The organism is Prevotella sp. S7-1-8 (assembly GCF_000758925.1).
GTDB lineage: Bacteria > Bacteroidota > Bacteroidia > Bacteroidales > Bacteroidaceae > Prevotella.
In genome coordinates this window covers 1-57,671 of sequence record NZ_JRNC01000038.1, presented here as the reverse complement: position 1 = coordinate 57,671, position 57,671 = coordinate 1, and the positions used below count along the sequence as shown (strand labels likewise).

The window sequence follows — 57,671 nt, the reverse complement described above, 5'->3', positions numbered from 1 at the left end:
CTATCACGACTTCTCGCTTCTCATCCTCTTTAAACTCCTTGATGATATCCACGGAGAACGCGTTGGTCGGGAACTCGTTGGCGGGGTAGGGCGTTATGCCCATATTGATTAGTTCTTGCAAGCTTTGGCGACGGCCTATCTCCTGCTCGCTCAATTCCAAAATGTTCATATTTATACTATTCCAATATATTCTTTCTAACGTGCAAAGTTAATAAAAAGTATTTAGAAAGAGGATGGTTTAATTAAATAATAATGCTCCCGGCACGCAATGCGCGTGCCGCTTTTTGCGTAATGTTGGTTTGCGCCAATGGCGAGGGTGGCGTTGGGCGTGCCACGCTATGAGATGACGGCCCCTAAAAACGGTCGCGACCATACGTGGCGTGTTTGCGTCGCGACATTTGTTGCGTACGCCGCTCCGTTCGCCACTTGTTTGCGTCGTGAGCTTGCTGTCGTGCGCGCGGCATATCGTCGTAGTGAGGAAAATATGTTGAAAAATTCTGACAAAAGCCTCTCTGTGCTTTGCGTATTTGCGAATGGCGGACGCCTTGGGCGCAAATTCGTCAAAAATGGAGTGGTTTTGTAACTGTCTAAAAATTAGACTGTTGTTATCTTTTGGTCGAAAAGTTGGTGGATTTGCCCTTTAGCCAGCTTGCGTTTCGGTTCTAATAGTGTCGTGATTAGGCTTTGATGGTCTTGCGTTTCATGCTCGAACGGCTTGCGTTTCGGTCTTAAACGCAATGCCTTTGAGCACTAAACGCTCAATGCCGTGGCCATGTTTTGAGCCGGAGGCGTTAGAAATGGTGTCAAATTCGGTTTTCGCTTGGCTAAAAGAGGTTGTTTATAGACGCTCGTTTTAGTGATAAAATATTTACGTCAGATACGTCTTCCGTGTATGGGCGAACGTCACAACTTGATGTATAGGTGTTGTCTTCACAGTGTGTTGCCCATCGGCGCGCGCGTCGACACGAACAGGGCGGCGTAGGCCACGCTGCCCCAATAGCTATCGGTGATCATGGCGTGGATAAGGTCGTAAAATGGTGTTTGTGATGCCCAAAACCGATGAGAAAGAGCAATAGCGTATGTTTTTGCCGTTTTGTACACTATTTAGGCCACCATTTGAAGACATTTTTTCATAGGCCAAGGCAGGTGGGCGCGCCCATGATGAGCAAGAAAGACGGGAACATGGGGTCGCGTTGACTCATCCTGTTCCACTCGGCGTGTCATGGTATGGAGAATGTTTGGTCGCCAGTATTGTTATTGACCAATATCATGAGCATGACGGTGAATGAGCGAAGCGTATCGATGCCAACGTGGCATCGTGGTTGCGTGGTTACGAAAGGATGGAGTTTTAGCGGATAGATTTTGGTGGGAAAAAAGAGCGTGACCGCCCAATCGGACAGCCACGCACATGCCATGTTATGGAAATTTTGGGTATTTGTCGAAGTCTGGCTTTCGTTTTTCGAGAAACGCTTGGCCGCCCTCGTGGGCCTCGTCGAGCGTGTAGTAGAGCATGGTGGCGTCTCCTGCCAGTTCTTGTATGCCCGCTTGGCCGTCAAGTTCGGCGTTGAAGCCAGCTTTCATCATGCGCAAAGCCAATGGCGAACGCTCCATCATGATCTCCGCCCACTCCACGCAGGTGTCTTCAAGCTGGTCTATTGGAACCACCTTGTTGACCAGTCCCATGCGCTCCGCCTCCGTGGCCGAATATTGTTGGCAGAGAAACCATATTTCTCGCGCCTTCTTTTGGCCGACGATGCGGGCCAGGTAGCTGGCGCCAAAACCAGCGTCGAAGCTGCCCACTTTGGGGCCCGTCTGTCCGAATATGGCATTGTCGGACGCCACGGTGAGGTCGCACATCACGTGCAGCACGTGTCCGCCACCGATGGCGTAGCCGTTCACCATGGCTATGACGGGTTTGGGCAACCGCCTGATTTGCATCTGCACGTCCAATACGTTGAGCCTCGGCACGCCGTCTTGTCCCACGTATCCGCCCTTGCCCTTGACGTGCATGTCGCCCCCCGAGCAAAAGGCTTTGTCGCCGGCGCCGGTCAAAAGCACCACGCGTATGTCCAAACATTCGCGGCAATAGTTCAGCGCGCGCCCCATCTCCATGACCGTAAGCGGCGTAAAAGCGTTGCGATAGCGTGGCCTGTTGATAGTGATTTTGGCAATTTGATGAAACTCTTCAAAGAGGATTTCTTGAAAATCGAACCCCTCTATTTTCTTCCATTCACGATGATTCATAAGCGTTTGTGATATTTAAATGTCATTACGGGCGCGCGTCGGTGAGGCGCGCCCATTGTTAGTTGGCTTGTTTTTTCTCGGCATAGAGATAGTCGTACAGCACTTTTGCGTCAGTCTCGGCGTCGGTGAAGACTTCGAGCAACACGGGTAAGGGGCAGTCTTCGTCGATGAGCTCTTCCAACCCGTCTCGAAGTTCTCGTGTGTTGCGAGCGGAAAAATATCGCACGTTGTTCTGCTCGCAAATGCCCTCAGCTGACGTGACGTGCGCGCCGCAAATCTCTTGCTCGCTCGCCGGACTGTCCGCCAGGCCTGGCAGCCCTCGAAAGATGGCACCCTCGCCATTGTTGAGCAGCAGTATGCGCAGGTTGCTGGTGAGGTTGTTGTTCCACAATGCGTTTTGATCGTAGAAGAAACTAAGGTCTCCGATGACGCAAAACACCAAGCAGTCTATGCCGCGCGCATAGCCTACGGCGGTGGATAATGAGCCCTCTATGCCGTTCATGCCACGGTTCACGAACATGTATCTGAACAAGTAGGCCATACCCAAGCGTACCGATGTGCTGTTGGCAAAATGACATTCACATTCCAACGAGTTGGTGATGGCACAAAAATCGCGCACCGCGCTCATCTGCGAGAAACATGGGTCAAAGCTGTCCAAACGGTCACAACATCTTTGCATATACGTCATCCATAGATTGTTATACGGTGTTGTCGAGGCGCCCTTGATGGTCGTGGCCAAGGCCTCCAACATGTCTGCGACAGAGGCTTGGACAATGTCGGTGGCGTGCATGAATATGTCTCGCGCCGCGCCGTCTTTGTTGACGATGAACGTCCGCGCGTCTTTGGCTTTTCTCAAAAACAGTCTTAGCCGTTTGCTCACGATGTTCCCGCCCATGAACACGATGACGTCGGGCAGGAATTTCTCTTCGTCACACTCTGCCTTGATGAGTGTCTCGTCAATGAAACAAGGCTCCGGATCGATGGCGTTGCCCAGTTGTTCCACGATCAGCGCGCAGTAATCGCCGAGTGTGCGGAACGAGTCGTCGGCACCAATAAAATCCTCGTATTTGCTTTGTCCTATGACTATCATGGGCCGCTTGGCTTTCGCGAAGCAGCTGACAACATCCGCCAGCGCTCCAATGTCGCATTGTGGCTCGCGCAAATGCATGACCCGCTCGGTGGGAAGCTGTCTCGCGGAGAAATCGAACAAGGGCTCGGAGATGGGCACGTTGATGTGCACCGGGCCGCCATCGCCCCGTTCAAGCTCGATGAGCGCCTCGTTGACAAGACGGTTGCAGTACCAACGCTCGGTGTCGTCGTGTGGCTCGGGCAGGTTGACGGCCTTGCGCACAAAGTGGGTCAAGGCCGTGGGCTGGTGCATGGTTTGGCCTTGTAGCTGCTCTATCATCGACGCGGGACGGTCGGCCGAGACGATGATGAGCTTGCGACGCTGGTACAAGGCTTCGGCCGCCGCGGGAGCTACATTGAGCAGCGCCGATCCAGAGGTGACGCAAACCACTACCGGCTCATCAGCCACTTGACTCAAGCCCAAGGCGAAGAACCCCGCGGAACGCTCGTCGGTGACGGGATAACATGTGATGGAGCCGCATGCCTTGAGGTTGTGAACGATAGGGGCGTTTCTGCTTCCGGGGCATACCACGGCGTGGACGACACCCCATTGTTGCAACAGCGCCGTGAGAATGTTAACGTTTTCTTTGCTTGAATACATCATGACATGGTTTAGCAGATAAGCAAACGTCGCATGGTTTGCAGTTTGAACAGTGTCTCGTCCCACTCGGCCTCTACCTCGCTGTCTGGCAAAATGCCACCTCCGGCATATAGGTCAAGGTGGTCGTGACATATCTCCATGCACCTTAATGAAACCAAGAGATGGGTATAATCTTTCAAAAATAGCGGACCGCAAAATCCGCTGTAATATTTTCGTTCTATATGTTCGTTGTCAAGTATGAATGCCTTGGCGTCTTCTTTGGGCATGCCACACACGGCGGGCGTGGGATGGAGGGCTTGCAACAAGTGGCCTATGTGTTCTGGCTGGCGCGGCGAAAAGGTGAAATCTGTGCGTAAATGCAACAGCTGCGCTGCCACGGTGGTATAAGGCCCGTGATGTGAAACGTTGTCGGCGAATCGCTCAAGAATGTCTTTTATGTAAGAGGCTACATACCGTTGCTCTTGCAAATTCTTCTCTGACCAAACCACGTTGGGCTGTGACGGTCGTCGTCGTTGCGCCCTCATGGTTCCGGCCAAGGCCATGGTATGCCATTGGTTGGCTTGGCCATGTAGCAGCAATTCGGGTGTGGCCATCAGCCAAGTGCCGGCTTGGCGCATGGACACAAGCGCGATGTTTTGGTGTGGATACATGGCGCAGGCACGATGGAACAACATTTCCGGAGTCATCGTGGAGACGCGCTCCGCCCGGGCTTTGCGCGACAAAACCAGCTTGCTGAAGCGTCCTTGGGCCACCGCGGCGTGAAAAACGGCAAAGTCGCGCGCGTAATTGGCTTTGCCTGCGTCTTGTTGGCATGTTTCGTCCGGACGCTCTTGTACAAACGGTGACAATACGTTTTCGCGCTGTTCGACGATGTCTGGCCTCATCAACAAGATGGGGTGGCGTTGTGAAATGGCAAATGGGGCCATGACAAAGCCATTCTTTCCATCCAATTGTGACATCGATTGAAGTGGCGAAGGCTCGCCCTTGGTCTGCGCGATAAATGTGAAATGGTTTTGCTCGGGCAATCGAAAATATGCGTAATTGTACAGTTTTTTGTCCACGAGTAAAGATTTCTTTTAATCCTTTGAGGCGCTCTCAGGCTTGTCTTTTTTAAAAGGAGCCATCACGTAATTGGTGACATGCACGGTTGAGACAAGATTGCCAAGGGTGTCTTTCACGTCGATTTGCCATTCGTGCAACGTGCCGCCTTGATGTTGCAGCTTGCCATAGGCCGTGACAGTGTCGCCTTCCATGACAGCCCTGACGTGCGATCCGCTGATGTTAATGCCCACGCAAATTTTGTCCGGGCATAGCGACATGGAACCCACTCCGGCCAAGTTTTCGGCCAAGGCCAATGTCGCGCCACCAGAAAGAAAACCGAATGGCTGGCGGTTCAGTTTGTCAACTTTCATTCGCGCCATGCAAGTGTCGGGCTCGGGCGTGGATATAAACTCGATGGCAAGGGTGTTGGAGAGTCCGTCCTGGCTTGCGATGACTTCCTTTTGATGTTCTATATTCATGGATGTTCGTGTTTAGAGGTTGTTATTGCAAAGTTAATAAAAAGATTGGACGGAAGTTTATCCGCGTGCGTTTTTTTTGCTATCTTTGTGCGAAACTATTTGATTGCCCATTCTTTCAATATACAGTTAATTTGTTCGCAAGTTGAAAATATCATATATAGACAGGCTATTGCGTTTCAAACAACCCGCCGGGACGAGTCGGGGCGTGTACACAACACATCGTTCTTACTATGTGCGCATTGAGCGAGACGGTGTTGTCGGCATAGGCGAATGTTCGGTGTTGCCAGACCTTAGTTGTGACGCCATGCCCCAGGACCGTTACGAGCGGACGCTCGATAGGGTGTGCGCGTTTGTCGAGCGGACGGGTGGCATACCTTATGAGATGCTTCGTGGTTATCCATCCATCCTTTTCGGACTTGAGACAGCCTTTGCCCAGATTGACGCAAAAGGCTCACTCGCTTTTTTCGACACGCCTTTCGCGCGAGGTGAGGAAGGTATTGTTATCAACGGATTGGTATGGATGGGCACGTTTGATGAGATGTTCGCGCGCCTTGAGGAGAAGTTGGAGGCGGGCTTTCGTTGTGTCAAACTCAAAATAGGCGCCATCGATTGGGAGCGAGAAATAGCTTTAATTCGTCATATTCGTGCGCGCTATGACAGTGGGACGATAGAGCTTAGGGTGGATGCCAACGGTGGGTTCACGCCAGAAAACGCGCTTGGTCGATTGGAGGAGTTGGCCCAATATGACATCCATTCCATAGAGCAGCCCATCCGTCAGCGCCAGTGGCGCGAGATGGCTTGGCTGTGCGGCAAGTCGCCCGTGCCCATAGCCTTGGACGAAGAGCTCATCGGTGTGAACCAACTGAACATGAAATCCAACTTGCTTGACACGATTAACCCTGATTACATCGTGCTTAAACCAAGTTTGCATGGGGGCATGTCGGGTTGTCGCGAATGGATAAAGATGGCCAAGGAACGTAACATTGGCTCGTGGATAACATCTGCGTTAGAGAGCAACGTGGGGCTCAACGCCGTGGCCCAGTTCTGCGCGGAGGTGTACGGTTCGGAGCCCTTGTTGCCCCAAGGGTTGGGCACGGGCACGCTCTATGCCAATAATACCAAGACGCCATTGCGGATTAAGGGAGACAAACTATGGTTCTTGAGGAATTCTTAACCGCGTGGAATGATGGCGGAGATACCGTGATGGTCCAGACCAGCGGCTCCACCGGCGTGCCCAAGGCCATGCGCGTGGAAAAGCGACGCATGCTCAACTCGGCTCGAATCACATGCGACTTTTTGGGCTTAACGTCCGCGGATACAGCCCTGCTCTGCATGAACCTTAAATATATAGGCGCCAAGATGATGGTGGTGAGGAGCTTGGAGCGTGGCATGCGATTGGTGACGGTCAGGCCATCCGGGCATCCTTACGCTGAGTTGCCAACCGATTTTCGCGGTCAGGGACGCGTCACTTTCGCGGCGATGGTGCCACTTCAGGTTTACAACACGTTGCAAGTGCCCGAGGAAAACCGATGGTTGCGTGGCGTTAACCATCTCATTATTGGTGGCGGCGCTATCGATGCCCACCTCGAAGAGCGGCTCAAGACTTTTCCTCACCATGTTTGGAGCACCTATGGCATGACCGAAACACTTTCGCATATCGCCTTGCGCAGGCTTAATGGCAAGGCCGCAAGCGAGTGGTATAAACCTTTCCGCACGGTTCAAGTTAGTCAAAACGCTGATGGGTGCCTTGTCATCGACGCTCCGCTGGTGCACGATGGGCCTCTCGTGACCAATGACAGGGTGGAGATAAAGCAGGGCAAAGGTTTCAGGATTTTGGGACGGAGGGACAATGTCATAGTCTCGGGCGGCGTGAAAATCCAGATAGAGGAGGTGGAGAAAAAACTCCAAGGCGTACTCGCCGCCCCTTTTCTCGTTACAAAATCGCGATCTGAAAAATATGGCGAGCAAGTGGCGTTGCTCACCGAGGACACCGATATTGACAAGGTTATGGGCGCCTGCATGGCCACTTTGCCCAAATATTGGGTACCCCACAAATATGTCCATGTGGACCGAATACCGCTTACGGATAACGGCAAGCCTGCCCGAAAGATCGCTGAGCGGATGTCCTTGTGAGGGCAAGCGCGAATCATTGTTTGCCCCTTTTTGTTTTTACGCCTTGTCATATATCCGTTTGATGGCGTAGCCTCGCGCCTGCCACGCCGATGTTGTGTGTAAGATGATGGCGCCCACCCGTTTTTTTTATTCTTTGAAAGATGATGTGATTTTTTTTCATCCATCGCGAAAGATGCGCCGTACGCCATTTTTTTTGTCTTTAAATATCAAATCGTGGCAAATAAACTTGGCAGTATCTCTTTTTTTGTTGTATCTTTGTCGCATACTTTTATTCGTTAGAAGATTTGCGTTATGACTTTTACAAGCGCGTGCATAAAAAATCTACCGATTAAAAACAACAAACGACTTCTTGAATGATGTATTGATTACCAGAACAGCTACAGATGCGATTTAGACTACTTTTATTGATTATTCTTTTTTGCGGCCAGTCTCTTTTTGCTATCCAATTCAAGCGTTTAGACAGCAAGGACGGCCTGTCTCAGCTATCTGTACTGTCTATTTACCAAGACAAATTGGGCCGAATGTGGTTTGGCACAGAGGAGGGAGTCAATATTTTTGATGGCTATAGCGTCATTCCCTATAAGACATTCATTAGCGATGACGATCGCGACGAGCGGCGCGAAACGAACATTGTCACCGATGTGAACGCTATTGTCGGCGACACGGCCGGCAACGTTTATTTCATTTCCGACCATTCTGTGGTGCGCTATGACTTGGCCTTGCAGAAATTTCGCTTTGTCGTCCGGGGCGGCGTTTACAGCCTTTACAGCGTCGACAACATGTTGTATGTGGGGCGGCACAACACTTTGCTTTGCTTGAGCGCCGCCGGAGGCTCTCCCAAAACCATTTGCAAGGTGCCGGCCGGCTGTCATGTCACCTATATATATAGGGACGGTCGCAAGCGTTTGTGGATAGGAACCTCCAATGGGCTCTATCGAAAGGATGGCGGAAGAACGCTCCGCGAGGTCATCCCCCAATGCGAAATCTATGAGATTTTCGAGGATTCGCGTCACAATGTGTGGGTGTCCACGCGCGACAACGGTTGCTTCCTTTTGAGGGAGGCGGGTGGAATGGTCAACTTCTTGGCGCGTGACAAAGACGCTTGGCAGTCTTATTACAACTTCTCGCAGTCCGAAACGTTTTCCAGCGGGCGCATAGCCGGTAACATGGTGCGTGGCATCAATGAAGATTCGGATGGCAATATCTGGATAGGCACGTTCGTTGGACTTAACAAATACGACTACCATACAGGCCTGTTCACGGTTTACGCCCACACCAACAATCCATACAGCTTGAGCCACTCATCGGTCTTCCCGGTGTACAAGGATAGGGACGGCACCATATGGGTAGGCACTTATTTTGGTGGCGTGAACTATTTCAACCCGCGCACGGACATGTTCACGTTCTACTCGGCGGACGTCAATCGCGCCGATTGCCTTAGCTATCCGTTTGTTGGGCACATGGTCGAGGATAAAAACGGGTACCTGTGGATTTGCACCGAAGGTGGCGGCCTGAACAGGCTGGACCGAAAAACCGGCAAGATAACCCATTACATGAAGGGGCGGAATGGTAACGACATTGTGCATAACAACCTTAAAAACATAGTCTACGACGCCAAAAGGAACAAGCTCTATATAGGAACGCATACCGGCGGATTGACATATTATGACATCGCCGCCAATCGTTTCCATAACATTTGGAACATACATCCCGACTATCGGGCGCGTTTTGGCGACCAAATTTTTGGCATGTGCCTCATCGGTGACATGTTGGTCTTCACCACTCCGCAGGGCATTTGGAAAGCCAACGTAGTGACAGACCGCATAGAACCGCTCTTCCCCTCGGGAAAAAAATATGGCAACTCTTCCTTCCATATTGACCACAAAGGGTATATATGGATTGCCGCCGACGCTGGACTGTACAGGATAAAACTCAACAACGAGCGCGACCGGCGTTTTTACAAGGCTGGAACCAAGGGGTTAAGCCCCTATTATGTCACGGACATCAACGAGGATAGCCGGCGACGCGTCTACGTGGTGACGCGTGGAGGAGGCATGGCGCAATATGATTCAAAGGCCGATTCGTTCATTGTCATGAACGTGCAAAATTGCGGAATCGTTAGTGATTTCTGCTATGAGGTAGTGCCTTCCGGCAAGTACTTGCTCATCAACTCTGACCGAGGCATCAGCATTTTTGACCCCTCGACACGTTTGGCGCGCAACATCGAGTTCTCGCCAGACTTCCCGCTCACGGGCATGCACCGTGGTTGTGGCATGGTGACTTGTCGCGACGGCAGCGTGTTCGTGGGTGGAACCAATGGGCTCGTGTCGTTCAGGACCGAGAAAATCAGGGATGCCCGTAATGGTTGCAAGCTGTATGTGTCGCGTCTTTTTGTCAAGAACAAGGAGGTCTTGCCTGGCGATGACACCGGCGTGCTCAGCGTCGCGGCCTATCGCACGAGACGCGTCGATCTCAAGTATAGCCAGAACGACTTGTCCGTAGTGTTCGCCAAAACCGACTATGTGGGCACATACCATAACACGGTGTACGAATATATGATGGAGGGCTACGAGGACCGATGGGTGCAGACCACTTCGCACCGTATCACTTATACGCAGATAGTGCCGGGGTCGTACACCCTCGTCATCAGGGAGAAGCCGCGTGTGGGGCAGGGAGAAACGCCCGAGTTGAGGTTGAGGGTGGTGGTGCATCCGCCCTTGTACAAGACATGGTGGGCTTACCTCGTCTACATGGCGCTCTTCCTTGGAGGCGTTTACTATGTGTACCGTTTCAAAAGGGCGGAACTTTTGCTTCGCACCTCTTTGGAAATGGAGAAAAAAGAAAAAAAGAACATAAAGGAACTGAACAAGGCCAAGCTGCGTTTCTTTACCAGTATATCCCATGAGTTCCGGACGCCGCTCACGCTACTCATCGCCAAACTCGACGCCATCATCGCCGAGACCACGCCCGGAACGACGCTGCACAAGAGGGTCACGGCCCTGAGCCAGCACGCCAACCAGCTGATGGAGCTGATCAATGAGCTGTTAGACTTTCGTAAGATGGAGCAGGGCTTCACCCGTTTGGAGGTGGCCGAGACCGACATGGTGGCCTTCGCGCGAAATGTATACCAGGGTTTCGTGGCGTATGCCCAGGCCAACGACGTGACCTACCGTTTCTCGTCGACGGAACCTTCCATCCTATGCTGGTTTGACGCCAAGCAGATGGAGAAGGTGCTTTACAACCTGTTGTCCAACGCTTTTAAGTATGTGAGCAAACGGCAAGGCGTGGTGGAGGTGCAGGTCTCGGCCGAGCAAGACAGCGTGATCCTAAAAGTCATGGACAATGGCGTGGGCATTCAGCGCAAGGATATGAACAAAATCTTTGACCGCTTCTACCAGATTGGCGAGGGGCCGGATGGCGTTGGCCATGTCATGGGCACGGGCATAGGCTTGGCGCTGGTAAAGGAGATCGTGGATTTGCACCATGGGCTGGTGCACGTGGAGAGCTCGCCCGGCTATGGCTCCATCTTCATCGTCACGCTGCGCAAGGGTAGGGAAATGTTTTCTGATGACGAGATAGTGGAGGCCAATCGCGAGACGGTTTCTCTCAAACCATACAATGAAAAAGTTTTGGCAGAGCAAGACGAGACTGTTGACGAGCTTATTCCGCTGCCTCCGTCCGGGGATGGAAGGTCGTACACCGTGCTTTTGGTGGAAGACAACGAGGATTTGCTCATAACCCTACGCGAGCTATTCGGAAAGACTTATCGTGTGTTGACAGCCCGTGATGGGGTGGAGGGCCTGGAAATGACGCGGAAAGAAATGCCCGACTTGGTGGTTAGCGACGTGATGATGCCTCGCATGAGTGGCACGGATATGTGCAGACGCATCAAGGATGATATTACGGTGTGCCATATACCTGTGGTGCTGCTCACGGCCATGGGTTCCACGGAGAGCACCATTGAGGGCTTCAGGTGCAATGCCGACGAGTATGTGGCCAAGCCATTTGACGCGCGGTTGCTTATCGTGCGGTGCAACAACCTCGTAAGATCCCGCATATTGCTGCGCAAAAAAATTATGGAGGAAGACAGGGGGGAAGCTGAATTGTTGGCCACCACCCCGTTGGACCGCGAGTTTCTCAAACGATGTGACAGCTACATAGAGGCCAACATGGCTAACTCTGACTTCTCCGTGGACATGATGGCCAAGGCTATGGTGATGGGCAGGAGCAGTTTTTTCAACAAGTTCAAGGAGCTTACGGGCATGACGCCAAACGATTATATGCAGAACTGTCGGTTGCGTGCCTCCGCCATTTGGCTGAACGACAAGCCTGATTTGCAAATATCTGACATAGCCTATCGGTTAGGGTTCAGTTCGCCACGTTATTTTTCCCATTGCTTCAAGGCCAAATATGGCATGACCCCCAAGGAGTTCAGGAGCAAGGGCGCGTGACAACGCTTGGATGGATTGATGGCTTGAAAATATAAGACAAAAGGACTTTTGTTTTTCGCTTGTTTCCAGACGATGGCGCGCTCGCTCGCAAATACGCGAAAAATGGGCGTGTCTCGTATTTCGCTGTGGTATGGCAAGTTATGCTTTTTGTTGGGTGTTCCTTTCAAAAATTCATGTCTTTTGTGTCGCGATTGGATATTCATGGCGGCCCGATTGCGCCTTGATCGTATTGCGTGCGAGGCCTAAACGCGTCGCGATTGGGTGCGAAAGGCGTCGCCAATGGGTAGCGACGGGCTTGAGCCTATGGGAGAGAGCCGGTGGCGAAGCTGTTTTCACGTGTAAAATTTATATTTTTTTATGTGGAACGGATGGTATCCGGAACGCTTTTTTTGTGATTTAAAATTGACAAAAAGCATTTGCCTTGGCGCGCTTCCAACTATGCTGTCGCGCGCGTTTGGCTGTTGGCCGGTTGGACGCCTCCTGCGAATTGCGTAAAATGTTTATACGTCATCGCCTGTGCCGTATCAGGCTAACGCCGTGTGAGACAGGATGGATGGAAAGCCCGAAGGCTTGTTAAAAAGCGAGATTAGATTATTTTGTACATACTTTGTACAATGGTGGCACCTGCCCATGGGTGGCGTTTCGTAACTTTGCGACGGAACAATCAGAGAACTTTAAACAATCTATAATTAAGTATGAAAATAATGACTAACAAAGGTGTTGAACTGAAAAAGACGTTCGGCATATTGGCAGGAAGCATGGCTATGGTGCCACAGATGGGCCTGGCTCAATCTGTTGCCTCCCAAAACCAGAGGCTGCCAAATGTGGTTTACGTTTTTCCTGATCAGTTTCGCAACTTTGCCATGGGATTCTGGGGCCGGCCAGAATATATGAACAAACTACGTACAGTGGGCGATCCGGTCCATACGCCCAATATAGATAGGTTCGCAGGCGAATCAGTGGTGCTAAGCTCAGCCATGAGCAACTGCCCACTGAGTAGCCCGCACCGTGGCTCCTTGATGACGGGTATGTACCCCAACAAGAGTGGAGTGCCGCTGAACTGTAATTCGAGCAGGCCGTTCAGCAGTCTGCGCGATGACGCCAAGTGCTTGAGTGACGTGCTGAGCGAGGCTGGCTACGACTGCGCGTATATCGGCAAGCTGCACGCCCAGACCCCGCTTCGCAACGACCCCGACCGCCCTGGACAATACGTGGAAGACCGCGTGCCGGCATGGGACGCCTATACACCGGCAAGCCAACGCCACGGCTTCAACTACTGGTATTCTTACGGAACCTTTGACGTGCACAAGAACCCACACTATTGGGACACCGACGGTAAGAAGCACGAGCCTAAAGAGTGGTCGCCCATACATGAGGCAAAAAAAGCGGCGTCTTATATCAAGAACGAGGGCAACGTGCGCGATTCGAGCAAGCCTTTCTTTATAATGGTGGGCATGAATCCGCCACACAGTCCCTACAGGTCTCTGGACGACTGCATGCCAGAAGACTATGCGCTCTATAAAGACAAGCCCATAGACCAATTGTTGGTGCGTCCCAATGCCAACGCCAAAATGGAAAAAGCAGGGAGCGTACGTTATTATTTCGCTTCGGTCACGGGCGTGGACCGTGCGTTCGGCATGATTTTGCAAGCCATCAAGGACGCCGGCTTGGAGCGAAACACTATCGTGGTGTTCTCGTCCGACCATGGAGAGACCATGTGTAGCCAGAACACTGACGACCCGAAAAACTCGCCTTACGCCGAGGCGATGAACGTGCCGTTTATCGTGCGTTATCCCGGAAAGTTGACCCCTCGCGTGGACAACTTGTTATTGTCGTCGCCAGATATCATGCCTACGCTGCTTGGTATGGCCGGACTGAAAGGCAACATACCTGCCGAGGTGCAAGGAACCGACTATTCGCGGCTGTTTTTTGACAAGAATGCCAAGATAAAAAGACCGGAGGGCGCGCTATACATACAAAACGTGGATGGTGACAAAAACGCCGAGGGCAAGGTGATTAACTATTTCGCCAAGGCCCGTGGCATCAAGACTGCCGACTATACGCTGGCTTTTTATGTAAACAGGAAAAACCAGTTGCAAGAGGTAAGATTTTTTGACGACAAGAACGATCCATACCAAATGCACAACCTCGCCATGGAGAAACACCCCAAAACAGTCAAAAAACTATGCGCGCAATTGGGAAAGCTGCTGAGAAAAATAGACGACCCTTGGTATCAAAGACGTGTCTTGCCCCAATTGATAAAATATTGACGCGCGCGAGAGACGTTAACGATGTAATCATTAATCTATAACAAACCTAAAAATTAACAGCATGGAAACTTCTAAAAGTAATGTGCATTTGAGGAGGGTGTTCCTGTGTACGGCAATGTCTCTGACATTTTTAGCGCCCGTGGCGGGTGTTTGTGCCAGTAACATTAACGCTCTCGTCCCTGCCGGGAAAGTGGCTCAAGACGCGATAACCGTGAGCGGGACCGTCTCTGACGCCTTGGAACCCATGATTGGCGCGACCGTCATGGAGAAAGGCACTACGAATGGAACGGTGACAGATATTGATGGGCATTTCACCATCAAGGTATCTTCACCAAACGCCAAGTTGGTCATTTCGAGTGTGGGATATGTGACGCAGGAGATCAAGGTAGGCTCGCGACGCAACATCAGGGTGACCCTGAAAGAGGATGACAAATCGCTCAACGAGGTTGTCGTGGTGGGTTACGGTACCCAGAAAAAAGTAAACATGACAGGCTCGGTATCGGCTGTAAACGTGGCCGAATTGGCCGAAAGCCGTCCCATCACCAATGTATCGCAAGCCTTGGCGGGCATGGCGGCCGGTGTGTCCGTACGCTCAAACAACAACCAGCCTGGCAACGACAACGCGTCCATCTTGGTTCGCGGCCAGGGCACGTTGAACTCTTCAGCCCCATTGGTGATTATTGATGGCGCCGAGGCTGGTATCAACACGGTGAACCCACAGGACATCGAGTCGGTGTCTATATTGAAAGATGCCGCCTCGGCCGCAATCTATGGTTCGCGCGCCGCTAACGGCGTTATCCTTATCACCACCAAGAAGGGCAAGGCCGGCAAGGTGAAAGTGGATTACAACGGCTATGTGTCGTTTGAGTCCATTCGCAAGACTTTGACGCCGGTGTCTGATTATGCCACTTACATGGAATTGATTAACGAGGGCTACGTTAACAGCAAGAAGGCGGCCCCTTTTACCGAGGACGTAATCAAGGAGTGGAGAGACGATGGAGGCAAGAACCCACTGAAATATCCCAACACCAACTGGATAGACGAGACATTCAAGCCAGCCGTGGCAACAAACCATGTGGTTTCGGTGTCGGGCGGTTCGGACAAGGTCCGGTTCTATGGCTCGTTCGGCTACCTGAACAATCCCGGCGTGATGGCCAACGCTGGTTTCAGCAAGTGCAACGGACGGCTCAGCGTGGACGCGGACGTGACGAAATGGCTGAGCGTGGGCATGCAAATCAGCGGGTATGTGTCTGACATGCAACCGGGCGTGAACGAGATTGGCAACGTGTTTACCTATACCGCGGCCACCACGCCGGGTATGGTTTTCAAGGCCCCTGACGGTCGGTTTGGCGCCGTGAACAACACGCAGGACGCCTCTCAATCGTCTAATAACAATCCGTTGATTCGAGCTTACTCATGGAAAGGGGACAATCGCAAGAATAATTTTCACCCCCGTTTCACGGCTACCATCAAGCCAGCGCGAGGGCTTTCCTTGGCATTGAGCTACTCGTATGAGTTCCTCGATCACTTTACTTCTCGCAAGCCAGTGTTCCTCGAGGGATGGAACTTCTTGACGGAGATGCCTACTTTTACTAACAAGAGACGAACTACTTATCAAAATTACAATGGCAAGACGGAGCGTTATTTCAATGACGCGGTGCTGCGTTACGACAACAAGTTCTTCAAGAAGAGCCTCGCGATGAACTTTATGGTGGGCGCGAGTCAGGAGCTTTACCGTTTTAAGAGTTTCAGCGCGAGCAAGCAGGACATGATAGACCTTAGCATGGACGCCTTGGATGGTACCACGGGACAGGCTAACGCTGGTGGCTCGAGAACAGAATGGGCTATGCGTTCTTTCTTCACCCGTTTGAATTTAAACTGGCAAGAGAAGTATCTTTTTGAGTTTAACCTGCGCGCCGATGGCTCGTCAAGGTTCCAATCAAACAAGCGTTGGGGATATTTCCCATCAGCTTCTGCCGCATGGCGCATTGACCAAGAGAGGTTCATGGAAGGAGCTTTCAATAATCAATTGAGCAATTTGAAAGTGAGAGTGTCTTATGGCGCGCTGGGTAACAACGCTGTCGGAAACTATGATTCTCAATCGCTGTACACCACCAACAAGAACGAGTACAATTACGTTTTGGGCAATAGCATGGTGACAGGTTTGGCAAAAGCAGCTTTGGCTAATCCGCTTTTGACATGGGAGAGTACCAATGTGTTTGACGCTGGTTTAGACTTTGGATTTTTTAATAACCGCTTGACAGGCACGATCGACTACTTTAACAAGCGTACTACCGACATATTGATTAACCTTCCGGCGCCCGGCGTGCATGGAACTACATCGTTGCCTAAATCCAACAGCGCCATCGTGACCAACAATGGTTTTGAGTTTACGTTGGGATGGCAAGACAAAACGCAAGATTTCACTTATGGGGCGACGGCCAATTTGACCTATGTCACTAACAAGGTGAATAAGTTCAAGGGTACTGACAAAGGTGGCATGGCCATCAGTGGCGCCAACCTGATATGGGAAGGACACAGTATCAACTCACAATATTTGCTGCGAGTGGACAGAATTTTGCAAACCGATGAGGACATGAAGCTTGTTCAGCGGATGATTGACAATGCGCCGATTGGCTCTGACGGAAAGAAAGTAAATCCTTTTGCCGCTTTCGGCAAGCCAGAAAAGGGTGACCTGTTCTATAAGGATGTGAACAATGATGGTATCATTGACAACACGGACAAGGAGATAGTGAGCGACGGTCCCAACCATAAGGTGATGCTTGGGCTTAATCTTAACGCTGGATGGAGGGGCTTCGACTTGGCCGTGTTGACGCAGGGAGCTTTTGGAGGAAAAATGTTCTGGAGAACTGACGCGTACAACACCCCATCCGTTCGACGCGGATACCAACTCAACAAGGAAGTTGTGGAGGGCCGTTGGTATGAAGGCCGCACAGATGCCACATATCCGCGCCTGCTCGAGTATGGAGACAGGAGAAACCTTGGCTTTAGTGATTTCTTTTTGCAAGACTTGAGTTTCGTCAAGATTCGTAACATTCAATTGGGCTATTCGTTGCCCAAAGCTCTTGTCGGCAAATTGGGATTGGGACGTGTCCGCGTATATGGCAGCTTGGAAAACTTCTTTACCTTCACCAAGTATAAAGGCTTCGACCCGGAGGTTAGTGGTATGGCTTACCCATCGATGAAGCAAGCTGTATTTGGTCTTAACGTATCATTCTAATAAAACGCAATCACAATGAAAAAGAAATATATAACAATAGCGTTGGCTGCCATGACATTGTCGCTTTCAGGTTGCTATGACCTTGATCGCGTTCCGGCAGACCAACTCAGTTCCGGCAAGTTCTACAAGAACGAGGATCACGCCAAAGCCGCGATGATGGCCGTGTACAGCAAGATGAAACACGAAGATGTTTTTGGCCTGCAATTCGCGATGGACGCTCTGGGAGGCATTGCCATGGGTTATGACAATGCGTCTTATCAAGTGTTCCAGCGTGGCAGGTACGATGTCAAAGCGGGTAAGGTCTTGGCAAAATGGCAGCATCTTTATGAGGGTATAGCGCGCGCCAACGACGTGCTCCAGAATGTGGACAAGTGTGAGATGACCGACGATTTGAAGGCCCAATACAAGGGCGAGGCCAAGTTTATGCGCGCCTTGTACTATTTTACGTTGATGGATTTCTTCGGCGGCGTGCCAATCTACGACGAGTCTGTCGTCGTGGCCGATAGCTATGCGGATATGAAAGAGCCTCGCAGCTCGGCTGAGAAGGTGAGAGAATTTGTGCTTAAAGATCTCGCCGAGGCGGAGCGCGTGCTTCCCGAGGCGTGGGGGAAAGCGGACGAAGGTCGCGCCACCAAATATGCGGCCATCGCCCTCATGGGCAAGGTTTATCTCTACAACAAGCAGTATAAAGAGGCGGCCGACTGTTTCAAGACTGTGGTAAACAGCGGTAAATTCGCGCTTTACGATAATTACGCGGAGCTTTTTAAACCCGGAGGCGACGAGAGCTCGGAGATGATTTTCGCCATCCAGAACATGGGAGGCGTGGGCACCGACAAGGGTATGCCCATGTGCTTCTATATGGGATCTCGAGCGACGTTTGGCAGTTGCTGGAACAATGTGATGGTGGCCACTACCTTTGTGGACCAATATGAGTGCAAGGATGGAAAACCTTTCAATTGGAACGATTGGTTCCCCGGCATCTCCAAGGACAAGAAAGTGAAAGAGAACACGTTCCGCGCAAAATTGGATAAGAAAACGGGCAAGGTGGTCAAGTATCCTGACGGAAAGAAAAAATTGCTCCAAATGTACGATCAGCGCGACCCGCGCATGGCCGCGAGCGTCATCCTGCCATATTCGAATTATATGGGATGGTTTAAAAACCAACTCGCCCCTTGTGAGTATGTGATAGCTGGGGGAATTAACGATGGCAAGGGTTACATCCGTGTAAATGGTGGCTACGAGACCTACCTGTGGCGCAAATTCGTGCCGGAGGGCAACATGGATGGGGCTCTCAACAACCGCGCGCACACGCCAATCAACTTTCCGCTGATACGTTATGCTGATGTGTTGTTGATGTTGGCCGAGTGTGAAAATGAGCTTGGAAACCAAGCCGAGGCGGTCAAACTGATTAACCAAGTGCGTGCCCGCAAGTCGGTTAACATGCCTGGTATCAACAGTGGCCCCGCTTGGTTGAAGGCCAATACCAAAGAGGAGGTATTCGCTCGCATACGCCATGAGCGCGCCGTTGAGTTGGCTGGAGAGGGACTCAGCTTTAGTGACATGAAACGCTGGCATCTGCTTGAGACTCTCAATGGAAAGAAAGAGAATGACATTACAGGTAAGTTCCGCTACGAGCGCGTAGTGACTTCGCGCGATTATCTTTGGCCTATACCGGCCGACGAGATCGAGAAGAATGACAAATTGGAGCAAAATCCAGGTTGGTCATAACCTTCAATCAGTGTATTCAATATAAATAATGATCACGCTCCCTGTATGGGTGTGAACCTGTACAGGGAGCTTTTTTGAAAAATCAATCGCATTATGAAGAAATCTCTTGCCTTCATAGTTTTGCTCTTCTTTGTGCTTACACGTTTGCAAGCATATGAAACGTGCGATCTTTTGCAACATTCCGCAACAGAAAGCCAAGTGCGCCAATCCTTGGTAATGGATAGAAAATGGGTGCCTTATCCAGCTTATTCTGACAGAGAGGGATGGGATAAGTTTTTGGGAAATTACAAATCCGCGATCATCAAGAACGGCGAAAGGTACCTGGATTACCATTGGCGGGTGGTTCGCGCCTCTGAATATTTGGAGTACGAGAAATCGGGAAGCCGCAAGATTATGGAAAATCCCAATAACGGTAACGCCACAGCTTTCAGCGCAATGTTGATGGCAGAGCTTGCCGAGGGAAAGGGACGATTTATCAATGACTTGATGAACGGTGTGTTTTATTTTTCTGAAATGACTTCGTGGGCGGAGTCCGCGCACCTTATGGCTTACCAAAAAACCAAGCGGTCTTTGCCCGACCATCGTGAGCAGATATTGGAACTGCATCAAGGCGGGATGGCGCAGATGCTTTCTTGGACCTACTATTTCCTTAAACCACGGTTTGACGCCATTGACCCTGTCATAGCCATACGCTTGCGAGACGAACTTCAAAAGCGTGAGCTTGACCCTTATTTGCGGCGTGATGACTTCTGGTGGATGGCCACAAACTGTAAGCCGGGCAGGATGGTTAACAATTGGAATCCATGGTGTAACTCCAACGCGCTGTTCTGTTTTATGCTTTTGGAAGATGATCCCGATGTGCTGACAAAGGCTATATGTAAATCAATGAGGTCTGTAGACCAATATCTTAACTATGTAAAAAGTGATGGGGCCTGTGAGGAAGGACCTTCTTACTGGGGGCACGCGGCGGGCAAACTCTATGATTATCTGTCCGCCCTTCGCATGATTACGGGCGGCAAGGTCAATCTATTTACAAACCAACTGGTCAAGGCTATGGGCGAATACATTGTCCGCTCGTACATTGGCGATGAGTGGGTGGTCAATTTTGCCGACGCCGCCGCCCGCGCGGTGGAGGTCAACACGCCCCTAATTTATCGTTATGGCATGGCTGTCAACAGTACGCCCATGAAGGCTATGGCAGCCATGCGAGAAAGAATGCATCCCACAAAACTGCCTTCCAAGTGGATGGATTTGTACATCGGGCTCGAGACATTGCGTTTCTTGCCTCTGTTGCAGGCGGAGACCGCCGTTTACAAACCTGCCGACTTTACATGGTATCCACAAACCGAGTTTTGCTATATGCGTAGCGGCAAGGCTTTCCTCGCGGCCAAAGGTGGTTTTAATGATGAGAGTCACAACCACAATGACGTGGGTACTTTCATCTTCGCTTATAACAATACGCCCCTTCTCGTCGATGCTGGCGTGGGCACTTACACCCGTAAAACCTTTAGTAGTGAGCGCTATTCTATTTGGACAATGCAGAGCAACTACCACAATTTGCCATTGATTAACGGCGTGGCGCAGCCTCATGGGGCTGGCTACAAGGCTTCTGGCGTGAAGGTGGACCGGCGCAAGCAAACCTTTGCGGCCAATATCGCGACAGCCTATCCGGTTGAGGCCCAAGTGGCCAAGTGGGTTCGCGGCTACAAGCTAAAAAAGAACGGCCTGATCGTAACCGACGATTTTGTGTTGAATAAAGCCAAAGCTCCCAATCAAATAAACTTTTTGACGTGGGGCGATGTAGATATTACGACCAATGGCGTTGTCAAGATTGTCGCCAGAGGAGTGGGCGCTCGTCTCAAATATGATGACGCGACGTTCAGACCTTCGATAGAAAAGATAGAACTGTCAGACCCTCGTCTTTCCAACGTTTGGGGCAGGTCGCTCTACCGTGTCACCCTAACGGCCAAAAAAATGCCCAGCGCGGGCAACTATAAATACGAAATACAGGTCGTGAAATAGACTTTGGTCCATGAGATGTTGTCACGCCTTACGCTATGCCGGGAGACACGATTCGTCTAAAAAATAAACCATATAATATAGCAAATCACATGAGAAAAACTATCCTGACTTTAGCTTTCTTGTCAAGTATGACAATGATTTCGGCTAAGTCCAATTGTGGCCCGAATATTTTGGAGACCAAAAAGGCCATCGAAAATGCCAGCGCGCAGCTCAAGAATGAGTTGGACGTGATAGCGCGTAGTGGCAAACTGCTAAACCCTGTGACTCTCACCAAGGACAACAAGGTTTTCTATTGCGACTACGAGGATTGGCGCAGCGGTTTCTTTCCCGGCAGCCTATGGTATATGTATGAACTCACCGGGGACGAATATTGGGCTGACAAGGCCGCTACGTTCACCAAGTCTATCGAGCAGGCCAAGACCTTGACATGGCACCATGACATTGGTTTCATCGTCAATTGCAGCTTTGGCAACCAGATGAGACTGTCTCCCAAAGGCTACGAAGAGAGCAAGGAGGCCATGATAGAGGCCGCCAAGTCGCTCATCACTCGTTTCCGTCCATCGGCCGGCATAATCCAGTCGTGGAACGTTGACCGTGGTTGGCAATCCAAGCGAGGCTGGCAATGTCCCGTCATCATTGACAACATGATGAATCTCGAATTGCTTTTCAAAGCTACGCAGCTCACCCACGACTCTGTATATTATAAGGTGGCCGTGAGCCATGCCAACCGAACCATGCAAGAACAGTTTCGGCCTGACGGCAGCTGTTACCACGTTGTGGACTATGATTTGAGCGACGGGCACGTGCGTCACCGCCATACCGCTCAGGGCTATTCGCACGAATCTATCTGGAGTAGGGGCCAAGCATGGGCCATTTATGGCTATACCATGTGCTATCGCTATACCAGCGATCCTCGCTATCTCAACCAAGCCATCAAGACTTACAAGATGATGAGAAACCATCCGGCCATGCCTGCCGACGGCGTCCCTTATTGGGACATGAGCACTCCTAATATTCCCAATGAGTATCGCGACGTCTCTTCGGCCGCGTGCATAGCCTCCGCGCTCTATGAGATGAGTGCCTACGATTTGCAGAACGCCAACGAATACAGGGCCTACGCGGACAAGATTATGACGAGTCTCGCCTCTTCGGCCTATACTGCCAAACTTGGCCAGAATGGCAATTTCATCTTGATGCACTCCGTGGGCAGCATTCCGCATAACAATGAGATAGACAAACCACTCAACTACGCAGACTATTACTATCTCGAGGCATTGGTGCGAAAGGCCCGTTTGGATCTTTATTTCCAAAAGGTTATCGCGCGGGAAAAGAAAAAGTGAGTTGAGAAGATAGGACGCTTGCCAAATAGCCCTTATACGCCGCCAAGCGTATAAGGGCTATTTGGTAGTGTGAAAGACGGCAAGGATTGTATGCTTGCTTTTCACTTCCAATTGTATGCTTGCCAATATAATTGCCAAGTGGGACGGGCGCGCGCTTGTCGTCCATCCCACTAACAAGTACATACTTGAGGCTAAGCCTTGCGATGTTCCCATGACGTGTCGCGTGGCGGAATGCTATGCAATGCTCCGCCACGGCCCCATGGGTCAAGGCTTGGCCTTGCTTACCTTGGTGAACAACACGCGCAAGGGGCATGACAACATGACGGGCTCACCCTCCACGGCAGAGTATTCCATCATCTCGTAGGTTTCTTTCCATGTAGATCCCCAATCCATCTTGATGGTGTTTTCCACTGGCTTGTAGTCGTAGATGGTCATCTCAAGCATCTCCTCGCCAGTGTCCTTGCTCTTCACCAATCTGAATCCTACACGAGCCTGCTTTATGTTTTGGTCTTTCTCGTCCATGGACAGGTTCACGTTGTCTATCCTCAAGACGCTAAGTTGCGCTTTGGGCATTGGCCATCCGCCATACTCTTGCATCATTTCAACGCGCGTGCCCATATAGGTGGCTTTGCCCGGGGCTGTGAAATAGTTTTTCAACTTGCCTTTCAGTTGAGGCGTGAAAATGTAAGCGTCGTTGTCTCCCTTGAACGTTATGAGGTCGTTTTCGGGCGTTCCGTCTACCAACACTTCCGCGTTGGCTCCCATGTTATCCTTTAGCCACTTGGCGTTGGACACGGTCTTGAAGGCCCACGTGCCGTTGAAGTTGGCCGGCCCTACTATTTGTATGGTCATCATGGAGTTTTTTCCTACTGACAGGTTGTCGGTGGCGGGCAGCCTGAACACTATCTTGTCCTTGCCTTTTTCAAGTTTCAGGAAATCGAGGGCGATAGTGCCGGTGTTGTCCCCAGGCTTGAAGACTATCTTCTTCTCGTCGTTCGCAAATTTGAAGTGTGTGCCCTCGATGGCCGTGGAGAGCTCTTTGTCTAACTCGACATCTAATTTTGTCTCGGTGTTGAAGCTGAAACGGTCACCCTTGTCGGTCCTGATGGACACGGCGAAAGCGTTGGACAGCGCCAATTGCGCCTTGGTGTCGTCGAACGAGTAGATGTTGGCTCCCACGAAATACACCTCGGAATACTTGAGCATGCCCACTTTCACGCCGTTTGTAGGTTGCAGCGTTGCCATGAGTGTCTTGCTGGCGGACACTTTTTTTCGGGTCAATGTGATAAAGGCTTGGCTGTCGCCTTTTTTTACATGAAAGGCGTTTGCCGATGCCGTGAAGTCCACGCCCTCTTCGGCTCCGGTGAATTTCACGGGTATCTCAAGGTCGGTCTCGGCTGGCTTGATGGTTTTCATGCCAAGTCTTACCGTGGCCCCCACCTCGTTTTGGAGGGTGTAGTAGGCTTTCTCCGTGCCTACGGGCATGCCTGTCTGTGTGCTCTCGTCTTCTTTGCAAGATGCGAAAACAAGGCAGAGCAGCGTCATTAGAAATATGGTTTTCTTCATGATTGAAAGTCTATATGTCAATAATGTTATGCCTATTTTACGGCGTTCTCGTACTCATTTTTCACGCTGTCCGCCATGTCGCGTTCCTCATTGGTTAGCGAGGTGGGGTCGGGCAGCTTGTAAACACGGTTTGCCGTGGCGTTTTTGTCAACGCGCGGCGGCATCTCATCTGTTTTTTCGCATGCGCAAAAAGTTGCCATGCCGATACACATCGTGGCTGTGAGCGTTAATTTGAATATATTGTTTTTCATCGTTCGTTCTTCTATTTTGAATGTTATATGGCATCTTTGTAGCCTTCGTTTTGCGCGATGCCGGGATTAATGCGCAGCTCAGACTCTGGGATGGGCATGGTGTACATGTATCTCTCCGTGTTGTAGCGCAATCCGTCGTAGGCGGTCCAAAACTCGGGCGCGCCGTTTCGTTTCAGCTCAAACATGCGGTCGCCCTCCATGAACATCTCTTTGCGGCGCTCATTCAGAATCACGGCCATGAGTTTGGACAGTGGTTTGCCCTCGGCGTCCACCACGATGCGTTCTTGGCTGTTCCTCTCGGGCAACTTGTCGAGGCTCAGTGGCTGGGCGTCTTTAATGCGCAGGCTACGCAGCAGGTTGATGGCGGCCAAGGCTTCGGCATCTTTGCCCATGTGGGCGTAGCTTTCTGCCAGCATGAGTTGCAGTTCGGCGGAGCGCATTCCGCAGAAAATGGGCTTTGTAGCCTTGCGCTTTTTGTTTACAAATAGGCTTGCTCGCACATCGTTTGCAATCTCGTCTTTCGCGAAACACTGCATGTAACGCTTGCTTACAGGCCGATAGGCTATGGAAGCGGCTTTGCTTTCGTACTCCTGCACGGTGGTGGTCGTCGTCGAGCGATATGCGGTCATGATATGGTTGCCCTCTTTTGGAGAGCCGGGGTTGATGACCATCATCTTGTATGCCTCGCCTCCCACAAGTGGGTATAACTTGATTAGCTCGTTTGCCAAAGGCACCACCTTGTCCCATTGTTCTGTCCAGAAATACAGCTGGGCTAAATATCCTTTGGTGACAGGCTCCGTGAAACGATACAAATCGTTAGTGCAATGATAGTTGATAGAGGCTTTCAGGTCACGCTCTATTTGGTCAATGGTTTGCTGCAAGGTGCTACGGACAGGCCGAGCTTCCATGTCAAAGCTAACCACCAATGGCAATCCTAATTGCTTGTCGAACTGTCCCTTGATGGGCGAGGGGCAAAACATGCGCATAAGCTGGTAGTAAGCCACGCCGCGCAGGGCATAGGCGGCGGCCAAGACATTGTTGGCCTCTTGGCTGTCTCGTTCTTTCATGTTGGCGATTACGATGTTGCAGTCTCGAATCAGGGCATAGTTTCGCCAATATGCCGATTGCGAATAGCTGTTGACGATGTTTCCGATATAGAATGGCATGGCTCTTCCCGATTGCTCGGTGAGGCTGGCTTCGAAGTCGTCGCCTCCCGCAAGGTCAAAGTCAAGGCAAGCGGAGGCGTTAAATACAACATAGTTTTCGCTGCCCTCATCAATGGCATTGAGATATGGGTGGATGAGCGCGGCAAACTCTTCTGCCGTCTTGGGGATGGTGCGTCCATACGGTTTGATGTCAAGGTATTTATCGCACGAAGTCAACAGCAGTATTGTCGATATGATAATGAATATTTTCTTCATGTTTTGTTGTGTTATGATTTAGAAACCTACTGATAGTCCGAATGTGAATGTTCGTGCCATGGGGTAAACCGCTCCGGGAATTTCCGGGTCTATTCCCGAGTAGTTTGTCAGCGTGAGCAGGTTGTTCATGGTGAACGATACAGACATTGAGCTGAGGCGCAATGGGCGAATAACCGATTCCTCAAACGAGTAGTTCAGGTAGAGAGAGCCTATTTTGAAATAGGATACGTCTTCCAATGTGGATGCCTTCGTAATCGTGCTCGCCGTTGTCATGTAGTTCTTCAGACCTAAAAACTCGCCGTATGCGTCGATGATTCGTGGGTATGCGTCGGTGCGTGGGTTGTCTGGAGTCCAGCGGTTTACCACGTCACGCCGCACGTTGAGATGGTTGACGTACAAGTCGTTGATTTGCGCGGGGATGCGCTCAATGGTCTTACCCTCGAGAGAACTGTAGTCCACGGGGCAAGTTACGTCGTTCACGATTTTGCCACCAATAGAGAAAGAGCCTCCCACGCCAATGGAGAACCGCTTGTAAGATAGACTGATGCTGTAACCGCCATTGGTGGGTGCGTTGCCCGTGCCAAGGTAGAACAGGTAGTTCTCATAGTTGTAGTAGTCGGCCGCGCTGTTGAACACCGCGTCGGGGCGAGGCTCGTAAGCGTAAATACCGGTCATTTCGTCTACGCCGATAAGTTTTCCGCTGAAGATACTTCCCAATGGATAGCCCTCGTATCTCCCGGAGCTGAGGCCAGAAGTGGGTGGCGTGTATTTCACCAACTTGTTGTAGTTGTATGCCATGTTGGCCGTCAACGAGCCGCTCCAATCTTTTGTTTTCAGGAATTGGGCATACAATGTAAGTTCCAATCCATTGTTTTCAAGGGTTGAAGTGTTAAATTTTTGTGTGCTAAAGCCTGTTGTGTAAGGCACTCTTATTTCTGACACGGCATCTTCCGTGCGCCTTTTGTAGGCCTCGGCGCTTAGTCGTAGTCGCTCGTTGAAGAAGCCCGCGTCTAATGATAGTTTCATGTCGCGTGTCTTTTCCCAGCGCAGTTTGTCGTTGGGGGCGTTCTTCAAGAAGCCCATGCGATAGTAGTCGTTGTCGGTTCGCCTGAACACATTGACATAGTCCATTACTAATTGGGGATAGACAGATTTGTTAATGTTGCCCGTATAGCCGAAAGCTGTTCTTACCGACAGGCTGCTCACGATGGGTTTTAAAGGTTTCATGAAGTTTTCTTGGTCCACGTTCCATGACAGGCCGAGTGACCCCGTGGGGTTGAATTGTTCGTTGCTGCCAAAGTTGTTGGACCCATCCGTGCGCGCCGTCAGGCTTGCTACGTATCGATTGCGGTACGAATAGTCCATCGACATGTAGAAAGACGCGAATCGATCTTCCACGATGCTCTGTCCGCTCAGGCCGTTCACGATGCTCGCGTAGCGCAGCAAGGTTCCGGTGTCAATCTTCGTGCCCTCGGGGAATGTTGGTATGGAGGCGTTTCCCGACACAGGGTCGTAGCCGTAACGCTTGGTGAAAATGCTTTTGGCGTATTGCCCGCGAATCTCCGCCCCCAACAGCGCGCTCACGTAATGGTTATCCTTGAATGTGTTGAAGAAGTGGAATTGGCCGCGCAAGTTGTAGTTTTTGTTGTAAGCGGAAGATTGCGATATGGAGCTGTACACTCTTTTCGAGGTTTGGCGATTGGGCTCGAATGGCCTGTCCATCCAAGCCGCGTAGGTGTCCTTGCCGTTATAGTTGTCAGAGTTGTTGTTGTTGTATCCATATGAGGCCAAGCCCTCGAAGTTCAGGCAATCGAGTATCTTCACCGATAGATTGGCTATGGTCGTGACGTTGAAGTTCTTGGATTCAGAGTTTGTGTTGTTCAGCTCGCGCAGCACGTTGAAGCCGTTGGGCGGCATGGGAAAATCCATGTTGCCATTGGCCAATCGCAAATAGTGGTATGTTTGGTCACCGGCGTAGCTGCCGTCATCGTTGTATGGCCGTTCGTAAGGGTTGGCGAAGTAGGCGTAATTGAACATGTCCACCCCGGCGGATGAGCCGTGAGACCCTTGCCAAGACAGGTCTATGGACAGCCCTAACTTGACCCTGCTGTTGGCTTGCATGTCTAATTTTGACGAAATGTTATAGCGGTCATAGCTGCTTCGTTTAACCAAGCCGTTGTTGTTGCCATATCCCAATGAGATGTAATAATTGCTTTTCTCGCCACCTCCAGACATGGATAGGTAGTGGCTTTGCGACACGGAGTTGCGAAACAGCTCTTTGAACCAGTCGGTGGAGTGGCCTCGCAGTTTTTCTATCTCGGCGTCTTGCTGTTGCTTCGACAGCCCCGCGTATTTGCCATATCCTGACCTTATCATGCCCACCGCGCCTATCACGGGGTATGTTTGCTTGTTGTTGAAACGGCTGGCGGAGAACTGATCCCAAAGTTTTTGCTCCCAGTCGAGTTTCTCGCTTGCGTTCATCAGGTTGGCGTCTCTTGGCGGTGTCGTGGTCAATGACACGTTGGTGGAGTAGCTCATGTGCATTTTTCCTTTTTGCCCGCGCTTGGTTGTCACCACGATTACGCCGCCAGCGGCACGCGAGCCATAGATGGCGGCTGCCGAGGCGTCTTTCAATACCGTCACGGACTCTATGTCATTGGGGTTGATGCCGGATATGCCATTGGTGAATATCTCGCTAAAATCGCCAGCCCTGATTTGGCTGTTCGTGGCTATGGTGGGCACGTTCTGTTGCAATGGCACGCCGTCTACCACCCAAAGAGGGTCCGCGTTGCCGGTGATGGTGTTGGTTCCCCTGATTCTCACCTTGGCCGTTTCGCCGGGTCTACCTGACAACGCTTTCACGTCCAAGCCCGCGACCTTGCCTTGAAGCAACAGGTCGAGGTTGTTCAAAGGTCTGTCTTTCAGTTCCTTGGCATCTATCGTGGCCACCGAGCCTGTGATACGGCGCTTCGTGGTGCGCTGATAGCCGGTGACAACAACTTGATCGAGTGTCTTCTCGTCATTGCTTAGCGTGATGGTGCCGGATATAGGCTTGTTCACAACGAGCGTGCGAGGCTGCATGCCCAAATACGAGACAGTGATTTTTTCACCTTTCCTAACCCAAAGTTTGACCTTGCCATCCATGTCGGTCAACACGGGGATGGGCTTGCCCGACACTTTTACGGTAGCTCCGGGCAGACCTTCTCCTGTCGCGTCCACAACGACAATGTCGACAAGGATGTCGGAGTCGCCGTGCGTATTTTGTGCATAGGTAGCTTGCAGAACGCATGCACAAAACAACATCAATAATAAAACTTTTAATTTTGTCATACTGTCCGTCATTTTGTTATTTATGGTTGATAATGTCAATGTCTCTCTCCGAGGGGGTGATGAGGTTCTCCTTGAAGTAATATCTTATCAGGTTTTGATAGTAATTGTCCCACACTCCATGGTCTTTCCCGGGCAGGATTATCATGTCAAACCTCTTGTTCTTGTCTATGAGAGCCTTGGCCAAGCGCAGCGTCGAGGCGTAGGGCACGTTGTCGTCCACGTCGCCCGATATGAGCAGGAGCTTGCCTTTGAGGTTCGCGGCCAATTCCATGTTGGTTGGAATCTTCTTTAATCCGTGGAAAGTCTCTCCCCACCACTGTATGTAAATGTTGTTGTCATGGTTGCCGGAGGCCGCCACCCCCACCTTGTAGAAGTCTGGATAGGTCATCATGGCGGTCGCGGCCATGGCTCCACCGCCGGAATGCCCGTATATACCCACCCTTGTTGTATCTATAAACGCGTATTGCCGGGCGAGCGTCTCAATGGCGTGCTTGTCGTCCGCAATGGCGTAATCGCGCAAATTGCCGTATCCATAGCAGTAAAAATCGCGTCCTCGCAGGGGCGAGCTGCCTCTTGGCGCCACTGTCACCACCACGAAGCCCATCTCCGCCAAACTCTGGTTTCCGTTGTCGTCAATGGCAAACGAGCGTGGCAATTGGTCGTCTTGCGGTCCTGGATAGACGTTGGAGATGATGGGATATTTCTTGGCCGGGTCCATGTTTGTGGGTGTGTACATCAGTCCGTAAAGATCCGTCTTGTTGTCGGCGGCCTTCAGTTTGACGCGCTTGGGTGGCATCCAGCCGGCTTTTCTCAATTTGTTGTCATCGCGTTGGGCAAACTCAAAATACCGCTCGCCGTTTTTCATGGACACAATGTTGTACACTGTCGGCAAATCCATGCGCGAGTAACTATCTATGGCATACATGCCGTCATCGCAGAATTGCAATTCGTGCGTGCCGTCTCCGTGGCTCAGGCACTGTTGCCCCTTGCCATCAAGCGAGGCCCTGTATTGAAATTTGTAATAAGGGTCAACGCCCTTTTCATTTCCGTACCCGGTGAAATACACTTGTCGTCTGAGCGTGTCGATACGGATTATGTTGCCCGCCACAAGATTGTCACCTTTTGTCACTCGACGTATCAACTTGCCGTTCCTGTCGTAAAGGTAGTAATTCCCTTTGCCTGTTCTCTCCGACCACCACAAAATTTCCTTGCCTTTATTCAGCAGTCGGTAATCGAAAAGGTTCACGTTGACATGTGGACGGCAAACCTCGCTTATCACGGTCTCCACCTTTCCGGTGGGAATGTAGACCCGACAAAGTTCCAATGTGTCCACTCCTCGGTTCCTGCGTATGAAATATAGGTCATCGCCCGCGTCGCCAAAGTTCATTGACACAAACTGGTCTTTAAATTTATAGATGGGCAACAAGCGGCCTTCCCGCTTGTCCGCGTCATACCAAAACAGCTTGAACTGCCTCACATGCTTCTCGTTGGGCAGTGGCATTTTTTTTGTTATGAGCTTGGGGCGTCTCTTGGCCAAGGCGTTGATGATATAAAGGTCGCCCACCTTGCTGTCATCATTGACAAAGTTCAGGTATATGTGCCCTTTCCATTTGCCGCTCTGGTTGCTTTCCAAGAGCGTGTCTTTGGCCGATTTGTAGCAGTATGAGCCGTTCTCCACGCCGTCTGTGGTGAGCTGTGTCGTTTTGCCGGTGCGATTGTCCCGTACGTACAGGTTGTATTTGTCGCCAAGCATTGTAAACGTGGAGTCGGCCGTTGATGAGCCGGCATGGTAAGATGGCACGCGCGAACGGTTGCTCCGCGACGTTGTTTCGCGATTGTCCATGGTCATTTCTCCGCTTTTCCTATGGTACACCAAGCGTTTGCCTTTGCGTGTCCAGTAGAACTTGGACGTGTCGTCCGCGCTCATCTCGATAGAGTACAGCGTAAAGTTAGCGGTGGTCATCGTGGTGTCGCCGGTGAGTTCGCGATATTGTCTCACGAAGTTGTCGACGTTTTCGACCAGTCGTTCAGGCTTCCTGTTTTTCAGGCTTACTATATAATATACGTTCTGCCCATTCTCCATTTTGTTGTATTTCACGAAGTGAGAGCCTTTCACCCAATCGGGCAAGACGGCATTTTCGTAATACAATTTAGAGAGGTTGGCCTCTGACATCCGCTCCACGCGTTTCCAGTCTACGTTTTGGCTTTTGGCCGTGCACGCGCACAAGCATGCCGCGCCAAGTATGGTTATTTTAAGAAATCTCATATATCCTATTTGTATTTTCGTGCCATTTTCACTGCCGCCAACGCGTCCACGATGCCGTTGCACACCGACAGCCCTTGCTCGTCCATGCGCGAGGCGCTCTCCATGAGAATGTGTTTCACCTCCGTGGCGGTGAGTCTTGGAAAATAAGAGCGTATCATCGCCGCTACGCCGGCTACCACCGGCGCGGCCAAACTGGTGCCCTGCGAGAGGTCTTTCTTGTTGCCTGGAAATACAGACGCTATGTACTCGCCCGGTGCGAAAATATCAACGTTTCGCGCTCCATAGTTTGATATTTTCGAGGCGTGCCCATGCATGTCCGTCGCTCCCACGCGTATGTAGTTGTCAAAGCGCCGTCCCTGTTTGTCCACCGCTGTCGGAAAGTAGTTCGCGCGGTCTATGTCCTTGTGGTCGTTGCCTGCCGCTTGCACGATTAGCGCGTCGTGTCGCGCCGCGTAGGCGATGGCATCGTTCACCATGTCAGCCTGTGGCGAGGTGTATTTTCCAAAGCTCATGTTGATGACCTTGGCGCCATTGTCAACGGCGTAGCGTATGGCCGTGGACACGTCCTTGTCATACTCATCGCCGTCGGGACAAATTCTGATCGTCATAATCTTGGCCTCGGGACAGATGCCCTCATATCGTTTGTCGTCCGGCGTTTGTCCGGCGATGATGCCAGCCACGAACGTGCCGTGCTCGCATCCATCCACCGTGAGCGTGTTGTTGCCATAGTGGATGTCGCTTGCGTCGTTCATGTTGTCGCCCATCAGGGTGCGCTTGTCAATGTCGCGCTCTATGCTGGCAATTCGATTTTGCATGAGTTGCAGTGCCGCTTGCTGCCTCTGCTTGAATTTTGCCCAACTCATGCTTCCTCCGGAGCGCACGATGTCCGCTATCTGCGCGCTCACCCAACTCTCCCATCGAGGCTCGTTCACATCAAGTCGCATCACGTTTGTCACGCTCATGGTATCGGCGTCGATGCCCGGCATGGCTTGTACGATCGAGTCTATGGCGTGGCGCGCCATGGCTTTTTGTTGCGCGAAGGCGTAAGCCTTCAAATATCCGTTAATGCCCGCGGCCTTGCGCATGGCCAGGTAATATTGGTATTCGGCGTTGTTTGCCATCTCTTCGGCGTTGATATGCTTGTATTTGGGGTACAAACGCTTAAACTCCCTGAACTCTTGGGTGCCCGCGGAGGTCATGTTGAATGTTCCATCGGCCGTGCCCAGAAAGTTCCAGCCGTGCAAATCGTCCACGTAGCCATTGCCGTCGTTGTCCTTGCCATCCGGTTTCTCTTTGGGGTTAGACCACAAGGCTGGCCGAACGCTCTCGAGGGTGGTGTCTATGCCTGAGTCTATAACACCGACAACAATGTTCTTTTTGATGCCAAACCATCGTTCACCCATGTATATTCTTGCCGCCTCTGTGTTGGCTCCACGCAGGTTCTCACCGCACAGTTTGTGCCACCCGGCGTAATTTTTTATTTGTTTTGATTGCGAGAGGGCGGACGTGAAACACGTGCCCAAAATCAAGAGAATACCTATTTTCTTCATGTCATATACCTAATGAAAAGCGCAAAGCGTCATAAAAAAATGCAAATTTAACTATAATAAAATGATTTTCCTATTTTTTCGCCCGCTTATTTGTAAACAATCATGTTTTTATGGCTTTTACTCACATTTTCTTATATTGCAAACGCTGTTCGCGATAAATCCTCAAAAAAAACGGACAAAAGGTCTCTCGCGCTTCGCGTATTTGCAAGCCGCCGACCTTTCGCTCGCAAATACACGAAAAATGAGCGTTTCTCCCAACGGTCTGTCATTTAAAAAGTTATGCCGTTTTGTGTGCGAGCCTGTCATTAAAAATCATTCGAGGACTTGCCATTAAGGCTTAATCGGCATGCGTTTAAGGCTTAAAGACGAGACGGTAAGGCTCGAAACGCGTCGCGTTTGCAACCTGACCGCGTCGCCTATCGGTATCAATCGCATGTTGCCAGCGCTATGACTGTGTCACCGCAACTTGTCTTTTGATGAGTTCGCACGGTTTTCAGGCTCTGTAACGGTCGTGTGGTGGGTGCAGTTTTTTGTGACTATTATTTGACAAATATGGGTTTGATTCGTCGCGAAAAACAAAAAGAGGCAAACTGCTTTCGCGCAAGTTTGCCTCCAATGAAAAGGTCACTAATGGTGTAATTTTAAACTGCTCGGACTTGATGCCATTTGGCATTTCGCGTCACTAATCTCTATCGCGGCGTGATCTCTGTGCCCAAATGTCTTGGGCTGTCGCCACGTGTCATAGCCGGCCGATTTTTTTGCCGTTGCGTATATACAACCCTTTGGGCAATTTGTCGATGTCTGTGCCCAGGTAATGACCATTGAGATCGTAAATGTTGGGGTTATGTTGGCGTCTCGTCAGCGTTGTGTGGCCTATGCTTGTGGGTAGGGTGTTTCCGTCTTTGTCTTTTATTGTGATGCTGTACACATAGATGCCATTGCTCGAGGTGATGGCCACGTCGCCGTCTTCGGCCACTTTTCCGATACAGGTTTGCTCTTGCAGGTTGTTGGCCGCGGCGTTGCCAAAGCCCTCTTCCACGTCAAGGTTGTGAGCGTCGAGATAGCGAGGGTTGGGGCTTGTCACCGACCGGCATCCCACGATGACCGTTTGTCCCGCTTTTAAGTTGGGTATGACGATGGCCAAATTCTTGGCGTTGAGGTTGATGGCTTGCCTCTCAGCGTCGGTGTATATGCGCAGTTTGCCTATGCTTATGGGCTTCACGGTTTTTGTCCCGGGTATGTAAGTGCAAAACAACAGTCCACGCGCAAAGGCTGGTTCCATGTTGTTGACCATGAGTTTGCCGGCGTATCGCGACAAGTGCTTGGCCTCTACCGGCTCGGTGCCTGCCTTGCCTATGGCGCTTGCGTTTTGGAACACGGGGTTGTTGCCGCTGTCAGTGGTTTTCCGCCATTTGCCAACGCCGCTTGCGTCGGTTTCAAACGCGTTCCTGTCTTTGTCGGCCATGAGGTTGAAAATCCATGTCTTCCCGAGTGCCGACACATGGTCCACGCGCTCGAGTTCTGACAGCCACGCGGGCACGTGCCCCAATCTTCGTTTCAGTTGTTCAGCGTAGAGCGAGTGGGGTAGTACGGGTGTGCCGTGGCTTTCGTCGCGTTTGGTTTGGCCGTCGGCGAACTTCATGTCGTAGTCGCCGTGTATGCCCACGATGGTAGGCGGCAACATTTTTATCCAGATGTTTTTGTTGTCCCACCAACGGTAGGGCAGCATCTTGAGCGTTTGGAGCGACGTGTTGGTCACGTACAGGTTCCAGAGCGTGAGATCGTCAAGGTGGTTGGGCAGCTGGTATTTGTCTCCACCGCATCGCAGTTGCATCAGTCCGCCCCGGCATACGTCTATGAGCGTGGCTCGCGGCTGTGTGGCGTGCGCCTCGAAACATGCGTCCACGCCCCATGCGCAGTTCCAGACGACAGTGCCTATGCTCTGCTTGGACACGCCGCAAGCGTGATATTGGCCCACGCTCTTTGCCCACGCGTTGCGCGTGTCGTTGTAAATGCCATCAGAGTAGTCGCTCACTTTGCCGATAAACACGCGCGAGGATGCCTGCGAGCGAATGGAAGAGTGGCCGCGGTTGCCCGTGATGAGGATGTCGTAAGCCGAGCAGTTGGCGCACCAAGTGAAAGTGAGGGCTTCGCTCACGCTGTGAAACGCCACGCGGCGCACCCATGAGTTAGTCAGCCTGACCATGTCCAAGGGCTTGTATGCGCCATCGTCTTCCCACGATCCGTGGTGCTTAAAGTCGGGTTTGGCATAGCCCACGAAGGTCACATCCTCCACGCCCACATTCTCAAAACACTTGTAGTTTTGGATGGTCCAGCCGTATTGACTTTCCACGGCGTGCATCAACGGCTCCTTGAACGTCACCTTGCCGTTGCCCACTGCCGCCACTTGATGGTAGTCTACAACCTGCACCCCCTCGTTTATGAGGTTCGTCATGGTTTTGTACAAGGGTTGTCCTAACAACTCCTTGTCGATGAGCGCGCGGTCGTTGTTCTTGAGATGGAGCGTCACCCAGTCGCCCACGTGGATGTTCTTGGTATCGTCAACCGTCACCTCGAAGCTCCCCTTTGGGGCGTCGGCTGTCACGTTGGCCCATACCGGGACAGGTTTTTCACCATTGTTCCTGATGGAAATCATGGTCGGTGAGCTCCACATGTTTTTTGGGTTTTTAGGCAAGTTGGGGTCTTGCATCACCAATTGGGTTTTGTCACGGCCTGCGCCTTTGATAATAAGGTTGCCCGCGTCGATATTGATGGTCTTGGAGGCCCGTTGCCCGGCTCTGTTTGTGGAGTTGTCCGCGCTGGTGTGCAGGATGTATCGTCCTGCCGGGAAATAGATGATGGCGTTGGCTTGGCCGCCATTTTTTCTCGCCTTGTTTTTGATTTTGGCCACCAACCGGTCAAAGGCGGCACGGTCTGAGAGGTCGTCGGTACCGTCAAGCCCATATTTTGTCACGTCGTAAACGGTGTAACCCAAGGTGTAGACATCGGCTGGAGCCACCTCGCCGTGCTTGTATCCGGCGAAGGAGAAATCCAAGAGCGCGTTGTCGGGCGATCGATTGACAAACTGTTGCCATGCGATGGCGGTGTTAGAAACACCACCATCCGCCATGAGTGGCAGGGTGGTGGTGAAGAAAAGAGAAATAAATAATGCAGTGATTTTCACGGTAGAAAGTGATTATTTGATAATTTTTTTACCATTCAGGATGTACATGCCATGTTGCAACGCGTTGATATTGTTACCCATATAGTGGCCGTTGAGGTCATAAACCTTGTTGTCTTGCGTGACTTGTGTTATATTATCAATTCCCGTGGTAATGACGTTGCCATCCTTGTCCTTGATGGTAATATCGTAAATGAAGGCTCCTCCGTTAGTGGTAACAAACCACGCTGCACCATCTTCAGCAACTTTTCCTTCAGCAACATGTGTGTTTTTGCCCTCACCAGGATGTTGTACGAACGTGTTTCCACTGTCAAAGTTATACCCACTGAGGAATTCTTCGTCCTTGCCATTGCTTGCACGATAGCTCACACTGACTTGCATTCCCTTTTTGAGATTTGGGATTACGATAGCAAAGTTATTACCATTAAGCCTGATAGCATTTGTTTTTTTAGGAGTGCACACAAACCAAATACTTCCAAGGTGGTTTTTCTTGTTAGGATAATGTGCCTTGAATTGCTTATTCCCATCAAGATAAATCCCAAACAACAGTCCCTTGACACATGCAAACTCCTTGCCTTCTTTATTAGTAAGTTTTCCACCATAATTGACAATGTTTTGCACGGTAATAGGCACTTTCTTCTTGTCCGTATGGCTATTTGCGCCAATACGTGTCATATTTTTGTAAATATTTTCCTGTTTTCCCCATGTGCCATCGCTAACAGCCTCTTCAAACTCGGCTATTTGTTCTTGTGTGAACTTGGTGAAATCATAAGTTTTTGCCTCGGTTTGCGCATTTGCTACAGACGCTGCCATACACAGCCCTGCAATGAATAAAGTTTTTGTTTTCATAAGCATAATTTTTTAATGGTTTATATTATAGTTCTCATTGGTTGAGTTCCAAGTCGTAGCTCAGTCCGTCTTTGCAGACAAATCGGATGGTGGTGGTCTTGCTGTCTTGCGCCACTAACTTGATATTGTCTGTCTCGTTGAACTTCCATTTGCCTATCAGAGTGACCGTGACGGGTATCTCCAAACTCGGATTGTCTCTCCATGGGCGACTGTAGATGCTGCGTTCCACGCGCTTGCCGTCTTTATAGACATCGTCGCTTGGCCCGCGATAGAGTGCCAGGTCGGGTTGCGCCACGGTGAGTATCATGCGTTTGGGCGTGATGTAGCGCGCCATGGCAAGGCACGAGGTGTCAGTTCGGGCTATCGGGCTGCCCGGGAGGTAGCCCTTGGGGGTCTCGAAGATGGCGTAAGAAATGGTGTTGGTGGCCTTGGACGACACGATGTGCGCGTCTCTGTTTTTGGCAATCACCGTGTAAGAGGGGTGCCGCGCGAACGCCTCCATTTGCTCGGCGGTGGTGCGTGGCAACACGGCGTACTCGTATTCGGCATTCTTGGGCGCCTTGCCGTGGTTGATGACGAGCGATGTCCATGTGCCCTCGGTCTCGGCTCCGGTCTTCTCGTTGCGCGATTTTTGCGGTACCAATGGCGTGAACACTGCCTTTTGCGGCGAGTAATAGCCCGTGCCGAGATTGTCCAGCCACCATTTTCCGTTGTCATGGAAGCCCTGCCAATACTTTCGGGCGGCGTTGTCGTTGGCCTCCAATTGGAATATTGTTGTCTCGGTGGGGTATTGGTCCACGTCATTCTCAATGTCGCTGCCAAGACAAACGATAACCCCGTCGAAGAAGTGGTACGACTTGCGGGCGCGGTGCGAGCCGTTGTATTTGTCGTGCTCGTGCAGCTTCATGGCGAAGTTGCCGTTTACGCCAAGTTGAGACAGGCCGCCTGCGAACGCCTCGTCGGAGTATAACATCTCTTCGACGCCGGACGATATGTCCACGTTTCTGATCTTGGCTTTCAACTCGTCGAATGGCAAATGTATGGACGTTACGCCCGGAATGCGGTTCCAGTCGAACCCGTCTTGAACCCATCCGCTGGTTTTTGGCGTTACGTCTACGCCCTCGGGGGCGGTCATAATCTGCATGCTTCCATAGCCCAAGTAGCGTCCGTAGAGGTTCTCGCCCACGTAGTGCTCGGCTCCCCAAAGATAACGGCTTGTGCCACGAACCACGGCCGACCAGTTGGCGCGGCGCTGCACGGCGGTGCATCCATAGCTGAGCGAGAGGTTTCCTTGTGGGTCTTCCTCTGCAAAACAACCTTTGATTTGGAACCGCTGGTATGTTTTTTTCTCCAATGTGGAGCGTGGGTTGTTGCCCAGACGCATGTAGACGGCCGCCATGTCGCGGTCGAAATCGTGCTGTTTGTCGGGGGTGCCTGCCATCGCCATGTAGGCATAGTGTATGGGTGTGAGCCTGCCTTTGCCGTCAGGATGGCGACCGGACAGGGCGAGTGGGAAGTGCAGCTTGTTGCAATAGAAACGCATGGCCAGCAAAACGTTCTTCACTGTTTGGTGCGCCAACTCGCCAACGGCAAACTGTGTGCCGCTCAAGATGTAAATCATCTGCGTCGCGCCGTTGAGGCCTCCTACCGCATAGGCTGGATAATTGTTGCAATGGTGGTAGCCAGAGCCGTCGATTTTGAATGCGTCGGCCAGTCCGGGGGCGGGCCGGCATCCCCAATCAAGCCAACGACTGCACGAGCGAAGGTATCTCACTTTCTCCGGAGAGTCGTCCATGAGAAGTATGCTCGACATGCATCCCACTGACGAAGTGTTGAACGTATCCATGTCAATGCCATTGCCAACCGGTTTTTGATAGAGCTTGTTGGTTTGCCCATACCATAGCATGGTCTTTACGGCCTCGTCTAATTTGCCCTCTTTCTTGAGCGCGTCTTTCATCAGGAAGTAGGCTATATACATGTCCCTGAGACTGTAACCATAATGATGGATGTTGCCCCAGCAAGAGCCAAAGGTAACGCCTTGGTCAGTGATATGATCGTACATGAGCATGAACATGTCCTTCAATTCGGCCTTGTCTGTCTCGTTGGTGGCATTGTTGTAGCCAATGGCCATGCGCAACATGAGCTTGAAATAGTCGGCCATCTCAAAACCGGTGCGTGTCAACATGTCCTTGTCCCAATTGGGAATCATTCGCTCGTAGGCCTCGGCATGGCGTACAAACCATATCGGCATGCCAGAAATGACGCCCTTTTTGCGGGTGATGCGATATTTGGCGAATTGCGTCCGCATCTCTTCCATCTGCTTGGGATAGAGTTTTGCGGGTGTGTAGATGATGGAGCGGAACTTGTCTTCCATCTTCTTGATGTCGCGACGCTGTTCGTCGGTGACGGGTTGCAAGGCGATGTCGGGCTGTGTGCGGTAGCTTTGGTTCACCACCAACCAGTGATTCTTGGTTTTCTTGTTGACGAAAGGCACTTGCAAGTCGGCCGTTTGCTGTCTTGGGTCCACCTTGATGGCGGTGATGAGATGGTCAAAAAAGAGCGTGCCCTTGGTGTCGGGGGCCACTATCTTGACTTCGTCCATGCCCACTTCGGGTTTGCCCTGCATGTCGCGCTCATAGCATACCCATGCGCCCCGCCACCCTTTGAAGTTGATGCCAAAGGGAAACGAGGTGCAAAGTTTGCCGTTTTTGAGAAATTGGAAGGTAATGGTTTTGCCCGGTTGGGGCTTCTCGCTGTACACCCAAACGATGAAAGCCGAGAGGTAGTTGTCCCTATCGCCCTTTATTTTAGGCTCAAACCGCAGGTCTCTTTTAAGGCTGAGAGTCGCGTTGGGAGAGTAATTCCATTGCAATGACTTCTTGCCGTTTTTGTAATGGGCGGTCGAAAGTTCCACGCTCGATTTGACGGTTTGCGCCGATTGCAAATCTTTCTCGTTCTCAAAAGAGAACATCCTTGGGTCGTTGAAGAGCTGGCCCTTTACCTGTGTGGGGGTGAAGAGCCAACCGACCGCACCTAAAAGTATGATAGAAACGGTTTTTTTCATGCTTGTTGATAATAAGACTTTGTTGTCAATCCACGACCTTGATGTTGATTTCGCGAATGACTCTTGACTCGTGCTTGTAGTTGCTGTTGGTGGCTATGAACGTGGCCTTGTACTCTCCCGCCTTGTTATAGGTGTGGGAATAGCTGTTGAGAGCCTTGGTGATGTTTTTGATGGCCATGCCTCGATCAGGCGAGCAAGCGTTGCACATGATGAGATTGGATACAAGCCAGCTGTATTTGAGGGGGGCGCCGCCGCCTGAACTGTGGATAAAGAAGTCGCCTTTGCCTGCGTCTTTCAGGTTCCAGATGCCACTCATGTTGTTAGTAACCGTGCCGTAAGCCCTATTGTCTTTCATATTTTTCTGATCGTTCAAGTTGTGTCGCCACATCATATTGAGGGGTGTGAAACCAAAATTGCCCGCGTAAAGGGTGGAGGTGGTTCCGTTTTTCAACTTGTTCTCTATTTTCATGTGCACGAAATTCATGCGAGGTTGGGTAGCCTTGTTGCTGTGTCCGGTATAGGATATGGCCAATGCGAGGCGTTTGCCCAAATAGGATTTGAGGTCAATCTCGAAAGATTTGGCCTTTTTGGCGTTGCCCGGAGCCTGTGGAAGCTCTGCCTGTGGCACCAAATCTTTCCACTTGTGAGTCTCCACCAACATGGAGTCTGCGTTGAAATCGTTTTTCTTCAATCCGGGGAAATCATCCGAAATCATCATTTTCAGCACGTTTTTTGTGCACTCTCCGTTGCCGTATTGCGCCCAAACCGAGAAGATCAGCTTGGACGACGCGATGTCTTCGGGCGGCACTTGGTCGCGGTTTCTGTATTGAAACTCATGGCCAGCCTCGCCACTGAAAAAAGATATGTTATCCGGATCGCCAGCGAAAAGGAATTGCACGGGCTGTCCTTTCTTGACGACGAAAGTGTCGTTTATCTTAGAAATGTTCTCGTTTCGCGCCACGTCAACGCTCAGCGTAGCCTCTTCGGCAAGCTCATTGTTGCACGCCGCGAACGTCGCTGCTATCGCAGAGATCAGTATATATTTGCTTATTTTCATGACATTTTAAATTGAATGTGAACAGAATATTTGTTTTTACCAACCGGGATTGTTTTTGTTGATAAGCTTGTTGACCGCTATCTCGTTGGCCGGGATGGGGAAATAGTTGTACGCGTCGGATATTTGATAGTACGTATACACGTTGCTTGGGCCAAGCTTCCAGTTGGTTCCACTTTGCGCGCGCGCCGCCAAGGCGTTCATATCCTTGACGTATTCGCCCCATCTAATGAGGTCAAAGCGTCGCGTCATCTCGAAGCACAGTTCCATGGCGCGCTCGTCTTTGACAGCCTGTCTAAACTCGTCCTTGGTCATTCCGTCTTCTAACGGATTGATACCCGCGCGGCGGCGCACCGCGTTGATGCACTCGTAAGCCTTTGCCGTGGGTGCGTCGTTCACCTCGTTCTCGCATTCTGCGATCATCAACAGCACGTCAGCGTAACGCAAGATAGGGAAGTTGATGGAGGTGAAGTTCTTGTTCTTTTTGTCGGCCTCGTATTCACGACGCCACTTTCCGCACGCCAGGTCATAGTCTTTGGTCTCGTAGGTTTTCTCCCGATCGCCCTTTTTGGCCTTGGAATTGGTGTCGCCATAAGAGAAAGACTGGTTATAATACTGACCTTTCACCTCTTCTAACTTGCCCTTTTCGAATAGGCGGCCGTCCACTCCCTTGCCTTGCGCGGACTCGGTGTAAGTGAATGGGGCTATGCTCCAGTTCATTCGCTTGGTGTCTCCGTTAGCGACATACAGCTCGTATAGCTTGGGCGTGCTCCAAAAGAAGCAGTATCCAAATCCCGGATCGGCCTTGCCTGTAAGGTCTGTTTTGCTCGAAAGGTCGGGCGCCTGCATGCCTATGATATTGCCTACACGACCCTCCGTGCGAATATCCGTGGAGTAGTTACCGGTAAATTCTGCCTCCCACATACTCTCGTTGGCGGTTGAATTATATCGGTTGGCGCACTGGTCGATGAAAAAGTCCCAATAGTTGGGGGCAAGGTTAAACCCTCCCTCGTCTTTCACTTTTGACGCGAAGAAATCCGCCCGCTTGAAATATTCTTTTATTTTGGCCTCGTCTGGCGATGTCTTGTCTCGATAGTGTTCGCCCGCTCTGAACATGTACACTCTGGCCAAGATGCCCCAAGCGGTCTCTCTGGTCACTCTTCCGGGGCGATACGCGATGCTGGAGGCTTTTAGAAGGTCGTTGGAACTCTCTTCCATCTCTTTGCAAATAAAATCGTATATTTTGGCTTTTGGGGTGCGTTCTATGTCCAATCCTACCACTGTTTGTGTGGAATAGGTCCTGAAAGGAACGTCGCCCCAGCACTGTACCAAGTTGAAATAATAGAACGCGCGCAAGAAACGAGCCTCGGCAGAGTATATTTTTTTGTTCTTTTCGTTTATGTCAGACACTTTGTTTATCTCTTCCAAGAAGATGTTGGCGCGATTGATACCCGAGTAAAGCGTGTACCAAAAGGCGTAAACCGCGGGGTCGCTGGTTGTCGCGTTGTTGGAAATCAATCCCTCTTTGCTTGGCGCGCGTCCTGGGCCTCCGTAGGTTTCAAGGTCGTCGCCCCCCACAAGAAAAAAATATTGGTTGCCGTAAAACGATGTCTGCGTAAGTATGGCGTAGACCCCTCGAAGAAAAGACTCGGCCTCTGTTTCGTTGTTAAAGTAGTTGTTCGAGGTGGTTCTGGTCGGCTCTTTGTCGAGAAAGCTGCACGAACCAAGCCCAACTACCGTAGCCATGATTAATATAATAGACTTAAAGTATTTCATGTTTGAATGAGTTTGGATGGATAATTTAGAAAGTAAGGTTAACGCCAAAGCTTACGCTGCGAGCGCGAGGATAGGCCGAGAAGTCAAGGCCCGGGGTCAAGGCGCCGTCTCGAATTGACACCTCTGGGTCGTAGCCATAATAGCTCGAGAACGTGAGCAGGTTTTGCCCGGCGAGGTATAGGCGCAGTTTGTCTATGCCCCAGCGACTTGTCGTGGCCTTTGGCAGGGTGTACCCCAATGTCAATGTCTTGAGTCTCAAGAACGAGCCGTCTTCTATCACGCGCGTGGAGAACACGCGGTTGGAGCTTGAAGTGGTGGCTCGGGGTATGTCGCTGTTGGGGTTTTCCGCTGTCCACCTGTCGGCGTAACTTGCGTATTGGTTCAACTCGCGAGCCTTGTTCCACGAGCTTTCAAACATGAGGCGGTTGGCATTGAGAATGTCGTTGCCGTAAGACCACTGGAAAAACATGCTCAACTCAAAGCCATCATAGTTGAATGTGTTGGTAAATCCACCCGTGTGGATGGGCAGGCCGTTGCCAATCATGGTGCGGTCGTCGTCGTTGATGACACCGTCACCGTTGATGTCGCGGTATTTTGGCATACCGGGCTGTGTGTTGTTTTCGGACGCGAAGTGCGGCACGTTGGCTTTCAGCGTGTACGAATTGCCAGACTTGTTGAAGTCGTCGTACTTGTAAGTGCCGTCGTATATATAGCCAAACATGGCTCCCATGGAGTATCCCACCTTTGCGATGTAGCTGGTCTGGGTATTGAAGTTTTGGTCGAACTGCGCCGAGGTGAGCAGTGAGTTTTGGTTTTCGGCCAACGCCATCACCTTGTTCTTGTTAAAGGCTATGTTGAAATTGCTGCTCCATTCAAACTTTTTTGTTTTCACGTTGACGGTGTTAAGCGTAAACTCCAATCCTTGATTTCTCACTTTGCCAATATTTTTCATGGCACAGTTAAATCCGGACGAGGGGGCCAAGCTGGCCATCAGCAACAAGTCGCGCGTGGACTTGCTGTACAAATCGAGCGTCATGTTGACGCGCTCGTTCAAGAAACTAAGGTCGAGACCCAAGTTCCACTGTTCTGTCGTTTCCCATTTAAGGTCCCTGTTGGGTATGGTAAGGGGCACCATGCCTACGTTCCTGCCATCATTGTCATAAGGATACACGCCGCTTGGCACCGTGCCTAAATTGGCAAGGTTGCCGTTGGCGTCTTTCAGTAGCTCGTAAATGCCGTATGTGTCATATTCCCCCACGCGGTTGTTACCCGTCAATCCCCAGCTCAGGCGCAGCTTGCCGTTGCTCGCCACGTCTCGTATCGGGTTCCAAAAACGCTCTTCCGTAAAGTTCCAAGCCAATGAGCCCGATGGGAAATAGCCGAAACGGTTCTTGCCGCGAAACTTGGAGCTGCCGTCCGCGCGCATGGTGAAATTGCCGTAATATTTTGATTTGTAGTTGTAGTTGATCCGTCCGAAGAAAGACATCATTGCCCAGCTCGATACCGTCGAGTAGGTGCGGGTGGGCGTGCCTTGGCTCATGCCCGCCATTCCGAGGTTCTCGTTGGGAATGTTGATGGTCTTGAACTGATAGGACTCATAGTCGGAGTTTTGGAGAGAGAAACCCAACAGCGTGTTGAAAAAGTGTTGTTTTTTCAGGTTTGTCTGGTAGGTCAGGGTGTTTTCGTTCAGCCATGTGGCACGTTTGTAGCGTGTCACCTGTGCGTTCACTTTCTCGATGGATGTCTTTCCGCCGTAGCGTGTCTTGGAATTATTAAAGTTGTCCAAGTTCCAACGAGCGTCCGTATATCCGCCCGAAACCTTCAGTCTCAGTCCTTTCTTGATTTCATATTGTAGAAATCCGTTGAACTGCATATATGTGTTGTTTCGCTTGTTATACTCATTGTTGAGCGACATGTAGGGGTTGAAGCGGTAGTCGTTGGAGTTGTTCACGTCCTCGTCGGTGGCGTTCTCCAGCAGCGATGTCAGTGGCAGGCCCGGTTGTGTTACTGGGCGATAGCCCCACACGCTGTAAAATAGGTTGTTCATGCCCGAATAAGACGCTTGCGACGGCGACGCGCCCATTTGGTTGGTCTGCGAATAGTTTACATTCAGGCTCACCTTGAGTTTGTTTTTGTCTATCGTTGTGCCCAAGCGTCCCTGCGTGCGGTTGTAGTTGGAGTTGATCACGATGCCGTCTTGGTCAAAGTAAGACAGTGACGCGTTGTATCTCAAGCTTTTGTCGCCTCCGTTGATGCTCACGCTATGGCTCTGTATGGGCGCCGACTTGAAAATCATGTCCTGCCAGTTGTATTGCTCAATGTTGCGGTAGTCGTTCAGGGTCCACTGTTTGCCGTCGCGTTTCGCGAGGTAAGTGTCCGCGGTTTTCTCTGGGTACATCTCGTTCTGCAGGCTCACAAACTGGTACGCGTCCATCATTGGTATCTTGCGCGTTATGGTCTGCCAACCCACGCTGCCTTCGTATTGCACCTTGGGCTTGCCAGCTTGGCCGCTCTTGGTCGTGATGATGATAACGCCATTGGCGCCGCGAGCGCCGTATATGGCCGATGCCGACGCGTCTTTAAGTATGTCTACCGACTCGATGTCAGCAGGGTTGATGCTGCTCGCTATGGTTGGGTCTTCCACCGGGAAGCCATCCACTACATAGAGGGGAGAGTTGTCTTGGGTGAGCGAGTTGTTGCCTCGTATCACGATGTTCATCTTGGCACCCGGCGCGCCCTCGCCCGAACTCACGTTCACGCCGGCGATGCGGCCACCCAATGTTTGGTCGAACGAGCTTACGGGGGTGCTGGTCAGCTCTTTCACGTCGGCTTTGGCGACGGCTCCGGTGAGGTCGCGTTTCCGCACCTCTTGGTAGCCCACCACGACCACTTCGTTCAGCGTCTTGCGATCTTCTTTCATCACAATGTTGACGTTGTCGCCAGGCGCGACGCTCTTTTCCACGCTTTCATATCCGATATAAGAGAAAGTCAGCGTGGCTTTCTTTGTTTTGATGTCTAACGAGAACGAGCCGTCCAATCCGGTGACGGTGCCCATGGTGGTGTTTTTTACGGTCACCGTGACGCCCGGCAAGGTCTCGCCCGTTTCGTCTTTCACAATTCCCTTTACAAGAGATTGAGCGTAAGATACCGTCGCTGAGAAACAAAGCGTCAGCAAGATGGCACAGAATCTTAACTCTGCGAATTTAAGATTTCGCTTATTCATACACATTATATATTTAGGTTTTGATTTTTGGCGTTCAGGTAATGCTAATGCAAAAATAATCCTATAATCCGCAAGGCATGTATGACATTTGTACAAAATAATGCAGATATTGTACAAACGTAAAAGTTAATATTGCTTGTATCAGTGTATTAGCCCATTTCGTTTTCTTTGGTATAAATCACGATACCAGCCTTGTGGAATTGTCATCTATATCAATCGCCGCTTGACAGCTTGCATCACGTTGGCGGGCGGACGTTGGTGGAGCAGCTCGTTTCTCATAAAATTCATGTAGGGCGTGACAAAGTCGAAGAAGGCTTGGTATCCCTCGCAAAGATAGTTGAGCCCGGGGTTGCCGTAGCGATCTTTCGCAAATCGGTTTTTGGGGCATTCTCCATGACACGCGAACTCAAACCGGCACTCTTTGCATTGGCGTGGCAACGATTGGTGTTTCAACATGCTGAAACGCGATTGCTTCTCTCCGTAAAGCATCTCCGCGATGGTTTGCCGCCTGATATTGCCCAACTTGTATTCTGGAAACACGAAGTGGTCGCACGAATACACGTCGCCATTAAACTCCATCACGCCCGCGTGCCCGCACTCCTTGGCGTAAACGCACACGCCAGGCTGCGCGCCTACCCAGTTTGCCAATGTGGCGTCAAACAATTGGACGAATGTTGTCCCGACGTCATTTTGCACCCATTCCTTGAAAATGGCGCGCAGAAAATGTCCCCATTGCCGTGGCGTGACGGAGAAAGGGGCCGTTCGCGCCTCGCTGCCATCTTGCAGGCTGGCCAAGTGCCGGCCATCGGCGTGCGGCGATATTCGCTCAACAATGGGCGTGAATTGCAGAAATGCGCTGCCGTGTTCCTTGAAAAATTGGTAGAAGTCTACAGGGTGGTTGGCGTTGTAGTCGTTTACGACTGCCATCGCGTTCCATTCCACGCCATGTTTCTTGAGCAGCCTGATGCCTTGCATCACGTTTTTCCACGTGGGTTTTCCTGATTGTGCATGCCTGTAACGGTCGTGAAATTCTTGCGGTCCGTCAATGGATACTCCTACCAACCAGTTGTTGGCTTTCAGGAACTCGCACCATTCATCGGTAATCAAGCTGCCGTTGGTTTGTATCACGTTTGTTATCGCCCTGCCTTTGGCGTAGCGCCTCTGGAGCGCGATGGCTTTTTTGTAGAAAGCCAATGGGCGCGCCATCGGTTCGCCCCCATGCCACGTGAAAAGCACCTCGGGCGTGGTTTGTGCCTCGATATACTCCTGTGTGAACCGTTCTAACAGTTCTTCTGACATGATATGCCGTGGCTCGTTGTCGTATAGTTTTGATTTTTCGAGGTAGTAACAATAGTCGCATGCCATGTTGCAGTGCGCGCCTACCGGTTTTAACATGACGTATAGGGGTCTCGAAAAAGGAGCGATGGTGTCTGTCATTGTTTGTCGTGTCGTTTAGTAGAGTTTTGTGTAGTGTCCTTGGCTCAACCCTCCCTAAGGAAGTCGAGCGCCTCTTTTATCTCATCGTCGGAGGCTGTCTGGTTGATGCGTATGTCGCCAATGCCGCCCAGCAAGGTGAAATTGATGACACCGCCTTTGTTTTTTTTGTCGTGTGCCATCAGCTCGATCAGCTCCGGATAGTCATCGCAGGTGATGTCAAGTTGTCCGTAATGGTGGCGAATGAACCTCACGGTCTGCCGCATTGTGTCGGTGGGGAAGCCTGTCTTGACGGCTGAGAGATATAGCTCGCATACCAATCCGAAAGCCACGGCGTAACCGTGTGGCAATGGCTGCGCGCGCGATGGCGCGTCTTCGCTCTTCGCTTGGTTGTTTCTTGCCGTGCGCGCAGGTGGCTCGACGCCGTTGTTGACGCTTCTGAACGAGAAGCTCTCGAAGGCGTGCCCGAAGGTGTGCCCGAAGTTCAAGGCTTGTCGAGGGCCTTTTTCTTGGGGGTCTTGGGTTACGACGCGCTCTTTTACTTTTATGGAATCGGCGAGAATGCGCTGCAAATGCTCCAAGTCGGGGGTCGCGAGGTGAAAGTTTATCAACTCCGCCCAGTGCTTTTTGTTGGAGATGAGTCCGTGTTTCAGCATTTCGGCGTAGCCCGAACGCAGGTTGGTCGTATCCAGTGTTTTGAGGAAATCCGTGTCGATGATTACGTATTCCGCGTCGCTGAAAACGCCAATCTCATTTTTCAAGCCGCCGAAATTGATGCCCGTCTTTCCACCTACCGAGGCGTCTACCATGGCTAAGAGGGTGGTGGGAATATTGATAAAATTAATTCCTCGTTTGAAAGTGGAGGCCGCGAGGCCGCCGAGATCGGTCACCATTCCACCTCCAAGGTTGAGCAAGCATGAGTGGCGGGTAGCGCCTCCACGTTGCAAGGCTTGCCATACGTGGGTGAGAGAGTTGATATCCTTGTGACTGTCGGTAGGCTCGATAATGATGTGCCGTGCCCCTTTCAGTGAAAAAAGCGATTCTATCTTAGGCCAACATTTGCCATGAGTGATGGTGTCTGTAAGGACAAAAATCTTGTCGTGCTCACACTCTGAGATGGCAATGGCCAATGCCGTATTTATCTTTTGAGATACAATGACTCTCTGGTTCATGGTCCTAATTGTTTTATATCTGAACGGATGCTCTAAAATCAAGCTTATGGGTAGTACACCTTTTTTCACGTTTCGCGTTGCCATTATTTTCATGTACCGTCGTCGTTATTCCACACTTTTCCTTTAGTCGTATGGCCCGTTACGCACTTTCTTCAATCCAATAAACCAAGATAAGAAACGCATGCGTATTTGGTGGCAATTAGTTTTGGGCAGCCGCTAAGTACAAATATACAGATAAAAAATCATCATCATGCCAGATGGCGCACGCTAATTAACACTATTTAGTATTTTGGGAATGCCATTTCGCCCATGCTTGCTCGCGTCAGGAGATGGGATGTCGAAAGTTGTTTCTTTAAAAAAGATAAACCAAAAAACACGACAAAACACCTTGTGGGCGTGGCGTGTTTGCAAAAAACAAGGCAGATGGTTCAAAATACGCGAAAAATGAAGTGGCTTTGTATTGGCCAGAGTGTCAGCCCTTTGGGTGGACGCTTGCTTGGTCGGGCGCGAATGGTCGTGAGTTGAGCTCGCGATTGGCGCTCAATGGCTCGCCGATTCGGCATTAAAGGCGTGCCGATCAAAGCTCAATGGGCATGCGTTTTGGCGCAAAGCGTTTGGCCAATAGATACCAATGGCAAGACAGTCTTCGCGAAATGGTCGAGAGTTTGTATGAAAATGGTGCGAGCGCGGCTCAAAAATTTGTTAGCGGGCCACTATTCCTACCGCCTGTTTTTGTGATATAAAATTGACAAAAAGAGTTGGGTCGGCCCTCAAAAACACTGCATGGCATTCTTCTTTGGAATCCATGGGGTTGATTGGCGTCGAGTGTTTTGCTCCTGTCTTCCGCGGCGCCATGCGACCACTCTTTCGTCAAGGCGCAAAAGAAGCCTCGCGGCCCTTTTGAAGTTAAACGCGGCAGCCGCAAGCATGACATTGGCGGAGACTCCGAAGAGACCCTTGCGGAAGTTCCTCCCTGGCCGATGGGCCGCCGCGAGGCAGCCTGTGACAGGCTCTGCCGCCGACCTGTATGCCGCCCTCTCGCAGGCTCGCGAGGGCAGCCCCTCGCTGTGGAGGATGACGCTGCCGTTGTTGGCGGCATCCAACGCGGCGACGCCCTTGCTTGCCATGGTCGCCACATGCCTGTTGGTTTTGAAAGGCACGACAAGACAACGCCGAAGTTGGCATGGGCGTGGCGGTTGTCATGGACGCCATGGTGGGAGATTCTATGCAAGTGGGGGAACAAGGGGCGCATGCGAAAACAGAGGCTATGGGCGAACGTGTCTTCATCTATAGCCCCTATAGTCAAGCGTTGGCTTTAAGATTTGGATGGCGTCTTTTCCGATCCAAATGTTGCTACTTGTTGCTTAAAATAATTTTTTCGATAATTTGTGGGAAATATTTCATCTCCAGGACATGCTCTTTCGCCGCGATGGTATCAGGATTGTCATCGGGCGCAAGGGGCGTTTTGCGCTGGGCTATGATTTCTCCTCCATCTATTTCGGAGCTTACCCAGTGTACGGTCATGCCCGTTTCTTTCTCGCCAGCAGCCTTGACGGCCTCGTGTACGTGGTGCCCCCACATGCCCTTGCCACCAAACTTGGGCAAGAGCGCGGGATGAAGGTTAAGCATCTTGTGTGGATAAGCCTTGATGAGAAAATCTGGAATGAATAGTAAAAAGCCCGCCAACACTATGAAATCAATGTTGTGGCGCTCGAGTATAGGCATGAGTTTGGCCTCGTTGTTGAAATCGGCCTTGGATAGAACGCATGTTTCCACGCCTGATTTTTGCGCGCGCACGAGCGCGTAAGCGTCGGCTTTGTTGCTGAGTACAAGATTGATATTGATATCGTTGGAGCCTTGAAAATAGCGTATGATATTCTCGCAGTTGGTTCCGCTGCCCGATACAAAGATGGCGATGTGTGTCATGGAGGTGATGGTGCAAGAGGGTTTCTAAATGTTGGAACAGGTGGTAGTGTAGGTGGGTCAGTCTATGTCGTCCCAGCCGTCATCGTCCCAGCCGAACATAGTGGGCGTGACAAAAGCCTCGAGAGCTCTGCGGTCTTTTTTCGTGGGGCGACCTGTGCCACGCGCCCTGTCCACGAAGCCGCTTATGCGACTCATCTCCAACAACTCGTATTGTTTGGGGTCGGTGATGTTCTCGTACACCTGTGATACCATTTTAGCTCCTACGCGCCGCTCTATACAAGACAGCACCTTGAAGGAATAGGTAATGGGTGGCTTCTTCACGTTGATGATCTCGCCAACCTTGATGGCTCGGCTGGGTTTGGCGTTAATGTCGCCTACCGTGACGCGGTTGTTCTTGATGGCATCGGCAGCCACGGAGCGCGTCTTGAAAATGCGTGCCGCCCACAGCCATTTGTCAATGCGAGCGGAGGCGCCGCACTTGGGTAACGGCTTGGCGTTGGTCGCGCTTATGGATTGGCTCGCGTCGTTTTCGGGTTTGGTATTGTCTGACATGATGGATAAATGGATTAAAATGAGCGGCCGTGGCGTGGTGCCCATTCTTGACGGTCGAAACAGAAGCTGCTATCGTTTACGTTTGCCCATGCTGTTGAATTGGTTCATCGTGGCGTTGATGCCTTGGAGAACAAAGCTCTTGATGATATTGATGGACGTGTCAATGGTGGGCAGGAGTGTTTGCGTCTCGTCTTCGCTGTAGCGGCCGAGCACCCAGTCTACTTGTGCGCCATGAGGATAATCGTTGCCCACGCCTATGCGCAGTCGGGCGTAATTGGCGCCAATGAGCTGAATGATATGCCCCAAGCCATTGTGCCCACCGTCGCTGCCGCTGGCCTTGAGACGATAATCGCCCAAGGGAAGTGCCACGTCGTCACTGATAACGAGTAGGCGGCTTTGGTCTATTTTCTCTTGGTTGAGCCAATATCGCACAGCGTTGCCACTGAGATTCATAAACGTGGATGGTTTGAGCAGAAAGATTTTTCGCCCTTTGAGAGAAGTCTCGGCGACAAAACCGTAACGTTTATCCTCAAAACAAATATTGGACGCCTTGGCAAAGGCGTCCAATATCATAAATCCTGTATTGTGCCGGGTGCCAGCGTATTCGTCGCCGGGATTGCCCAATCCACAAATTAAATACTTGTCCATGGATGAATTACTCGCCCTCCGCAGGTGTCTCTGTCGTCTCTTCTTCCGGAGCTTCCGCCTCGGCTTGGACAGCGTTGCGCGTCATCTTGATGGAGCAAACCACGACGTCTTTGCTTGTCGCGAGCTCCAGACCTTCAAATGACAAATTGCCTACCTTGATACTCTTGCCAATCTTGAGGGCTGTAACATCGATGTCAAGATGCTCGGGTATCTGTTGGTAAGGCGCCGTGACAGCTATCTTGCGAATGGAAAGGTTCATGCGTCCACCATCGCGGACACCTTGCGCAAGACCTGTCAATTTGACGGGAATGCCAATGGTGATGGGCTGCTGGTCGTTCACTTCGTAGAAATCAACATGCAAGGGGGCGTCGGTTACTGGATGAAACTGGATTTCTTTCATCACGGCAGTGTGGCTTGCGCCATCGATGTCTATCTTGATGACGTAAATATGCGGTGTGTAGATAATCTTGCGCAGCTCGCTAAAAGGCGACGCGAACGCCAAGGCTACAGGTTTTCCATCTTTCTTTTCCTCGCCATAGAGGTTGCAAGGAATCATGCCTTGTTTGCGAATGGCTTTAGAAGCTTTTTTACCAAGGGCCTCCCGCTTCTGACCTGTGATACTAATTTCTTTCATGATCTTTCTTTTAAATGTGTTACTCTAAATTAAATTGTAGTGTTAATTCGCCATCACACTGGAAATCATTTCGCCAAAGTGAAAATGCGATGCAAAATTACCCTTTTTATTTGAAATGTGCAAAGTTTTTCTAAAAAATAAGGTTTTATTCAGGCGTTTCTTGCAAGTATATGGAATTTTGGTTACATTTGCAGATATTAAAAATAAATATCTTTGAATCATAAGGCCAATGATTAATCGTGATTTAATACGTATTAAGGTACTCCAGTTAACCTACGCATACTATCAAAACGGTAACAAAAATATCGACATCGCAGAAAAAGAGCTGCTCTTCAGCCTGTCAAAAGCATACGACTTATACAATCTTCTCTTGGCGCTTGTTGTCGCCGTAACCAAAGAAGAGCGGCGGCGTATGGACTTGTTGACGCAGAGGGCGGCGCGCGAGGGGCTTGAGCCACCCTCGCAGAAATTTGCGTTCAACCAGTTCGCGGTGCAATTGGAGGAAAACAAGATGCTGAATTCTTTTCTTGAGGACAAGAAACTGTCGTGGGAGGATGATATAGAGTTCGTGAGGAAACTGTGCAACCAAATAGAGCAAAGCCAGCTTTACGCTGAATATATGTCTACTCCTGAAAATGATTATGAAACGGACAGGGAACTTTGGCGTAGGCTATACAAGTTGTTCATACAAGAAAATACAGATTTGGACGCGCTCTTGGAGGAGAAAAGCCTGTATTGGAATGACGACAAGGAGACGGTGGACACTTTCGTGCTCAAAACCATTAAACGGTTTGAGCTTGGGAACAAGAGCAAGCAAGAGTTGCTGCCGGAGTACAAAGACGACGAAGATAAAGAGTTTGCCCGCAAGCTTTTTCGCGCCACGATACTTAACGCGGATAATTATCAACGCTATATGAGCGAGACTTCTCGTAATTGGGATTTCTCTCGTTTGGCCTATATGGATGTGGTCATCATGCAAATAGCCATCGCCGAAATGCTCAATTTTCCAGGCATTCCCGTCATGGTGACGATAAACGAGTTTGTGGAGCTGGCCAAATTGTATTCCACGCCGCGCAGTGGCTCTTATATTAATGGCATGCTTGACGCCATAGCTCGCTACCTGATAGGCGAGGGAAAGATGCTCAAGGACATGCCCGAGCCGCGCCAACGTTTCTCGCACGATGATAGCAGGCGCGACAAAGAAGAGGGAAGCGGACCCGTGAGGTTTGTGCACAGGCCTCGTATCAATGAGCAAACACAATCAGAAGCTAACGACACGGACAACCAATTGGGTGCGCGGGCCAATATTGAGGCTGGCGACATGGCGGATTCTTCGATCGAAGAAACGCCCATGGACATGACGAAAGAATAAATAATTTTTAGAAAATCAAATAACGTATAGACAATGAGTGCATTAATGTTGGCTGCCCAGGCAGCTCAAGGTGGAGGAGGCATGGGAGGCATGCTTATTATGATGGTGGTTATTTTTGCCATCATGTGGTTTTTCATGATTCGCCCACAACAAAAAAAACAAAAAAAGATACGCGAGTTTCAAAACTCTCTACAGGAAGGATCCAAAGTGGTAACCGGGGGTGGAATCTATGGAACGGTAAAGCGTTTAGACGCCACCACAAACACTGTTGACGTGGAAATCGCCCGTGGCGTGGTTATATCCGTGGACAAGGGCTATGTGTTTGCGGACGTAAGTCAGCAACAACCTAATGCGTAGGCTGAAGAAAATATATAATATCGTCAGGGGCTTCTTGTTCGGATTGCTGAACAAGGAGTTCTTGATTTTTCTATTCTTTCTTTTTCTCAGTGGCATCTTTTGGTTGATGATGACACTCAATGAAACTTATGAGAGAGAACTCCCGGTTGCTGTTCGTATTAACGGCGTGCCCAAAAACGTGGTAATAACCACTGACATATCAGACACGATGTATGTCACTGTGCGTGACAAGGGATTTATTTTGGCGTCATATTCTTTAAGCAAACGCATACGCCCCATCGCGCTCAACTTCTCAACTTACGCCAATAGGCAGTCCGGCCATGGCCAAATCCCATTGTCTGATTTGCAGCGATTGGTGAGACAAAGGATATTCGCATCTTCGACAATCGTGTCTGTCAAAATAGAAAAACCTGATTTTTATTTTAACTATGGGCGTAACAAGAGAGTGAAGGTGAAACTTGTAGGTAATATCATTCCTCGCAAGAACTATTATTTATCCCACGTTCAGTTTGTTCCGGACAAGGTGATAATTTATGCGTCGGCAGCGAAATTGGATAGTATTAATGCGGTTTTTACCGAATACCAAAACGTTGTCAACTTTGACGACACGGTGGTGAAAACGGTAAGGTTGAAAGCTATGACAGGAGTGAAGATAGTGCCGCAGAGTGTCAAGTTGTCATTGTATCCGGATATATTGACAGAAGAGAGTGTGGTTGTGCCTATCACGGCCATCAACAAACCGGAGAATTTAACCGTCCGGACATTCCCGCAGAAGGTAAGGGTGCATTTCACGGTAGGGGCTAGTGTGTTCAGAACTATCAAGTCATCTGACTTCAGGGTTGTGGTAGACTATCGAGAAGTGGCTGCCCGGAGAAGTGAGAAGTGTAAACTTTATTTGCAAAACAAGCCTCGCGGTGTGGGTAACGTCAGAATGGAAATGGAACAGGTGGACTATCTCATCGAACAATAGGCCATGAAAATAGCGATAACCGGTGGTATAGGAAGTGGGAAAAGCTATGTGTGCCAATATCTTCGACAACTTGGTATACATGTCTATGACTGTGATGCGGCGGCTAAACGATTGTTGGCTGAAGACACACGCATCCGGCAATCCCTACGCCAGCTTGTAGGTAACGAGGTCTATGCGGATGGCGTGTTGCGAAAAAAAATATTGGCTCAATATATTCTAAAATCCGCGCAAAACAAACAAGCTGTTAACGATGTGGTTCATCCTGCGGTCGCTCTTGATTTCTTACACAGCGGCTACTCATGGTTGGAGAGCGCCATTCTCTTTGAAAGCGGGTTTGACAAACGTGTCGATTTCGATCGCGTCGTATGCGTCAGCGCGCCGCTCAAAACGCGAGTTGACCGCATTGTGCGGCGCGATGGCATCAGTGAGGAGAAGGCCTTGCAGTGGATAAACTGCCAAATGGCGCAAGAAAAAATGGAGAACCGGTCAAACTACGTTATAATAAACGATGGTGAAAAAAATATAGAAGAACAATTTAAAGAATTATTTAACAATATAAACAAGAAATAAAATGGAAACAATACTGTCAATTTCTGGTAAGCCAGGACTGTACAAACTCGTGTCACGTGGCAAGGCAAACCTCATAGTAGAGACGCTCGCGGAGCCTTGTCGCCGTATGCCAGTGTTCGCGTCTGACAGGGTAACAAGTTTGGCTGATATTGCGATGTACACCAACGAGGATGACGTGCCTTTGTGGCAAGTGTTTGACAATGTTGGGAAAAAAGAGGATAGCAAAGAGGCTTCTATCAATTATAAGAAGTGCTCGAGCAAAGAGCTTCGCGCGTATTTTGCCGAAATATTGCCCAACTATGACCAAGATCGCGTGCATGACAGTGACATAAAAAAACTCTTGCAATGGTATAATATCTTGGTGAAAAGCGGAAACACCAACTTCAAAGAGCTGCTCTCGCCTACAGAGGGTGATAATGTGGACGATCGAAAATAATCGGATTTTAACACTGGCATAACTTGTTGGTTATTGCTGTCCGGTAAAACTCAAAAATGGCACGCGTGAGATGCAATTTCGAACATCTGGCGGCTGACGATAAAAATGCCGCCCATATTTATCGAAACGATAGCCATGCTTTATGAGTTGGAGGAAAACCTCAGGCACAAGAAAGTCCCACCCGAGGAAGTTGAGACGGAGCGAAAAGCTAAAGCTTACTCCATCCTTAAGTATTTGGAGACTTATATGCTGGATGTACACAAGCAGTACACCGCTGGCTAAGCTATGGAGAAGGCGTTGCGTTATGCCTTCACCGTATGGATACGCGTTGTCAGGTACGTGCAGGACGGACGCTTCAACATAGACAACAATCTCATGGAGCAAGCCATCAGGCCTATCACGCTTGGAAGAAAGAATTATCTGTTCTGTGTCGACAATGAAGAGGGGGCGGAGAACGATGTCATCTTCTACGCCTGCATGGCGTGTTGCAGGGAAGCAGACATAGAGCCACGTAAAATGGATTAGAGAGGTCCTTTCAAAGCCACTGCCAGAAATGACGGAGTAGGAGCTAACAAGAATACTGCCTTCAAATTTCAAGTACACAAATAACCCTTATATGCTGCCAGGCACATAAGGGTTATTTGTTAGTGTGAAAGACGGCTAATATTGGATGATTATGGCGTTTCTTGTCTTGCCATTTCCATGCATACCTACATGCACTATGGGTGGAAGAATTTGTTTCATGTGTTTGATGTGTCAAAAAAAATCACCAAAAACAACACTTTGCGGATTGTCCAATCCGTGCAGGATAACCGAGACTAATGACCCAAAAATACAGACGTGACATCGCAAAAAAACGCAATTAGCACGCGATAAATACATAATCAACGTGCATTTAGCCCATAATGGCAAGCTGATTAGAACGTAGACGCCACCCCACTAACCACTAATCATACCTCGATTAGTGCTTAATGACAAACCGAACAGAAAAATTCTTATAAGCAAACTGTTGAGAGAATACTACAACTGTATAATATATAGGTGCTTATAGAAAACTCTCATTTCTCGCATATTTGCCAGCTATCTGTAGGATTTTTACAAATAAACGATTTTTGAGAGACTGCTTGTAGTAATTTTTCACCATATTTTTTTGTTTTATTGATTATACCATGCCCTTTATTATCCTTATTAAACAAATACCTAAAACTTTCTACTTGATTGACCATACGGTGTTACTTACAACTACACTTAGAGCTATATTCACTCAAAAATCTGAACTAATGAGGCGTATTCACACACTTGCCTCTCCCATATTAACTGTGGATTGATAACATTCAACTCATGCTGCTGTCTTACAAGCATGATGTAAAAAAATAACCACAGGCAACGGA

General features: G+C 50.4%; 41 protein-coding genes (1 of these 41 running past the window's edge). 15 read left to right on the top strand and 26 right to left on the bottom strand.

All coding sequences use genetic code 11. The features are described 5' to 3' along the window. The 7 genes from lysS to HMPREF1640_RS06720 all read right to left on the bottom strand — a co-directional run. Window positions 1-169, bottom strand: partial view of a lysine--tRNA ligase gene (gene lysS / locus HMPREF1640_RS06750; RefSeq protein WP_036893459.1) — the start only. The gene continues 1,568 nt to the left of window position 1, outside the view; 169 of the gene's 1,737 nt are visible here — the first part of the coding sequence; it begins with the start codon at window positions 167-169; its stop codon lies off the left edge, out of view. A gap of 761 nt (window positions 170-930) precedes the next feature. Beyond that, window positions 931-1,101 (bottom strand): hypothetical protein, encoded by a 171-nt coding sequence (locus HMPREF1640_RS13240; RefSeq protein WP_156098742.1) that lies wholly within the window; start codon window positions 1,099-1,101, stop codon window positions 931-933. Window positions 1,102-1,220: 119 nt separating this feature from the next. Beyond that, complete coding sequence (locus tag HMPREF1640_RS06740; protein ID WP_036893457.1) at window positions 1,221-1,415, bottom strand: hypothetical protein; 195 nt, start codon at window positions 1,413-1,415, stop codon at window positions 1,221-1,223. 1 nt (window position 1,416) lies between these two features. Continuing rightward, the gene (gene menB / locus HMPREF1640_RS06735; RefSeq protein WP_036893456.1) at window positions 1,417-2,244 is read right to left on the bottom strand and encodes a 1,4-dihydroxy-2-naphthoyl-CoA synthase; all 828 of its coding nucleotides are present in this window, start codon (window positions 2,242-2,244) and stop codon (window positions 1,417-1,419) included. A 58-nt stretch (window positions 2,245-2,302) separates the two neighbouring features. Next, window positions 2,303-3,976 carry a 2-succinyl-5-enolpyruvyl-6-hydroxy-3-cyclohexene-1-carboxylic-acid synthase gene (gene menD, locus HMPREF1640_RS06730; protein ID WP_369699824.1) on the bottom strand — a complete coding sequence of 558 codons (1,674 nt, stop codon included), beginning with the start codon at window positions 3,974-3,976 and terminating at the stop codon, window positions 2,303-2,305. 8 nt (window positions 3,977-3,984) lie between these two features. After that, window positions 3,985-5,034, bottom strand: coding sequence for an isochorismate synthase (locus tag HMPREF1640_RS06725; RefSeq protein WP_052051751.1), 1,050 nt, complete (start codon window positions 5,032-5,034; stop codon window positions 3,985-3,987). Between the two features lie 15 nt (window positions 5,035-5,049). After that, window positions 5,050-5,493 (bottom strand): PaaI family thioesterase, encoded by a 444-nt coding sequence (locus HMPREF1640_RS06720; RefSeq protein WP_036893455.1) that lies wholly within the window; start codon window positions 5,491-5,493, stop codon window positions 5,050-5,052. A 142-nt stretch (window positions 5,494-5,635) separates the two neighbouring features. Here HMPREF1640_RS06720 and HMPREF1640_RS06715 point away from each other — a divergent pair, with 142 nt between their 5' ends. From HMPREF1640_RS06715 to HMPREF1640_RS06680, 8 genes are all read left to right on the top strand, one after another. Further along, window positions 5,636-6,667: an o-succinylbenzoate synthase gene (locus HMPREF1640_RS06715; RefSeq protein ID WP_036893453.1), complete on the top strand. Its 1,032-nt coding sequence runs from the start codon at window positions 5,636-5,638 to the stop codon at window positions 6,665-6,667. Continuing rightward, window positions 6,646-7,626, top strand: coding sequence for an AMP-binding protein (locus HMPREF1640_RS06710; RefSeq protein WP_036893451.1), 981 nt, complete (start codon window positions 6,646-6,648; stop codon window positions 7,624-7,626). Before HMPREF1640_RS06715 ends, HMPREF1640_RS06710 begins: the two co-directional genes overlap by 22 nt. A 383-nt stretch (window positions 7,627-8,009) precedes the next feature. Then, window positions 8,010-12,077 (top strand): hybrid sensor histidine kinase/response regulator transcription factor, encoded by a 4,068-nt coding sequence (locus tag HMPREF1640_RS06705; protein WP_036893449.1) that lies wholly within the window; start codon window positions 8,010-8,012, stop codon window positions 12,075-12,077. Window positions 12,078-12,802: 725 nt separating this feature from the next. Beyond that, on the top strand, window positions 12,803-14,347 hold the full coding sequence (locus HMPREF1640_RS06700) for a sulfatase (RefSeq protein ID WP_036893485.1): 1,545 nt from the start codon (window positions 12,803-12,805) through the stop codon (window positions 14,345-14,347). Window positions 14,348-14,408: 61 nt separating this feature from the next. Next, window positions 14,409-17,588 (top strand): TonB-dependent receptor, encoded by a 3,180-nt coding sequence (locus HMPREF1640_RS06695; RefSeq protein WP_036893447.1) that lies wholly within the window; start codon window positions 14,409-14,411, stop codon window positions 17,586-17,588. A gap of 15 nt (window positions 17,589-17,603) precedes the next feature. After that, window positions 17,604-19,316, top strand: a complete 1,713-nt coding sequence (locus HMPREF1640_RS06690) for a RagB/SusD family nutrient uptake outer membrane protein (RefSeq protein ID WP_036893446.1) — start codon at window positions 17,604-17,606, stop codon at window positions 19,314-19,316. Window positions 19,317-19,409: 93 nt separating this feature from the next. After that, on the top strand, window positions 19,410-21,338 hold the full coding sequence (locus tag HMPREF1640_RS06685) for a heparinase II/III-family protein (protein ID WP_036893444.1): 1,929 nt from the start codon (window positions 19,410-19,412) through the stop codon (window positions 21,336-21,338). Between the two features lie 128 nt (window positions 21,339-21,466). After that, window positions 21,467-22,678 carry a glycoside hydrolase family 88 protein gene (locus HMPREF1640_RS06680; RefSeq protein ID WP_231565857.1) on the top strand — a complete coding sequence of 404 codons (1,212 nt, stop codon included), beginning with the start codon at window positions 21,467-21,469 and terminating at the stop codon, window positions 22,676-22,678. Between the two features lie 264 nt (window positions 22,679-22,942). On the opposite strand, the gene HMPREF1640_RS06670 is transcribed toward HMPREF1640_RS06680, so the two are convergent. From HMPREF1640_RS06670 to HMPREF1640_RS06570, 19 genes are all read right to left on the bottom strand, one after another. Continuing rightward, complete coding sequence (locus HMPREF1640_RS06670) at window positions 22,943-24,244, bottom strand: hypothetical protein (RefSeq protein WP_036893441.1); 1,302 nt, start codon at window positions 24,242-24,244, stop codon at window positions 22,943-22,945. Window positions 24,245-24,276: 32 nt separating this feature from the next. Next, window positions 24,277-24,495 carry a hypothetical protein gene (locus HMPREF1640_RS06665; protein ID WP_036893440.1) on the bottom strand — a complete coding sequence of 73 codons (219 nt, stop codon included), beginning with the start codon at window positions 24,493-24,495 and terminating at the stop codon, window positions 24,277-24,279. 23 nt (window positions 24,496-24,518) lie between these two features. After that, window positions 24,519-25,916, bottom strand: a complete 1,398-nt coding sequence (locus HMPREF1640_RS06660) for a RagB/SusD family nutrient uptake outer membrane protein (RefSeq protein WP_036893439.1) — start codon at window positions 25,914-25,916, stop codon at window positions 24,519-24,521. Between the two features lie 18 nt (window positions 25,917-25,934). Next, window positions 25,935-29,246, bottom strand: a complete 3,312-nt coding sequence (locus HMPREF1640_RS06655; RefSeq protein WP_081935306.1) for a SusC/RagA family TonB-linked outer membrane protein — start codon at window positions 29,244-29,246, stop codon at window positions 25,935-25,937. Between the two features lie 16 nt (window positions 29,247-29,262). Continuing rightward, window positions 29,263-31,512, bottom strand: a complete 2,250-nt coding sequence (locus tag HMPREF1640_RS06650) for a prolyl oligopeptidase family serine peptidase (RefSeq protein ID WP_036893437.1) — start codon at window positions 31,510-31,512, stop codon at window positions 29,263-29,265. Between the two features lie 5 nt (window positions 31,513-31,517). Next, window positions 31,518-33,062, bottom strand: coding sequence for a S8 family serine peptidase (locus HMPREF1640_RS06645; RefSeq protein WP_036893436.1), 1,545 nt, complete (start codon window positions 33,060-33,062; stop codon window positions 31,518-31,520). Window positions 33,063-33,801: 739 nt separating this feature from the next. Then, window positions 33,802-36,246, bottom strand: a complete 2,445-nt coding sequence (locus tag HMPREF1640_RS06640) for a DUF4955 domain-containing protein (protein ID WP_156098741.1) — start codon at window positions 36,244-36,246, stop codon at window positions 33,802-33,804. A gap of 12 nt (window positions 36,247-36,258) precedes the next feature. Further along, on the bottom strand, window positions 36,259-37,092 hold the full coding sequence (locus tag HMPREF1640_RS06635; protein ID WP_156098740.1) for a hypothetical protein: 834 nt from the start codon (window positions 37,090-37,092) through the stop codon (window positions 36,259-36,261). Window positions 37,093-37,126: 34 nt separating this feature from the next. Next, window positions 37,127-40,156, bottom strand: a complete 3,030-nt coding sequence (locus tag HMPREF1640_RS06630; RefSeq protein ID WP_156098739.1) for a chondroitinase family polysaccharide lyase — start codon at window positions 40,154-40,156, stop codon at window positions 37,127-37,129. A 25-nt stretch (window positions 40,157-40,181) separates the two neighbouring features. After that, complete coding sequence (locus HMPREF1640_RS06625; RefSeq protein WP_036893434.1) at window positions 40,182-41,213, bottom strand: DUF5017 domain-containing protein; 1,032 nt, start codon at window positions 41,211-41,213, stop codon at window positions 40,182-40,184. Window positions 41,214-41,249: 36 nt separating this feature from the next. Beyond that, a complete protein-coding gene (locus HMPREF1640_RS06620; protein ID WP_036893433.1) occupies window positions 41,250-42,986 on the bottom strand; it encodes a RagB/SusD family nutrient uptake outer membrane protein in 1,737 nt (578 codons plus the stop codon). Window positions 42,987-43,011: 25 nt separating this feature from the next. Continuing rightward, complete coding sequence (locus tag HMPREF1640_RS06615) at window positions 43,012-46,209, bottom strand: TonB-dependent receptor (RefSeq protein ID WP_052051753.1); 3,198 nt, start codon at window positions 46,207-46,209, stop codon at window positions 43,012-43,014. A gap of 207 nt (window positions 46,210-46,416) precedes the next feature. Beyond that, window positions 46,417-47,646 carry an anaerobic sulfatase-maturation protein gene (locus HMPREF1640_RS06610; protein WP_036893431.1) on the bottom strand — a complete coding sequence of 410 codons (1,230 nt, stop codon included), beginning with the start codon at window positions 47,644-47,646 and terminating at the stop codon, window positions 46,417-46,419. 44 nt (window positions 47,647-47,690) lie between these two features. Next, complete coding sequence (locus tag HMPREF1640_RS06605; RefSeq protein WP_036893429.1) at window positions 47,691-48,815, bottom strand: 3-dehydroquinate synthase family protein; 1,125 nt, start codon at window positions 48,813-48,815, stop codon at window positions 47,691-47,693. Between the two features lie 770 nt (window positions 48,816-49,585). After that, window positions 49,586-49,942 carry a hypothetical protein gene (locus HMPREF1640_RS13925; protein WP_197051490.1) on the bottom strand — a complete coding sequence of 119 codons (357 nt, stop codon included), beginning with the start codon at window positions 49,940-49,942 and terminating at the stop codon, window positions 49,586-49,588. 226 nt (window positions 49,943-50,168) lie between these two features. Then, complete coding sequence (purN, locus tag HMPREF1640_RS06585; RefSeq protein WP_036893424.1) at window positions 50,169-50,741, bottom strand: phosphoribosylglycinamide formyltransferase; 573 nt, start codon at window positions 50,739-50,741, stop codon at window positions 50,169-50,171. A gap of 57 nt (window positions 50,742-50,798) precedes the next feature. Further along, the gene (locus tag HMPREF1640_RS06580; RefSeq protein ID WP_081935304.1) at window positions 50,799-51,293 is read right to left on the bottom strand and encodes an RNA-binding S4 domain-containing protein; all 495 of its coding nucleotides are present in this window, start codon (window positions 51,291-51,293) and stop codon (window positions 50,799-50,801) included. A gap of 69 nt (window positions 51,294-51,362) precedes the next feature. Next, complete coding sequence (gene pth, locus HMPREF1640_RS06575; protein WP_036893423.1) at window positions 51,363-51,941, bottom strand: aminoacyl-tRNA hydrolase; 579 nt, start codon at window positions 51,939-51,941, stop codon at window positions 51,363-51,365. Between the two features lie 7 nt (window positions 51,942-51,948). Further along, window positions 51,949-52,575 (bottom strand): 50S ribosomal protein L25/general stress protein Ctc, encoded by a 627-nt coding sequence (locus tag HMPREF1640_RS06570; RefSeq protein WP_036893422.1) that lies wholly within the window; start codon window positions 52,573-52,575, stop codon window positions 51,949-51,951. A gap of 229 nt (window positions 52,576-52,804) precedes the next feature. Between HMPREF1640_RS06570 and nusB the strand changes: the two genes are divergently transcribed. The 7 genes from nusB to HMPREF1640_RS13680 all read left to right on the top strand — a co-directional run bounded on the left by nusB (window position 52,805) and on the right by HMPREF1640_RS13680 (window position 56,805). Then, on the top strand, window positions 52,805-53,947 hold the full coding sequence (gene nusB / locus HMPREF1640_RS06565) for a transcription antitermination factor NusB (RefSeq protein ID WP_036893421.1): 1,143 nt from the start codon (window positions 52,805-52,807) through the stop codon (window positions 53,945-53,947). A gap of 33 nt (window positions 53,948-53,980) precedes the next feature. After that, on the top strand, window positions 53,981-54,304 hold the full coding sequence (gene yajC, locus HMPREF1640_RS06560) for a preprotein translocase subunit YajC (protein WP_036893420.1): 324 nt from the start codon (window positions 53,981-53,983) through the stop codon (window positions 54,302-54,304). Then, window positions 54,297-55,274, top strand: a complete 978-nt coding sequence (locus HMPREF1640_RS06555; RefSeq protein WP_036893419.1) for a YbbR-like domain-containing protein — start codon at window positions 54,297-54,299, stop codon at window positions 55,272-55,274. Before yajC ends, HMPREF1640_RS06555 begins: the two co-directional genes overlap by 8 nt. A 3-nt stretch (window positions 55,275-55,277) precedes the next feature. Beyond that, on the top strand, window positions 55,278-55,844 hold the full coding sequence (coaE, locus tag HMPREF1640_RS06550) for a dephospho-CoA kinase (protein WP_036893417.1): 567 nt from the start codon (window positions 55,278-55,280) through the stop codon (window positions 55,842-55,844). Between the two features lies 1 nt (window position 55,845). Beyond that, window positions 55,846-56,280 carry a DUF5606 domain-containing protein gene (locus HMPREF1640_RS06545; protein ID WP_036893415.1) on the top strand — a complete coding sequence of 145 codons (435 nt, stop codon included), beginning with the start codon at window positions 55,846-55,848 and terminating at the stop codon, window positions 56,278-56,280. Between the two features lie 105 nt (window positions 56,281-56,385). Further along, window positions 56,386-56,562, top strand: a complete 177-nt coding sequence (locus HMPREF1640_RS13685) for a hypothetical protein (protein WP_231565855.1) — start codon at window positions 56,386-56,388, stop codon at window positions 56,560-56,562. 3 nt (window positions 56,563-56,565) lie between these two features. After that, the gene (locus tag HMPREF1640_RS13680) at window positions 56,566-56,805 is read left to right on the top strand and encodes a transposase (RefSeq protein WP_036893413.1); all 240 of its coding nucleotides are present in this window, start codon (window positions 56,566-56,568) and stop codon (window positions 56,803-56,805) included. Window positions 56,806-57,671: the final 866 nt, after the last annotated feature.

Excerpts from the sequence above, each read along its gene's own strand:
- pth (WP_036893423.1), bottom strand. The coding sequence starts at position 51,941 with ATGGACAAGTATTTAATTTGTGGATTGGGCAATCCCGGCGACGAATAC.
- HMPREF1640_RS06625 (WP_036893434.1), bottom strand. The coding sequence starts at position 41,213 with ATGAAAATAAGCAAATATATACTGATCTCTGCGATAGCAGCGACGTTC.
- HMPREF1640_RS06635 (WP_156098740.1), bottom strand. The coding sequence starts at position 37,092 with ATGAAAACAAAAACTTTATTCATTGCAGGGCTGTGTATGGCAGCGTCT.
- HMPREF1640_RS06545 (WP_036893415.1), top strand. The coding sequence starts at position 55,846 with ATGGAAACAATACTGTCAATTTCTGGTAAGCCAGGACTGTACAAACTC.
- yajC (WP_036893420.1), top strand. The coding sequence starts at position 53,981 with ATGAGTGCATTAATGTTGGCTGCCCAGGCAGCTCAAGGTGGAGGAGGC.
- HMPREF1640_RS06555 (WP_036893419.1), top strand. The coding sequence starts at position 54,297 with ATGCGTAGGCTGAAGAAAATATATAATATCGTCAGGGGCTTCTTGTTC.
- HMPREF1640_RS06605 (WP_036893429.1), bottom strand. The coding sequence starts at position 48,815 with ATGAACCAGAGAGTCATTGTATCTCAAAAGATAAATACGGCATTGGCC.
- HMPREF1640_RS06650 (WP_036893437.1), bottom strand. The coding sequence starts at position 31,512 with ATGAGATTTCTTAAAATAACCATACTTGGCGCGGCATGCTTGTGCGCG.
- HMPREF1640_RS13925 (WP_197051490.1), bottom strand. The coding sequence starts at position 49,942 with ATGGCAAGCAAGGGCGTCGCCGCGTTGGATGCCGCCAACAACGGCAGC.
- HMPREF1640_RS06615 (WP_052051753.1), bottom strand. The coding sequence starts at position 46,209 with ATGAATAAGCGAAATCTTAAATTCGCAGAGTTAAGATTCTGTGCCATC.
- HMPREF1640_RS06695 (WP_036893447.1), top strand. The coding sequence starts at position 14,409 with ATGGAAACTTCTAAAAGTAATGTGCATTTGAGGAGGGTGTTCCTGTGT.
- HMPREF1640_RS06620 (WP_036893433.1), bottom strand. The coding sequence starts at position 42,986 with ATGAAATACTTTAAGTCTATTATATTAATCATGGCTACGGTAGTTGGG.
- menB (WP_036893456.1), bottom strand. The coding sequence starts at position 2,244 with ATGAATCATCGTGAATGGAAGAAAATAGAGGGGTTCGATTTTCAAGAA.
- HMPREF1640_RS06690 (WP_036893446.1), top strand. The coding sequence starts at position 17,604 with ATGAAAAAGAAATATATAACAATAGCGTTGGCTGCCATGACATTGTCG.
- HMPREF1640_RS06610 (WP_036893431.1), bottom strand. The coding sequence starts at position 47,646 with ATGACAGACACCATCGCTCCTTTTTCGAGACCCCTATACGTCATGTTA.
- HMPREF1640_RS06670 (WP_036893441.1), bottom strand. The coding sequence starts at position 24,244 with ATGAAGAAAACCATATTTCTAATGACGCTGCTCTGCCTTGTTTTCGCA.
- purN (WP_036893424.1), bottom strand. The coding sequence starts at position 50,741 with ATGACACACATCGCCATCTTTGTATCGGGCAGCGGAACCAACTGCGAG.
- HMPREF1640_RS06720 (WP_036893455.1), bottom strand. The coding sequence starts at position 5,493 with ATGAATATAGAACATCAAAAGGAAGTCATCGCAAGCCAGGACGGACTC.
- HMPREF1640_RS06630 (WP_156098739.1), bottom strand. The coding sequence starts at position 40,156 with ATGAAAAAAACCGTTTCTATCATACTTTTAGGTGCGGTCGGTTGGCTC.
- HMPREF1640_RS06665 (WP_036893440.1), bottom strand. The coding sequence starts at position 24,495 with ATGAAAAACAATATATTCAAATTAACGCTCACAGCCACGATGTGTATC.
- HMPREF1640_RS06710 (WP_036893451.1), top strand. The coding sequence starts at position 6,646 with ATGGTTCTTGAGGAATTCTTAACCGCGTGGAATGATGGCGGAGATACC.
- HMPREF1640_RS13685 (WP_231565855.1), top strand. The coding sequence starts at position 56,386 with ATGCCGCCCATATTTATCGAAACGATAGCCATGCTTTATGAGTTGGAG.
- nusB (WP_036893421.1), top strand. The coding sequence starts at position 52,805 with ATGATTAATCGTGATTTAATACGTATTAAGGTACTCCAGTTAACCTAC.
- menD (WP_369699824.1), bottom strand. The coding sequence starts at position 3,976 with ATGATGTATTCAAGCAAAGAAAACGTTAACATTCTCACGGCGCTGTTG.
- HMPREF1640_RS13680 (WP_036893413.1), top strand. The coding sequence starts at position 56,566 with ATGGAGAAGGCGTTGCGTTATGCCTTCACCGTATGGATACGCGTTGTC.
- HMPREF1640_RS06705 (WP_036893449.1), top strand. The coding sequence starts at position 8,010 with ATGCGATTTAGACTACTTTTATTGATTATTCTTTTTTGCGGCCAGTCT.
- HMPREF1640_RS06680 (WP_231565857.1), top strand. The coding sequence starts at position 21,467 with ATGACAATGATTTCGGCTAAGTCCAATTGTGGCCCGAATATTTTGGAG.
- HMPREF1640_RS06580 (WP_081935304.1), bottom strand. The coding sequence starts at position 51,293 with ATGTCAGACAATACCAAACCCGAAAACGACGCGAGCCAATCCATAAGC.
- HMPREF1640_RS06655 (WP_081935306.1), bottom strand. The coding sequence starts at position 29,246 with ATGACAAAATTAAAAGTTTTATTATTGATGTTGTTTTGTGCATGCGTT.
- HMPREF1640_RS06740 (WP_036893457.1), bottom strand. The coding sequence starts at position 1,415 with ATGGCATGTGCGTGGCTGTCCGATTGGGCGGTCACGCTCTTTTTTCCC.
- HMPREF1640_RS06685 (WP_036893444.1), top strand. The coding sequence starts at position 19,410 with ATGAAGAAATCTCTTGCCTTCATAGTTTTGCTCTTCTTTGTGCTTACA.
- HMPREF1640_RS06645 (WP_036893436.1), bottom strand. The coding sequence starts at position 33,062 with ATGAAGAAAATAGGTATTCTCTTGATTTTGGGCACGTGTTTCACGTCC.
- HMPREF1640_RS06660 (WP_036893439.1), bottom strand. The coding sequence starts at position 25,916 with ATGAAGAAAATATTCATTATCATATCGACAATACTGCTGTTGACTTCG.
- coaE (WP_036893417.1), top strand. The coding sequence starts at position 55,278 with ATGAAAATAGCGATAACCGGTGGTATAGGAAGTGGGAAAAGCTATGTG.
- HMPREF1640_RS06570 (WP_036893422.1), bottom strand. The coding sequence starts at position 52,575 with ATGAAAGAAATTAGTATCACAGGTCAGAAGCGGGAGGCCCTTGGTAAA.